Consider the following 50,636-nt stretch of genomic DNA (forward strand, 5'->3'; position numbering starts at 1 on the left):
TATCTCCTCTTCGGTTTCTGGTATCACATCCGGTACTTCAACCGGCACTTTATTTTCATCCAAGGCAACAAAAGTAAGGAAAGAGGTCGCAGCAATTTTCCTTGCACCTGACTTCAGATCCTCGGTAACAACCTTGACGAAAACCTCCATCGAGCTTTTTCCTGTCCAAGTCACGAAAGATTCTAAGCAGACAGAATCCGACGTGTGTATCGGTGACAAAAAGTCAACCGAATCCGTAGAAGCCGTCACGACCGACCTCCTACAATGCTTATGAGCCGCAATAGAAGCAATATCATCAATATAGGACATCAGCTTTCCACCAAAAAGTGTATTATGATTGTTCACATCAGTTGGAAAAATACGCGATGTTTTGAAACATCTGGATTCTCTCGAATATCGCTGCTCCATAGCTGTTTCCCCCTCGGTTTCTCATTCAAAATATGACTCATCATACCATACTTTTGGATATTTTTGGTTATTGCTATATAAAAGCACTAATCACGTTTCTTGAATCGGGTAAAAATCGATTTTCTTGGTCGCCGTGCGAATTGCTTGAGGCTTCCGCCCGGGAGAATTTCACTGAGGAATGGTTTCAGGGATTCGTATAACATGTTAAGGTATTGCGGCTCATCCTGTATGCAATCACCCTTCCAAACCGCTTGCATCACTTCTGATCTAGGAATTTGCGGTATGGTACACAGCGGTGCTGACGGGAGTGAGTCATGCCACTCTCTTTGTATATGAGGAGGTAGCACCCCATTGGCAATATAATGCACCTTTTTACCTCGTTGCTTGTAAGATTCAAACTGTTCAATCAGCTTGCGCGAGCTGGGGCGATCACACTTCCCTGGCGAGCTATCCACAATGACGACGATGTCTTCCGCGCTAAAACAAAGTTCTTGTACCGCAGGGTGCTCCCACTGCGTCGAAACGTCCCACACGACGATCGGCTTTTTGATCAAGTGCATGAGCTTAAAAGCATGGGAAGCTTGCCAATTGCCTTGAAAGCCGTCAGGGTGAATAGGCGCCCAGGTGGTAAAACCGTTGATCCATGGTGTTGCGTTAGTGGAAGATGTGTCACGAATGTGATCGGAGGGAAAGATGTATGGGGTCGGGGCATTATGTTCTCCGTATAAAAGCATATACAAATCAGGTTCAATCGTCGGTTGCTCGACAAGCGCGTTGGGAATTTGGAGAGCATGTAGGATTCTGGCTAATGTTATTGCGGTAAATGTCGCTCCTACACCTGCGAATAATCCGCCAATAACAATTAACTTATCGCTCATATTAGATGGGAGTGATGTGCGTTGAGGCTGTGAGTCTGTTACGAGCAGATTGCTTTCCGCGTATAGGGAACGAAGTTTCAGCTTCACTTCTAATGCGGTTTGATAACGGTTCGAGGGTTGATCTTGCAGTAGAAAATGAATCGTGGTGCATAAGGCTTCTGGAATCCCTTCTTTTCGCAGTTCCAAAGGCTTGGCTTTGCTATAAGCATAGTAACCACCGGACAATAAGTAATACAGCATGGAGCCTAGTGTGTAAAGATCCGTGCGGGCATCCGTTTGGAGCCCCAAATATTGTTCCGGAGCAGCGAATCCGATCGTCCCCATTTGCATGGTATCGGAAGCTTGTCCTTGTTTAAATTGTCTAGCCACACCGAAATCGATTAATCGAACTTGATTGTGTTGGTTGAGCATGACGTTGGAAGGCTTGAGATCGCGGTAAATAATGGGTCGAGGTTCGAACGTGTGTAAGTAGTGGAAAATATCGAGTAACTGGAAAGCAATATGAACAATTTGCGTAATGGGTAGATCACGATGATTCTTTTCGAATAAATCCTGCAACGTAGGCCCCTCGATATAGTCCATGACCAGATAGCCTTTCCCATCTTCTGTAATAAAATAATCCACTAATTGGGGGAGCTGCACGTGCTGGAGCTTGGAAAGCATTTCTGCTTCCTCCATGAAGAATGCCTTGTCGGAATCTGTGCACAAACACTCCTTCACTGCCCAGCGCTTCCCCTTCAGCTTGTTATCTTCAGCGAGATACACCTGACTCATGCCGCCTTGTCCGAGTATGGACACGAGTTGGTATCTCCCTCCTATAATTTCCCCTTGCCTTGGTATTTGCTTCACAATACTTAAAAACCCCCCTCTTATCTATCAAGTCATATTTCTCTTGATTATAAGGGAGGGTTATTGGAAAATCTAGCTATTTTTCACATTTTATATTTTTTGCAAATATAGCGTGATTTCTTCGCGATTGTGAAACAACTGCTTCGCTTTCAACAGGAAGAGTGAATCTTCGAAAATGTGTAGGATATCACGAACCGTTTGGAATGGTTTCTTATGCATAAGCTTCACCGTGATAATGGCCGTACCGCCACTTTGCAAAGAGAAGAGTAAATCTGCCACCAGGCGTCCCATTTGCCGCGGGTCCCAGCTCATATCACACACCAATAAATCAAACTCATTTACGCGCAACTTCACGTCTCCTGCATTTTTCTTCAGGAAAGTCAGCAAAGGATTACCTAGGAGTCGTGGGTTCATTGCAGCTGGGTCAATCGCCGTTACTTTCAAACCGCGTTCTAACAGCAATGACGTCCATCCGCCAGGTGCAGCCCCAATATCAATCGCTTTGCGAGCGACACTGAAATCAATGCCGAAACGCTGCTCTGCTTCCAAAAGCTTAAATTTGGCGCGTGATATTTGATCTTCTTCCTTCATGAAGCGAATAGCACCACCTGACCAGTCCGATAAGTTGTCCTGTGGCTTCGATATTCCGATATAAAGCTTTTTGGCGCTAATGTACACCGAAATAATGTGGTCCGCATATCGGACAACGGGCTCGCCCCCGCATTCAGCTACGAGGATTTCATCGAAAGCGGCCTTAATCGTAAACGGCGCATACGGAACATCTGCACGCTCTTCTTTACGAATTTGCGTAGTAATTTTCTCGCCGAAAGCAAACAAACCAGTAGCATAGGCTTCGCGAAGCCATGCCGTCAAATGCGCAATATCTGCATCCGTGCGGCTAAGATCCCATTCTTGATGAACAGGTTGAACATGTCGTAGAAAGATCGGTTCATTCTCTCGCAAGGTTGGAATTACATCTGCAGAATCATCTGGAACCTGGAAATAAAAAACTTCCGTTGGCACCAATAATGTAAATTTCGTTAATGGAAATAACTTACGTAGTTCATCTTGTGCATATTGTGCGAACCCATGATTCGAGGTTCCAATATAGGTAGTTAATTGTGTCATAGCCGCATCCTTTAAGTAATCTACGTTCATTTTAGCTAGCTAGCTTGCTTGCTGCATAACCCTAGTTGTTTTCAATAACCTTGATCCACGGGCGATCTTGGAACCACTCCAATGAAACATCAATTCCGAAAGCTTTTTGAATATTCTCAGGCGTTAATACATCTTCTTTACGTCCTGAGGCAATCAATTCCCCTTGCTCGATAATCGCAACATGCGTAAATAAAGGCATGATTTCTTCGATGTGATGGGTGACATAAACGACTGTGATATCTTGTTTACTAAGCTTATTTACATCAGAAAGAAACCGTTCTCTCTCAAATAAATCTAGACCAGCGGCAGGCTCGTCCATAATGAGGATCGATGGCTTACTCATCAAGGAACGTGCAAGCATAACCTTTTTGCGTTCACCTTGTGAAAGACTGCCTAGTGGTTGGCCTGCAAGATGAGGGATACGAACACGTTCCAACATTTCCAGTGCCCGATCCTTCACTTCCTGAGGGATTTCTTCATAAAATCGAAGATACGCATACTCGCCCGTTGCCACGACTTCGATAACAAGGTCAATCAAATTCAATTTTTCAAAGAGTGATTGAGAAATATAGCCAATTTTCTTCCGCACTTCCCTAACATCAACCTGACCATACCGATTACCTAGGACATCAACCGTACCACGGCTCGGAAATTCATAGCCATTCATCATTTCAAGCAATGTCGTTTTACCTGAACCATTTCGGCCCAACAATACCCAGTGTTCACCGGATTCGATATGTACATTCACATCATTTAAAATATGGCGTTCTCCCCGTATAAAATGAATACCGGATAAATGAATCATAAGTTCGTTTCCTCTCACTTTACGTTTTACTTGGATAGGTTCCTTGTGCAACCCCCATCAATACTTCATCTGGCATACGATGCGCATAAAGCCCCATTCCCTCAGGCTTGACAACATACAGCATCTGGTACATCTGCGTGCATGCCGAAGGACTGGATGTATGAATATAAATCGTTCTTGGAAATTTGCGCTGCTGAATCAACCAAATGACAACATCCATGCCGGTTTGCTTGGACATCCAGCCCAAATCGTGATCCAAGGATAAGATGTCGACCTCACATTCCTGAAGCAAAGTGATACATTCTTTGGCATCTGAAGCTAAGGCAAATCCTTGGGGACAAGGACGCGAATCATCTAAGTATACATGAATCATCCTCACATTTCCTTTCCAACAACGAATTTACGAGCGCAATCTCTTCCCGATGCGTGCCATCATGCCCACTACCTGTCTCAAGAACAATAGGAATGTCTTGTAAAAAGGGGGATGCTAATAGACTTTGGAAATTCGCAATGCCGATATTACCCTTGCCAATGTTGGCATGCCGATCACGGCGTGATCCTAAAGGATACACCGAATCATTCAGATGAACGGCCTTCAAATGCGGTAGATAATCAAGCAGATTCCCCTTCGACTCTAGCTCTAACCAATCTGAGCCTCGCCAAAGTTGGCTTGCATAAGCATGACAAGTATCTAGGCAAAAGCCAATCTTCTCAGGTGAATCGCACAGCTTTCGAACCTGCGCCATTTCTTCCATGGTCAGTCCTAATTGCGACCCTTCTCCCGCTTGATTTTCTAGCAAAATGAAAGAAGATCCCGTATAACCCTCCGTAGCGCTATTCAAACATTGTATTATATTTTTGTAGCCTTGTAACGGGTCTTTTCCAGTATATTTGCCAAAATGCACCACAAGTCCAACAGATCCGCATGCATTTGTAATGTCCAAGCCATTTTTCAGTAAGTTAACCATGATTTCACGTTCAGTCTCATCCACTGCGGGATTTAGCGCATATGGAGCATGCCCAATCGAAAGAATACCATGTTCCTTGCACAATTGCGCGCACGCGCTCGCGTCTTTGTGATTAACAGCTTTCGTAGCTAGACTACGAGGGTTCATCGGAAAGAATTGAAAGGCATTTGCACCAAGGGAAAGGGCGGTTTTGGCAGCATTCAGATAACCGCCTCGTGTACGTACGTGGGCTCCGATAAACATGTCAATCCGACCTTTCACTTTTGACAATGGGTACAGTAAAAGCATTTACGGCTTGAGACTTCCGTTTGAATAATAGGACTCCCACATCGAAAACATGGCTCATCTTTGCGATCATAAACACGACATCTCGTATTATATTGACCGGTTAATCGATCTCCCACGAATAAGGGTTCCTCCATGTAGCCGCCGACTTGAATGGCTTCTCGTAACAGAGCTTGCATGGCTTGGTATAGCTGGGATTGCTCATTTTCAGTGAGAGAAGGTACTTTTCGCAGAGGAAGGACGCCGGCTTCAAAACAAATTTCATCCGAATAACAATTCCCAATACCTGAAAGAAAGCCTTGATCAACAAGCGTCACTTTGAGGTTACCTTTCTTGGTTCGCAGGACGTTCCGGAATTGGACTAAGCTTAATTGGAGCGGCTCCGGACCTAACTTACGCAAGTGGGCATCGATCTCCTTCGAATTGTGAAGGTGCAAATAACCTAAGCGTAAACCTATAAAAGATAGGCTGTGTACACCCAAATGGATTCCCACCTGAATAGTTCGGTCTGGTTGCTCTTCTTGTGTACCATAAAACATCCAGCCGCCAAGCATAAGGTGCAACAACAATATTTCACCTGAGGCCAAATGAAACAGTAGGTGCTTTGCTCTACGCTCGATCTGAACAATACGATTGCCGATAAGCTTACGAGCAAATTCATCGGGGTCTATATTCAAGGATTTCGGACGTGTTACATCGACTCTCGTTATCGGTACTCCAATGATCAATCGAGTCAACTGCTGACGATACGTTTCCATTTCCGGAAGCTCAGGCACGAGAATCGCTCCTTGCCATTTTTATACCTTGTATAACCAAATGGTGGTTTGCGTAAACACCTAGCCTACTCCCATGTAAGGGCCAATGACTTATATTAAACTTTCAACGACGTAAGTGGGCTTTGATACTTTGTTACTCCTTCTCGCTCTGGAAGTTTTGTTCGCATTTACGGGATACCCAACATCCCTTTTACTCAAATCCGACTCTTTTTTTCGCATTTTCTGCTTCAAACGTGCAATCCGCTTCTCCCATGCTTCTTCAATCTCGTTAATCTTCCGATCGCCACGATGAAGCGCACGTCGCCGCCAAAGCCTTGCCCATGCCTCTTCTGCATAAAACACCGCTTGATTCAAATCCTTCTCACGGTGCTCGTAGTACATCGCAAGCTCCAAATACGGCTCCAACTGCAAAGAAATGCTGGCAGGTTTGAGTAGGATAGCCTGCTTCCAAAGCTCGATTGCACGCGCATATTGACCACATTTCTTGTAGTAGCCTGCTAATTGAAGTAGAGCTATTTCTTGCTCGGCCGCCTGTATAGTCGCTTCGTTATTCACCAGCTTCGCATATAAAGCATTCAAATATCGTTCAGCCTTTACAGGTCTTTCCATTTTATCAAGCCACAGTCCTGTTCGGAACAGTTCTTCGGGGTCTAGATTGGGATCGAAATTGGAATCGAAATTAAAATTAAGATGCTGATCGTTACGTGAGACGATGTCGATTTCTTCGACTTGTACTGGATGCAGAGCCGCATCTGGACGCAGCAACTTGCCAAAATGGATCGTCAAAGCAGCCAATGTCACGATATCATGCTCGTTGTGAATGAATACACCTTGGAGGACAGCAGGATCCTTCTCCGCCAAATATTGAAAGTACAGCGCAGGCGCCATCGAGCCAGGTACGTCATCGACTCGCTCAAAGCCAAGACGGCTCTCCTCCACCTTGCTCAATCGACAGGAGGGCAGCGTGTTGCGCCACAGACTTCGTGACGGATAGAGTAGATCAAGCTGAAGCAGTTCTGAGTCGTCCAAGGTGAGACGATTCAGGACAAAACGATTTTTGAGAATAGGCCAATCGAACGTGCGGCCGTTATAGGAGACGATATGCGTATATCGTCCTAACAGTTCTTGCAGGTACACCAGCATCGCATGTTCTTCTGCTGGGTTGCGAATCATGAGCTGTTCAACCGTGAACAGCTCGCCTGTGTAATAGCCGATGCCGACCATGAATGGCACGTTACCAGCACCGACGCCGAGTCCGGTTGTCTCGGTATCGAAGAAGAGCAGCTCTTCGAGCCGGACGACGGCGTCCTGCTCGTGAAAGCAGGACAACTGCGCCGTAACTTCGGCGAGCTCACGCAGCCGATACTTGCCGTGCACGCTGTCCGCGCCGTACTCGCGGCGCCGCATGACGAACGAGCCCGCGGGGCTCGTCGCAATATGGGCGCCGAGCTGCGCCCACTCGCCCGCTGCCTCCGGCGGGGGCGGCGGTGTTACCCCAGCCGCCGCGGGTCCCCGCAGCCGGCCAAGCCTTTCGCGGAGCCCGCTCATCGGGCACCGCCTTCGAGCTCTGCGAGCAGCTCCAGCGCGAGCTTCTTGCCGAGCAGGCCGACCTCTTCGACCGGCCCGACACAGGCCGGGCAGCCGCTGATGCAGCCGCAGCTCTTAATCAGGCTGCGCGCCTGATCCATCAGCTGTCCGTGGACCTCGTACAGCCGATCACTAAGACCTACGCCGCCTGGGTAGCGGTCGTAGAAAAACACCGTCGGCAGCTTGCTATGCACGGCCTTCACTTGCGGAACGACCCGAATATCCATCGGGTCGCACATCAAATACAGCGGCGCCAGATGCGCCAGGACATTGGCAATACCAAGCAGCGCATGCTGCATGTCATTGGCCGAACGTCCTGCTGCCATCGCCTCGTCAAAGGTGAACCAATAGGAGCTTGTATGCAGCTCCTCTTCTGGCAAACGAATCGGCCCCGAGCCGATATTCTCATGCGTACGCAGACGGATTTTCTTGAAAATCGTTGGCTGCGCATTGACAGTTACCTCGCCAAGTTGACGCAAGAGCCCACCAACGCGCCCCTCCCGATTCACATGCAGTACTTTAAGTTGAACAGCCATACTAGCATCCGTGAAGTAATCGACATTCACTTGTCTCACGAATGCTTTCTTCTCTTCATAATCCAACTTTTCCACTTGGAATTGAATACCTTCATGAAGGTAAATAGCCTCTTCGTGAATCAAAGTTGGTGCACTGAAACGATCACATTCGCCAATAACGCGATGACCATTCGTCATGTCGATAATGACAAAATTCTCTTGCGCCGCTGAGCGCAACGAGATGTTATGAGCTGGGAAGGATTGCTCCATCCAATACCAACGATCATTGACTTGGTGAAGCACCTGCTCCTCTGTTAAATATTCAAGAACATCGGTGAGCGATTCCTCACCGAACTTCTCATTCGCTTCGAAAGGCAGCTCATAGGCGGCACACTTCACATGATCCACGAGGATGATCAAATTATCAGGATGAATGCGCGCCTGCTCCGGCGGACGCTCGAAGAAATAGCGCGGATTCTGGATCAAATACTGATCCAGCGGATTGCTGCTCGCGACGAGAATCGTCAGCGAGGTCTCCTGCCGCCGTCCGGCACGCCCGGACTGCTGCCAAGTGCTGGCTATCGTGCCTGGATAGCCATTGAGCACGCACGCTTGCAGCTGGCCGATGTCGATGCCCAGCTCCAGCGCGTTCGTGCTCACAACGCCGCGGATTTCCCCGCTTCGTAAGCCTCTTTCGATCTCCCTGCGCAGCTTCGGGAGATATCCGCCGCGGTAACCGCGGATCGATTTGCTGCCCAGCTCGTGACTCACGAGTTCTTGCAGATAGGTCAGCAAGATCTCCACGCGCACGCGGCTCCGTGCAAACACAATCGTCTGGATCCCGCTCCGCAGCAGCGTTCCCGCAAGCTTGCGCGTCTCCAAGACGGAGCTTTTCCGAATTCCGAGCTGTTGATTAACAACAGGCGGGTTATAAAACACAAAGTGCTTCTCACCTGCCGGAGCACCATTATTATCAATCAGCGTTACGGTTTCACCGATTAATCGTTCAGCATGCTCCTTGGGGTTTTCAATTGTGGCCGAAGCACAAATAAATTGCGGATTAGAGCCATAGAATCGGCAAATTCGCTTCAACCTTCGAATGACGTTGGCCACATGACTGCCAAATACACCTCGATATGAATGCACTTCATCGATCACAATATAGTTCAAATTCTCAAATAACTTTACCCATTTCGTGTGGTGTGGAAGAATGGCCGAATGGAGCATATCAGGGTTCGTAACGACAATATGTCCAGCATTTCGTATCGCTTGTCGGACTGTTGGCGGCGTATCTCCGTCATAGGTGTGCGTTTTAATATCTACTTCCATAAACTCAACCATTTCCTGAAGCTCAGCAACTTGATCCTGCGCCAGTGCCTTCGTTGGGAATAGATACAACGCACGCGAGGCGTCGTTTTCCAAAATCTTTTGCAGCACCGGCAGATTGTAGCATAAAGTCTTTCCTGAAGCCGTTGGCGTTACGGTAACGACATGATTTCCTGCGGTAACTTGGCGAAACGATTCCGCTTGATGTGTATATAATTGCCCAATGTTTTTATGTTTAAGTGCTGCACAAATACCCTCATGTAATCCTTCTGGAAAATCGGCCAGTTTCGGATCTCGTGGGGGTATCGTGTGCCAATAGGTGACTTGTTCCATGATTTCAGGCGATTTACGCAGCCCGTCAATCATCTCTATCATTGAAGAAACCTTACCTGTGAAAGGATTCATAAACCGAATCTCCTTACCCATTTCGTTTCTTCCATTTTACAGAATATACGTTCGTATGTCTACATTAATTCAGCTAAATCATCATAATCGTATCGTAGGCCATCATGATCATCGCTTCGTACATGAGCTGTGACCGACAGCGCTTGGTTTGCACTTTCTTGCATTTTAAACAAAACTTCTTGATAGTCTCTAGATCGGTGCTCTTCTCTATCATGTTTCATGGCAGTTCTTAAAGCTCTTTCAATGATAATGATATCATGACTTGTGAAATTCACGGCTTCTCGCACCTCTTCTTGGTCCATCATTTTCATAACAACTAGCTTTGCCAAATTGCGCCAAAGACATACAAAACATTAAAATATTTAGAAATTCGTATACTGCCTTGTAATCAGGTAAAATTAGGATGATATACACAAAGGAGGAATACATAATGTCCGCATCTTTACCTAATGAAATTGAAGAGCATCGCCAACCAGATCATGAGATCAATCCTCAGTTTCTTGAGCGTTGGTCGCCACGTTCATTCTCAGATCAAGAAGTGTCAGAGGACGTGCTATTAAGCTTGTTTGAGGCGGCACGATGGGCACCATCAGGAAGCAATAATCAGCCATGGCGCTTTATTGTTGCCCGAACACCCGAGCAATTGGCTAAATTCTATGATTTCATCAACCCGTCAAATCGCGTTTGGTGTGAAAAAGCCCCTGTACTTACACTTGTTATTTCAAACACCAAAACACCTAAAGGCACACATAATATAAGTCATGCATTCGATGCAGGTACGGCGTGGGGATATTTAGCGCTTGAGGCAAATAATCAAGGGCTTATCGCTCACGCAATGGGCGGATTCGAACCAGACAAAGCACGCGAAGCACTCCATATACCTGCCGAGTACGAGCTACACGCTGTTGTTGCCATCGGGTACCGGGGTCCAGTTGATGCCCTTCCTGCCAATCTGCAAGAACGTGAAGTTCCATCCGGAAGACATGCAATCAGTGAGCTTATTTACGCAGGACAATTCGAGTAATTGTCGTTTGTTTCAAACAAAAAGAACACTTCAGCACTTTGAAAACAAGTGGACTGGGGTGTTTTTGTTTTTTTATGAAGTCACCTATACAAAGGGCGAATCCCAAGCTTTTTTGTCAAATCCAATTCGATCACTCACTACATTCATATCCCGATCCAAATGAACATCGACACCGAAGCTCATCTTGCATTTGTGCCAGAAACTCATATCGCACCACTGCACCTCATTACCGCCGTTCTTCTCTTTCCAACATAAGTAGATGTGCTGTGCAAACTGTAAAAATGCTCGAACACCATCTGTCCCCATGGATGCTTTCACAATCGGATGAAAGATCACTCAACCGATTAGATTAGAATAAAATTTCGTACAGCGAGAATACAACATTTCGCACATATTTCCTGGGTAGCTTTCGAAACATTTCTTTCTCATTGGCAGCAAGATCAAATCAATTTGTGCGTGGCCAGAAATCCGATGTGTTTCAAGAGGCTTGATTCCGTAACGATCAGTCAAAACTTGCTTATACCTCAACTTTAAGCGCAAATTTTTCTCTTCCTCGACGAATATCTGATATCGCAATCGCATCGCTTGATCAATTTCTTGTGCACAGTTTGCAAGCTTGCCATGAAAATGAAAAAAAGAACACCATCGCCTATTGGCGATCTGCGTTCTTTTGTGTCCAGACCAAGTGTTTGGACTTCCCTTATTCCAAATCTTTATACGACTTCCTGATTTCCTTAATGATGATAAAAAATATCGAGGAGATAAAGATAGAAAGCAGCACTTCACCGAGTGTAATTTCCATACCTTCACCCCGATTTCCGTTGGTTTTGTTTAGTGTATGAGGGTAACGTGTGAATTTGACGCATAAAGAAAAAATAAGCTTCCCCCGTTACGAATATAACGGAAGAAGCTTATCTATTTTACACTTTACGCGGTACATCAAAGCTCCAGAAATCTCTTGCCAAGTGACTATTGGCATGAATTTGCTGCGCCTCATGAAGTAGTTCATTGACACTCTCGCCTTGATAACGCGAGCTAAGGTGCGTCATGATCAGTGCGTTCGCACCTGCCTCCTGCGCAGTCCGCGCAGCATCCGTTGAAGTCGCATGATCAAAAGCATAGGCTAGCTCCTGCTTATCCATCGCAAAGGTCGCTTCATGAACCAAAACATCAGCGCCGCGCGCTAACTTTTTAGCGCCCTCACAGTAGCGTGTATCCCCTAGAATGACGACCACACGACCAGGAACTGGAGATCCCAAGAATTCTTGGCCATGAATGGTCCGACCATCCTCGAGTTGTACGGAATGACCTTGTTTTAATTGACCGTAGATTGGACCTGCCGGTACACCAAGCTCCTTGAGCTTTTCGATCAAAAGCTTGCCAGGTTGGTCCTTCTCTACGATTCGAAAACCAAAACATTCAATGCGATGCTCTAAGCGAGCCGTTTCCACAAGAAAGCTTTCATCCTCGAAAATAATGCCCTCTTCATCAAGCTCCACAAGGTGAAGCGTATAGCTCAGATGGGCCCCACTGACCTCAAGTGCGGTATCAACGAATTGTTTGAGTCCCTTCGGACCGTACAGCGTCAGAGGTGTATCCCCACCTAAATAAGAGCGACTCGTCAACAACCCTGGAAGCCCATACAGATGATCTCCATGCAAATGAGTTATGAAAAGTTTCTCCGTCCGCCCTAGCTTCACTGGAGAATTCAAAATCTGCTGCTGCGTACCTTCTCCGCAATCAAAAAGCCAGTAAGTTCCCCTTTCGTCCAATAAATTCAAGGCAATTGAGGTTACATTTCGCTGCTTGGAGGGCATGCCAGCCCCCGTTCCCAAAAAATACAAGTCCACAAGCCAAACCCCATTCTGTTTCAATATCAACTCGGCAAAACGGAAAGCGAGGTTGCCGCGGAACATGATCGTTCACGCTAGCTGCCTCGCTCTCGCCTACTTATCCTACGTTAAAATAACGCGCTTCTTTATGTGCGAATACAATCGCGGATACGGAAGCTTCCGGTTCCATCATGAATGACTCCGTCAGCTCAACGCCGATATCCTCTGGCTTCAACAAATTAAACAGCTTCGCTTGATCATCGAGATTAGGGCAAGCTGGGTAACCGAACGAGAATCGTTGTCCGATATATTTGGCTCCAAATCTTTCTTGCATCGTCATATCAACACGATCCGCAATGCCAATGACATCGCGCATGATGTGATGAACGCGTTCAGCAAAGCCTTCTGCGACTTCGAGAGCTGTCGCTTGCAGCGCATGGGATTTCAAGTAATCGCCCTTATCGCGCCATTCCTTCGCCAACTCATTAATATCATGTCCGGCTGTCACGAGTAGGAAACCGACATAATCCATTTCGCCGCTCTCGACGGATTTCAAATAATCTGCCAAACAGAGGTACGGCTCCTTATCTTGACGAGGGAACGTAAACGTCTCGAGCACTTTACTCGTATCCGATGGATCATAAACGATCACATCATTTCCATTCGATTGCGCTGGGAAGAAACGATACATCCCGTGCGCTTTAATGATGCCGTTATGTTGTGCAGCATGCAGGATCGAGTCGACGGTATCCTTCAACTGAAGAGCTTTCGTATCCTTGTCGCTCAGCAATTGCTCTACTTTGCCCTTCAAGCCAAGGTGATGCCCTAACAGCATCTGCATGTTTACATATGGCATTAAATGACTAATCGGGTAATCCCGCAAGATATGACGATCTGTATCCTGAGGCACTTGGACAGGAAGATCCTTGGATACAGCAGAGGAACTCACACGCGTAAGCTGTGGCAGTTTCTCTTCTTTTTTACTTGCATCCATGACATCCGACTCAAGGCTTTCTCTCAGCTCTTGAATCAACCGTTTACGTTGTTCAGGATCACTCAGCTTATTGGCGATATCTAGACCATCCATCGCATCCTTCGCATAAAGGACAACGCCCTCATACTCCGGCTGAATCCGTGTTTTGGTGAATTTACGCGTAAGGGCAGCACCGCCAACTAGAATCGGCACGTCTACACCCGCTGTACGTAGATCCTGCGCCGTAATCACCATCTGTTGTGCTGATTTCACTAGCAAACCTGACAACCCAATCGCGTCCGCCTGCTCTCTGCGGTAAGCCTCAATGATTTGCTCAGGCGGTACCTTGATCCCCAGATTGACAATCTTGTAACCATTATTGGAAAGGATGATTTCCACGAGATTTTTACCAATATCGTGTACGTCCCCTTTTACCGTTGCCAAAATAATTTTACCCTTCACCGCAGTCTCGGATTTCTCCATAAATGGCTCCAAATAATTAACGGATGCTTTCATGACCTCAGCGCTCTGAAGCACCTCAGCAACGATGAGCTCGTTACCATTGAAAAGACGTCCAACTTCCTCCATCCCCTTCATGAGCGGTCCATTGATGACCTCTAATGGGGAATAGGTTTGAAGAGCAATCTCTAAGTCCGGAATTAATCCTTCCTTCGTGCCCTCTACAACGTAGGAGCCAAGTCTTTCTTCCAGAGAAAGATTTGAAATCTTCTCCTTCTTTTCGACCTTTTTCTCACGGAAATGGGCTACGAATTTTGCCAAAGTCTCATCATTGGTATTGTAAATAAGCTCCTCAGCCAGCTGACGCTCTGTATCAGGTATCGACGCATACCGTTCTAGTTTCTCCGTATTTACAATCGCGTAATCAAGACCTGCCTTCGTACAGTGGTACAAGTAAACAGAGTTCAGAACTTCACGACCCGCATCCGGTAATCCGAACGAAATGTTGCTTAGTCCCAGAATTGTTTTAGCAAGAGGATACTTCTCTTTAATCAGCTTAATCCCTTCGATCGTTTCGACCGCAGAACCAATGTACTGAGGATCACCTGAACCGACAGGGAACATATTAGGATCAAAAATAATATCCTCTGGATTCATGCCGTATTTCCCAGTAAGAAGCTCATACGAACGTGTTGCCACTTCGATTTTCGCTTGGCGCGAGACCGCTTGCCCACGCTCATCAATTAGAATACAAACGACCGATGCTCCATAGCGATGAATCAGAGGTAAAATCCCTTCGAATTTCGACTCTCCATCTTCTAAGTTAATCGAGTTAATAATCGCTTTACCCTGTGAATATTTGAGTCCAAGTTCGATAATGTGATCATAGGTCGAGTCAATCATCAACGGAACTTTGACCTTCTTCACAACCTCTTGCATGAATTCTTCTACCGCATAGGCTTCATCAATATCCGTATCCTGTAGATTAATATCGATAACATGAGCGCCGTTTTTCACTTGATTACGGGCAATTTCGGAGCCCTCTTCAAATTTGCCCTCTTTAATAAGGCGCTTAAACTTTCTGGATCCGGAAATATTTGTTCGCTCACCAACCATGATGGGACGGTTTTCTGGCTCGATATAGACCGTTTCGATACCAGAAATCGCTGGCGGATGTGTTCCGTATGCACTTCTTGGCTTATAATTCGCAAGCGTTTCTGCCATGGCCCGAATGTGATCAGGCGTTGTTCCGCAGCAACCACCGGCAATATTGATCCAGCCTTGCTCAGCAAAGCCAGCCATCTTTTTGGCCAAAGATTCTGGAGATTCATGATAGTGCCCATTCTCATCCGGTAAGCCTGCATTCGGATAACAGCTGATAGCTGTATCTGCGATACCTGAAAGCGTACGAATGTGATCACGCATAAATTCAGGACCGGTCGCACAGTTCAAGCCCATCGAAATTGGCTTCAAATGCTCAAGTGAAATATAAAAAGATTCAATATTTTGCCCAGCTAGCGTTGTGCCCATCGGCTCAATCGTTCCGGAGATCATAATTGGAAGCTCTACACCTAATGTTTCATAAGCTCTGCGAATCCCAATACTGCCTGCTTTTACGTTCAGCGTATCTTGGGAAGTCTCAAGCAGCATGGCGTCAACACCAGCTTCAACAAGCGCAAGAGCCTGCTCGTAGTAGCTTTCTTCCAGTTGTTCGAATGTAACGCCACCTGTCACTGACAAGGTTTTGGTCGTCGGCCCCATAGCGCCCACAACATAACGAGGCCATTCTGGCGTCGAATATTTCTCTGCTGCAGCAATCGCCAATTTCGCAGCGGCAATGTTCAACTCCCGGTGACGATCCTGCAAATCATACTCCGCCAGAACGACACTTGTCGTTCCGAACGTATTTGTTTCTATCATATCAGCGCCAGCGGCGAAATAAGCTTCATGAATTTTTTGAATGACATCTGGACGCGTAACACATAGAATTTCATTACATCCATCCAGGTCATCACTTCCGAAATCCTCAGCGGTCAAATTCTCTTGCTGAATCATCGTACCCATGGCACCATCTAGGATCATAATCTTCTTCTTAAGCTGTTCTTGAATCGGTGGTTTCTTCATGGCAAGACTCCCTTTCAACTTTTCCTAAACCTAAACGAGAAAAAAAACGACAAATTATGTTAAGATTTAGTTTAACAGAATACGGCTTCTATGAAAAGATTTCGAATTATGATAAAACTTATTTCGATGTCATTCGAGGGTGATCGACCGCGTTTAGAGGTTAGTTTTATCGCCAATCATAAAGCCTTTTTCGTATAACGAAAATATGCTTTATGATGTGGAGGTTAATTCCTATAGGTTTTATCGGAAAAACTTATATCCTTCCATCGACAGTTAGCTTGATATCCTCTATAATATGGTTATATTTATTAATGAAAGAGGGATGTAACGTGGCACAAATTAGAATTCGTAATACCAATGAACGTATCGAGGGCGAAGCGGAAGTAAAAGCCTTCTTAGATAGTCAAGAGGTTGTATATGAGCATTGGGATGCAAACAAGCTTCCTGAAGCGCTTCGCGAGAAATTTATCCTTAGTGATGATGAGAAGGCAGAAATCATTTCCACGTATGAAGCTGAAATTAAAGATCTAGCTGCTAGACGCGGTTACGAAATTTGGGACGTTATCTCACTTTCTGATGTAACACCGAATATCGAAGAACTACTGAAAAAGTTCGAGCAAGTGCACACGCACACGGAAGATGAAATTCGCGCTATTGTTTCAGGTAAAGGAATTTTCATTATCAAATCCGAAGAACTCGGCTATTTCGATGTAGAACTTGAGCCAGGCGATGTGATCTCCGTTCCTGAGAACACGAACCATTTCTTTACCTTGATGGAGAACCGTGAAATCGTTGCTGTTCGCCTTTTCATCGAAAAAGATGGCTGGGTTGCTTATAATGTTGATGATCCACAATTCATTAAAGCTTAATCGTTACACAATGAAAAGCCCAGCAGCACTTCAGACCATTGGGTCTAGAGTAACTGCTGGGCTTTCTTTCTATTGAATTAACCGTTCATAATAATCGGTAAAATATCTTGAAGTCGCGTTACTTCATAAGCAGGCACGATCTCATCGCCACTTTGCAGTCCGTGATGGTTAATCCAAATGTTACGCATACCAATACTTCCCGACCCCAGAATATCAGTCGTTAGCTTGTCTCCGATCATGATGCCTTCCTCAGCTTCAATCTCAAGCAGACCCAGTGCATAGTTAAAAATAGCTTTAGCTGGCTTCCCTTGTCCAAATTCACCTGAAATCACAATGTGATCAAAGTAAGAAGCAATCGCAGGAACACCTGCTAACTTCTCTTTTTGCAAATCTGGCGAGCCGTTAGTTAATAGAAGCAGCTTGTAATTTCCTTTCAAGGCATCTAACACGCGGAAAGTTTCTTCATACACATAGGGACGACTGCGGCGTTCAGCTGCAAACAATTCACCTAGCTTGTTCCCAAGCTCTCTATTTTCAATCCCTAGCCCCGCAAGCCCTCTCGTCCATGATTCCGTACGGTATCCGGGTGCCAGCTTCTCTAATTTGCGAAAGTTTTCGTCCTCGCCTTGTGTGAAATTAGCCCATAGCCCTTCAAACGGGTTGATCCCAATCATTTTGGTAAATGGGAATGTTTCGAAGGATTCATATAAGCTCCTTGCTTCTTTACGAACAGAAGCTTCCAATTCCTCTGGATTCACATCGACAAGCTTCGCCGCTTCTGCACAAGTAGCAGCAAAGGCTTCCTCCACACTACGATCATCCCATAATAGCGTATCATCCAAATCAAAAAGCACAGCTTTCAACGTCATCATTCATTTCCCCTTTGAATGTAGTATCTATGTGTAAGCTTAATTCTCTTCGTCAGTAAACTTAATGGAATCAAGTTGGACCTTCAAGTTACCCCTAAATGCATTGATATAGATCTTTCTTAGCTCATTGCGCTCATCAATCTCTGCATCAGTTAAACCTTCAACAGTCTTCGCCTTCCGAGCTAATTCATTGATACGTTCAATCGTCTTATCCATGCTGTCACTCATTGTAATCCTCCCAGTCAAAATTTCAATATGAGTACTACTTTGCCATCCCCGATTAGGATTGTCAAGGTTACAATGCAAAGAGACATAGCGACTGGCGACTATGTCTCGAACATTCATCTATATAGTTAACTAATAATTAGTTCATTAAGGAAGTAAGAGAACTTGCCCCTCTTGTAAAGAACTGCTCGCTAAATGATTTAATGCTTTCATTTTTTCAACGTAAGAACGTGTGTTCTCACTCTTATTTTTGTGAGCTTCTGCGATTTCCCATAGCGTATCCCCGCTTTGGATGACAACCTTTTCATGCTGGGTAACTTTCACCGATGATTGAACGGAAGTGATTGGCGTAGGCACAGTAACGGACTCATCGCCTGCATAGGCTTGTACGATCGCACCAAACGAAAACACAGTTCCAAGAATTACTGCTATCAGCAAGAAACGAAGTAGTAGTTTCGAATAACCCCGTTTAACCGTCATCCCTTTGGATGCATGAGCAGTACCTCGAAGTGTTGTTGTTGCGTTCGATTGTGAATAAGCCATATACATAAAATCATCCCCCAAACATTTGTTCTGATATCAGAATAACACGAACACATGTTTGAGTCAACCATTTTGTTCGAACTTATGTTTGTACGAACTCGGGTTCTATGTTATACTTTGGGTAATGATTCCCAGTATTGGAGTGATATCTTATGAGTAAAATTTCGCAGCGTCAACAAGCAATCATGGAATTCATTAAGAACGAAGTGAAAGATAAGGGCTACCCGCCATCCGTTAGAGAAATCGGCGAAGCTGTTGGACTAGCTTCTAGTTCTACCGTACATGGGCATTTAGAGCGTCTTGAGAAAAAAGGCATGATTCGTCGAGATCCTACCAAACCGCGTGCAATCGAAATCCTAGGGCTGGATGGTGCCGAATCCCAATTCGCAGTCTCCGTCGCTCGTGTTCCCCTTATTGGTAAAGTAACGGCTGGTGTTCCTATTACTGCCACTGAGAATATCGAAGATTACTTCCCGCTTCCTTCAAGCATGGTAGGTGACAACAACGTGTTCATGCTTAGCATTATGGGTGACAGTATGATTGAAGCTGGTATTCATAATGGCGACTACGTCATTGTTAAGCAGCAACAAACGGCGAACAACGGCGATATCGTTGTCGCGATGACCGAAGATGATGAAGCTACGGTTAAGCGCTTCTACAAGGAGAAGGATCATATTCGCCTTCAACCGGAGAACTCCGCATTACAACCAATACTATTGAAAAATGTGACCATTCTCGGTCGCGTTATCGGCTTGTTCCGGGATATGTAAGAACACGGATAATCAAAAAAAAGCAAGGCTCTCAAAGTGATAACTCACTTGAGAGCTTTGCTTTTTCTTTTAAAATGACAATACCCAGTTCCCCGCACGGAAGATCGGTTCAATCGTCCCATCCGGTAGTTCTCCATCGATCTCTAGCTCCGCTGATCCTATCATGAAATCTACGTGTATTAAGGAGCTGTTCCCTCCGCGAGCCTTCAATTCCTCTCTGGATAGTGTTGTACCGTCCTGCAAATTGATCGGATAACAACTACCTAATGCCAAGTGGCAGGAAGCATTCTCATCAATCCCCGTATTATAGAAAATACGATTTAAATTAGAAATTGGAGAATCAAACGGCACAAGCGCTAGCTCACCCAAATAGCGCGCCCCTTCATCCATATCCAATAACCTGGCCAAATGGTCATGCCCAACCTCAGCCTGGAAGTCCACAACCTTTCCTTCTTCGAACGTGAATGAAAACCGATCCACTAACGCCCCATTAATATTCAAAGGCATTGTACTAGCAACCGTACCGCGAACACCCGTTCGTTTCGGAATGGTGAACACTTCTTCCGTCGGCATATTAGCTACATACCGAATGCCTCGTGCATTCTCATTATCCCCGCCAAGCCAAATATGTCCTTCTGGCAGTTCAACACGCAAATCCGTACCCGTAGCTCGATAGCGCAGAGCTTTGTAGCTTCTTTCATTCAATAAGCTATGTGTGGCTTTCAGCGTATCCAAATGTGACTGCCAAGCGGCCACAGGATCAGCTTCATAAACACGGTTAATTTTGAAGATCGCATCCCACATCGCAGGTATACGCTGCTCTTCTGGCAGATCCGCATACACAATAGAAGCCCAAGCTTCTGTAGGCGCTTTAATTAGACACCAGCTAAACTCACCAGTTCGCACATAGTGCTGATACTTGGCTCTTGCAGTTGACGCTGCTTTGGACGCTCTAGAAATCAGACTAGCGTCAATACCATCGTATAGATTCGGATTCGGCACCTTAATGTTCAACAAAGCTCCACCGTTCTCAACAAACCGTTCCAGCATCGTCGAATACCACTCAGGGTAGTAGTCCATTGAGTCAACTTGCGCATAATCAAACTTACTACGCGTAACGACATCATCCTGCCAATGCACATGCACATAATTTGCGCCAGCTTCATAGGCTTTTTGCACGATAAGCCTAGTTAACTCCAGTGTTTCAATAGGCGCTTCCACCAACAGGTCTTGGCCTTTATTCAAGTTGACCCCGACTCGAATCACTAGCTCTGCATACTTTTCTAAATTATGATCAAAATTGTCCACAGTTCAATTAATCTCCTTCGCGTTAAAAAGCCCATCAACTCACATATGCGAGACTGACGGGCTTTAAATATCTAGTTGTCTTCTTTAAAACCTAGTACAGGGACAGATATTGATCTCTTTCCCATTGGTGAACTTGTGTGCGGTACATGTCCCACTCAATTTCTTTCAATTCATAGAAATGAGCTAATGCATGTTCGCCAAGCGTATCGCAAATGACATCATCACGAAGCAACTCATCCAACGCTTGTTTCAAGTTGAGCGGCAAGCTAGGGATCCCTTCGCTCTCACGCTCTTCTTCCGTCATTACATAGATGTTACGATCTGTTGGCGGAGGAAGCTGCATTTTGTTCTTAATGCCATCCAAACCAGCAGCAAGCATAACAGCCAGTGCTAGGTAAGGATTTGCCGCTGGATCTGGATTACGAACTTCAACACGTGTGCTTAGGCCACGGGAAGCTGGAATCCGAATCATTGGGCTTCGGTTACTCGCTGACCAAGCTACATAGCAAGGTGCTTCATAACCTGGAACTAGACGTTTGTAAGAGTTTACTGTTGGGTTTGTAATCGCTGCGAAAGAACGCGCATGACGAAGTACGCCCGCCATATATTGTCTTGCCACTGTGCTCAAACCTAATTTGTCGCTCTCTTCATAGAACGCATTCGTCTCACCTTTGAACAAGGATTGGTGACAATGCATACCTGAACCATTCATTCCGAACAAAGGCTTCGGCATAAATGTTGCATGCAAACCATGCTGTCTAGCTACGGTTTTAACAACAAGCTTGAAAGTTTGAATTTGGTCAGCCGCTTTAATCGCATCTGCGTATTTAAAGTCAATTTCGTGCTGTCCTGGTGCTACTTCATGGTGAGATGCTTCAATTTCAAAGCCCATTTCTTCCAGTGTTAACACGATATCACGACGGCAGTTTTCACCAAGATCCATCGGTGCCAAATCGAAGTAACCACCTTGGTCATTCAATTCGGTTGTTGGATTACCTTTTTCATCCGTTTTGAATAGGAAGAATTCCGGTTCTGGTCCAACATTCATGGCTGAATAGCCCATTTCTTCCGCTTGCTTCAACGCGTTTTTCAAAATCGCGCGCGGATCCCCAGGGAACGGAGTGCCATCCGGCATATAAATGTCGCAGATCAAACGAGCGACTTTGCTTTCAGTTACCCATGGGAAAATAACCCATGTATCTAAATCCGGATACAAATACATATCCGATTCTTCAATGCGCACATAACCTTCGATGGAAGATCCATCGAACATCATTTTATTATCAAGGGCTTTTTCAAGCTGGCTATACGGGATTTCTACGTTCTTAATACTTCCCATTAAGTCTGTGAATTGCAAACGGATGAAACGAACGTTTTCTGCTTTGGCGATGCGAAGAATATCTTCTTTGGAATAGTTAATGTGATAGCTCACGTGTGCATTCTCCTCTCAATTGTTAAGCGCCATTCGCTAACGATCTTATTTGTAAAATCTGGATAACTGTCCTTGAATCAATGAAACCTGATCTGGGCGTTTCCCCCCGCCAATCAATTGCTGCTTAAGCATTTTGTGCAATTGAGAGTCGGTTAATTCTTTCCGTTTCACTTCGGTATGCTCGTTTAGGATCGTTGCATCCTCAGAATCCTTATCCACTGGGATAAGAACCTGCTTGATCCCCGCGATGTTCACACCTTTTTCAATCAGATCTTTAATCTCAAGAAGACGTTCTACGTCATTAAACGAATAGAGCCGTTGATTACCAGCTGTTCTAGCCGGGATAATCAGTTCATGTTGCTCATAATATCGAATTTGTCTAGCGGTTAAATCAGTCAGCTTCATGACGATTCCAATGGGGAATAACGCCATATTTCTACGTATCTCATCACTCATGCTAATCACTCCTGGTCAGTAAGTACCTTACTCTTATTGTACCTTTCTAACAAAAACGTGTCAAGGAGTGTCAGGTTTGTTCACAGTTTAAATTTTCACAGTAATCCCTTGTCTTCCATATGTTGGATTGCCGTTAATACACCTAACTTACAATGTGAGTAGGTCAAGCCGCCCTGCATGTACACGATATACGGTTCACGAATCGGGGCATCGGCTGACAGCTCCAAGCTGCCTCCTTGAATGAACGTACCTGCTGCCATAATGACCGGATGCTCGTAGCCAGGCATGTCCCAAGGTTCGGGCACGACATGCGAATCCACGGCAGACGCCTTCTGGATGCCTTGCACGAACGTAATCAAATGCTCCGCCGAGGTGAAGCGGATCGCTTGAATTAAGTCCGTCCGCTGCGCGTCCCAGCGCGGATGGCTCACGAAGCCGAGGTCTTCGAACATCGCAGCTGCGAAGACCGAGCCCTTGACGGCTTGCCCCACCAAGTGCGGGGCAAGAAATAGCCCTTGAAACATCGCTCGCGTCGCGCCGAGCATGGCCCCGACCTCGCCCCCAATACCGGGGGCGGTCAGTCTGTACGCGGCGAGCTCCACGAGGTCGCGTCGCCCGGCGATATAGCCGCCCGAAGGGGCGATGCCGCCGCCGGGGTTCTTGATTAGCGAACCGGCCATCAGATCGACGCCAACCTGCGTCGGCTCCTGCAGCTCGGTAAATTCACCATAGCAATTGTCTACAAAGACAATCAGCTCGGGGTTAATCTCTTTCACAAATCGGACCATTTCGCCGATTTGGTCTACTGTGAACGAAGGCCGCCACGAGTAGCCGCGTGAACGTTGAATGCCGATCACCTTCGTGTTCGGCTGAATGGCCGCCGAGATCGCAGGCCAATCCGGTGATCCATCCTCCAAGAGCTCGACCTCGCTGTAGCCGATGCCAAAGTCCTGCAAGGAGCCTGTTCCGTCGCCAGGCTTACCAATGACTTTATGTAACGTATCATAGGGCTTACCCGTGATGTAAAGTAGATGTTCGCTAGGGCGGAGTACACCAAACAAAGCAGTTCCGATGGTATGTGTCCCCGAAACAAAGTGAGGGCGAACTAGTGCTGCTTCTGCTCCCATCGCATCCGCATACACAAGGTCAAGTACTTCTCTCCCTCGATCATTGTAGCCATAACCCGTTGAGGAAGCAAAATGATAATCACTTACCTTATGTTCTTGGAAGGCACGAATGACCTTCCATTGATTGAGATCAATGGTTTTCTCAATTTGTCGAAAAGCGCTCTCGACACGTTGCTCCGCGCTTTCCATTCTCGCCATTACCTTTTCCCCGAAATGCATCTTAGTAGTTCTCTCCCTCGTTCTCATCCTGCTCTGACTTCGCTACTGACTGATCATAATTAACGAGTTGATAAGCCAATTTTACATAGTCGTCTTTGTTCACACGAACCTTGAACACCATATCTTCCCCATCCACATCCGTCTCAAGCACTTCACCGATACGATACATTAGGGCAATGATATCCCCTTTATCGGCTGGAATACGGAACTCCTTACTATCGCCCATCAACTTATCTTCAATGGTGATACGAAGCCGTTCTAGATCCTCAGGGGTGTAAGCACTCACTCTCATGAACTCGCCTTCGGCAGAGAGCAAATCGCATTCCTCTTGCGGGATAAGATCAATTTTATTAAAGACCGTTATTTGTTCCTTCTGATGGGCACCTAGCTGCTCTAATACCTCTCCAACAACACGCATTTGCTCGTTACGCATCTCTGTCGAGCTATCCACGACATGCAGAATTAAATCAGCCTCATTCGCTTCTTCCAACGTCGCGCGGAACGAAGCGACAAGATCATGGGGAAGATTCTGAATAAAGCCTACCGTATCCGTGAGAACGATCTCCTTCCCACTTGGCAATACCATCGTCCGTGAAGTCGGGTCTAAGGTTGCAAACAGCTGATCTTCAATATACACATCTGCTTGCGTCAATTGCTTCAATAGTGTCGACTTCCCTGCATTGGTATACCCAACGAGGGCAACTTGGAATACACCGCTTTTCTTACGGCGTTCCCGATGCAAGGTACGGTGACGAACAACTTCCTCCAGCTGCGCTTTCAGTTCATCAATTCGCCCGCGGATATGCCGGCGATCCGTTTCCAGCTTGGATTCCCCTGGTCCTCTCGTCCCGATGCCACCACCCAGACGTGACAAGTTCTTGCCTTGACCTGATAGTCTTGGCAAGAGATAGCTCAGCTGTGCTAATTCAACCTGGATAATCCCTTCTCGTGTTTTGGCACGCTGTGCAAAGATATCCAAAATGAGTTGCGTACGATCAATAATTTTCACATCAAGCGCCGCTTCCAAATTACGAACCTGTGCACCTGAGAGCTCCTGATCGAAGATGGCTGTATTCCCGCCATGTTCTTCCAATAACAGCTTCAATTCTTCGACTTTCCCTTTCCCAATAAACCACTTGGTATCTTTAGCTTCTTTGTTCTGTGTCATCGTCTCCAGCACCTGGACGCCAGCCGTTTCTGCCAGCTTCACAAGCTCTTGCAACGAATACTCGGCCAGAAGCTCATTTTTCTTCTGCTTCTGTGTAATCAAACTGACGAGCACGGCTCTGTCATCGATTTCTTTTTCAACCATATGTGAAGTTGTTTTCATAGTCGTCTCCTTTACTTCCCGCATCATGCTTAAAATGAATGAAATTAGGCCAAAAAGGCCTATTCCTTCATCATTGTGGAGGAAATGATTAGGAAAGTCAATTTGACGAACAGGAAAATTCGATTATAACGGACTTACTCAGAATCACCCTATACATATAGTAAAAATTAGGAAATAAACGCAAGAAAAAACCATCTAACTTCAATCAGTTAAATGGTTCGAAGAACGATCATTTGAATTTTATATCTTCCGGACGTATCGACATCAGTTCAATTTTGGAAGGCGTATTCACATATTGACTTAACAATCGTACGGCTTGATGCCGCATCGCTTTCTCCAAAATGTTCCTAACGTATCTAGCGTTACTAAATGCACGCCAGGTCATCGCTTTTTCATCGCTGAGGTGCTGCTTCAGCTTCGCAAGGGTTTGTGGCAGCAGGACATACTCCCGATCCTTCGCCATCAGCTCTGTAATTTGGATCAATTGATCGATGGGATAATCCTCGAATTCAATTTGAATTGGAAACCGAGAAGGAAGTCCAGGGTTTGTCGCTAGGAACTGTTCCATTTCTTCGCTATAACCAGCCAGAATGAGAATAAACTCATTTTTCTTATCTTCCATCCCCTTCACTAATGCATCAATTGATTCCTTTCCAAAATCCTTTTCGCCGCCTCTTGCCAAGCTATACGCTTCATCAATAAACAGGACGCCGCCCATCGCTTTTTTCATTAAATCACGCGTTTTCAGTGCGGTATGCCCGATGTATTCACCAACGAGGTCTGCACGCTCCACTTCAATGAAATGCCCCTTACTTAGCACACCCATGGCGTGAAACATACGACCTAGCAGCCGTGCTACCGTCGTTTTCCCTGTTCCAGGACTGCCCTTGAAAATCATATGGTACACATGAGCATTGCTCATAAGTCCGGCTTCAACACGAAATTGGGAAATCTGGAGGAGCGCGTAAATTTCATGCACCAGCTCTTTGACATTTTCTAAGCCAATCAGTTGATTCAGCTCTTTGAAAATATCCGATAGCGGACCCTCCATTGGCGTCCTTTTGCCAGAGATCATAGGCTCGGCGTCGGCAAGGGGTGAAGCGCCTGACTGCCCACCTGATCCCTCAACAGTACGCCGCTGACTGCCAGGTTCCGGCTGCCGTAAAACGATGTTGATTTGTCTGGATGGCAAGCTTCTACCACTCATGAGGATCACCTCGTTTACATGATGGATTATTAGTTCGTATCCACCATCCTACGCTTGTGCACGCCATTTTAGACCGCAGCCGTCGGAGTTATACGATAGTATCTGCTGTTCGTTCTAATTTCGTGATATTTGTCGTCAGTGTTCGATTTAAGGTCAGCATGCCAAGGGATGCATAAAAGTGCAGCGCCCGATCATTAAATTCCCACACATTCAGCTCAAGTGATGCGGCATCGCGTTCTCGCGCCCACTGGGCAGAAGCATGATATAGCTCCTTGCCAATTCCTTGCCGCTGGTGCGCGGACGCAACCGCAAGCTCATTCAAATAGGCATACCTGCGAGGCACAAGCGCTTCGTAGCTTGGACTTTTCTTCATTTCTAACATAGCCAATCCGACGACTTCAGACCCAAGCTCCGCCACAATAATCTCTTTGTCTGTCTTAGCAGAGAAGCTTCGATACCACCCCATCGCCACAACATGATCTAATCGAGCAAATCGATCTGGCAATGCCTCCGCATGCTCTTCTTGACCTTCGCGAATGATGGCATTCGCAGCTTCGTAGTCTTCCAACGTGGCTGATCGCAATCGTAATTCCATCGTAGATTACCTCCTACAAATCAAATACGGTAAAATTGATAAGCACATTTCCAAAATAATTTATTGAATTTTTATACATAAAAATGTATATTTATGTAATACTTTATGGAATGGAGGCACCTTTTCATGCAAACAGAACGTGATTTTTTCGAAATACTTGATCGTATTGCAGCAAATACGTGGCCAGCAGAAGCAAGCACAATGGTTGATCATTGGCTACTCAGAGCTTCACAGGGCATTACCAAACGAGCAAACAGCGTGTTTGCTATAGGATCTTACCCCAAAGATGAGAATTGGCTATCGCGTGTTGAACAATTTTACCATAGTCACGGATTACCTGCTATTTTTCATATTAGTAACGCCTCTCCCGAACAGTTGGATAGCTTACTACAAGCGCAAGGGTACGAACTGGATACTCCTTGTTATATGATGACGGCTGAATCTAGTCAGGTAGCTGCATACGCGCTAGAGCGAATACAGAAGCAATACCCTTCCTCATCATCTCTAGATGTAGTGATTTCACAAACCGTAACGAAGGAATGGCTGGACGGGTTCCTCTTTCTTGAAAAGTACCCCGAAGAACGTCGGAGCTTTTATCAAGGCTTATGTGAAAGGATGCCATCACCAAAAGCTTTCATCACATTAAAGGATCAAGGGCAAATAGTCGCACTTGGCACAGCCATTGTAGAGGGCGAATGGGCTGGCTTCGTCAATGTCATTGTTCACGAAGAGCACCGCGGTAAAGGCTATGGATACGCTATACTTCACGCATTGACTGAATGGAGCATTTCCCAAGGCGCAGCCCAGCAATATTTGCAAGTTATCGCCAGCAACGTACCCGCGGTCTCCTTGTATGAGAAGCTTAGCTATCAAACGAAATATGCCTATCATTACCGTGTGAAGTATGATTTAGGTTCTCTTGTATCATCCTAACAAAGAATTTCTAGGATGAAAGGAGCCAATACATGACTGCCACGAAGGAAAAACCTGTATTCCCGCCTCAGCACCAGAACCACCAACCAGGCATCGAGTCCGAAATGAAGCCACTACCCGAATTTGATAAAGCCAGCTATAAACCTGCTGGTAAGCTAAAGGATAAAGTCGCCATCATCACTGGAGGTGATAGCGGCATTGGTCGCGCCATCGCTGTCGCATATGCCAAGGAAGGCGCCGATGTTATCATCGTCTACCTGAATGAACATAAGGACGCTGAAGAAACACATCGGCATGTGGAGCAAGCGGGCCGCAAATGTCTACATGTCGCAGGCGACATTGGGGATGAGAGCTTCTGTAAGCAGATTGTTGCGCAAGTCATTAAAGAGTTTGGAAAACTCGACATTCTTGTTAACAATGCTGCTGAACAGCATCCCCAGAAAAGCATCACGGACATTACGTCAGCTCAGCTTGAACGTACATTTCGAACAAACATTTTCTCTTACTTCTATATGACGCAAGCCGCACTTCCTCATTTGAAATCTGGAAGTGCGATTATAAACACCGCATCGATCACCGCCTATCACGGGCATGAGCAATTAATTGATTATTCATCAACGAAAGGTGCTATCGTCACCTTTACACGCTCGCTCTCACTCCAATTGAACGCCAAAGGAATTCGCGTGAACGGAGTCGCTCCCGGCCCGATCTGGACTCCGCTGATTCCGTCCACGTTTACGGCTCAGGAAGTTGAGGTATTCGGCTCAACAACGCCGATGAAAAGAGCAGGACAGCCTAGCGAATTGGCTCCGAGCTATGTATTTTTGGCCAGTGAGGACTCTTCCTATATGGCGGGGCAAATTCTACATATCAATGGCGGAGCCATCGTAAATGGCTAAATGAGAAAAAGCATGACAAGCAGCGGATTTCCCCGCTTCCCTGTCATGCTTTCTTTTTATTTCAGCCCGAGCTTCAATTGCAGTTTGGTTAAGTACCAATTCGTGTACGCCAGCGTTTCCCTCGTATCATGATACGGCATGAAGAGCACCTCTGACTTCGTAGAGGAAACAAGCGGATCTATGAAGCCAATCGTTTCTGCAATATCTTGTGAACGAGAGCCATGAAACTTATGGGTGATAATGATCGAGCTCACAAGCCCCTTTTCATCCATAATTTGCTTACTGAACAGTAGATTCTCATACGTACTCGTCGCCTTCGGCTCGATGAAAATGCCAGCCTTTGGCACCCCATTTTTCACCAAATAGTCCCTCATACCCTCTGCTTCTGTCAAAGTGGAGCCATTGTGATCCAAACCGCCTGTTACTATAAGATTCTTAAATCGCCCCTGCTTGTACAAATCCACGGCTAAGTCAAGCCGTTCTTGCAAACCTGGACTTGGGATGTCATTGCGCAAAGAAGCGCCTAATACAATACCTACATCTACTTGCTTCGGCAAGGCCTGATGCGGTCCCACCTGAACCTTCCACTGGATAAAAGCAATCCAACCAACAAGCAGCGTAAAGGCGATCAAAATGAATTGAAACGTCCTCACAAATATACGATAGAGCTTGGATGGCGTTTTGCCTTTAGATGAGTTGGCTTTCCTCTTCGGTGGCGAGGGTGAGTGGGCACGTTGTTTTTTGTTCATACTGGGCTTTGCCGTCATCCTTCCTACTCCTTATCCAGAAATGCGCTAACTTGCCGGAATAATGCTGGCGCGTCCTCGCTCAAACAGATTAAATGATCCGATCTTGCGTGCCAATGAAGCTCACGTTGCCCTCTAAGCTTGCTATAAATATATCGCGCACTTTGGGGATGAATGACTTGATCTCTCTCCGACTGCGCGATTAGTGTAGGCTTATTCACCTGACTCAACTCCGGCTTCAAATGTCGGACAAGTCTCGTAAATTGCCAGGTCGCAACGAGTGGGGTTGATTTCCCTTTGATTAAACTGATTTTACGTTGATACTTCCATTCATCACGAAGGACGTTCAGCAGCCTGCCTGGACTGACGTAAATGACAGCTGTGTTTAGCAGGATCAGCCTCCGAACAGGGTAGCGAACAGATAGATAGGCGGCCAGAAGACCCCCCATTGAGAATCCAACCATATCAAATGAACCGTGGGTTTCTGTCATTTTCGCCGCATGCCATTCGGCTGCCTGCACCCAATCTTCCCAACGCGAAGCATGCAGCTGATGCCGGTTTTCTCCATTCCAAGGTAGGATGGGCACCTCACACAGCTGACCACGCTCTCGTAAATGCCGAGCTAACGGCTCAACCTCATAAGGTCCACCTGTAAATCCATGGAACAATAGGCACGGTTGTTTCATGCGATCCACTCCTATCCAGTATGAAAGCGTTCTTTATGTTAGTTTATTTTTCTTTGATCAAAATGGTGTTAATCGTTACCTTTTCTTTTGGCTTACTTGGGGAAGCCTCTCCACCCATTTCCACGGGTGTCTCTGCGATTTTCAAAATTGTAGCCATACTATCTGCTGTAACTTTACCGAAAATCGAATAATTCGGCTGACTATTCAAATTAGCGCAATCCGCACCCGAACATATGAAAAATTGGCTGCCATTTGTATTCTTACCTGAATTCGCCATTGCCACCGTACCTGGTTCGTAGGTATGACCGTTTTTCAGCTCATCTGCAAATTGATATCCTGGACCACCTCTGCCTGTGCCTTGTGGATCACCCGTTTGGATCATGAATGTTTTAATAATACGGTGAAACGTCAGGTTGTTATAAAAGCCCTCTTTGGATAAGAAGACGAAGTTGTTTACCGTTTTCGGTGCTTCCTTCGCGTACAAATCAATGGTGAATGATCCTTTGGATGTAGTAACTTCAGCTTGATATTTTTTGTTCGTATCAATGATCATATCCGGCGCTTTACTCCACTGCTTGGCTGCCGCTGGTGAAGCAGCAGGTGATGCATTTGCAGCCGCTGCAGGTGCTTTGGTGCTAGAAGCAGGCGTTGCTGTGCCGCCAGTCGTTTCCGTTGGTTTATTACCGCACGCGGAAGCGATTAGGGTTAAAGTAAGTAATGAAGCGGTGATCAGCATTTTGGGTTTCAAGGTTTTGTTGAATAGGTTCATCGGTAGGGCCTCCAGATTAAAATTTGATTGAAATTCGTGTATCTAAGGCAAAAATGTGACTCAGATTAAGCCTTCGGTGGTGAAAAATGCTACCTTAACGACCTGTTGGGACCTTAAAAGCTTGTCCTCGGCAGCCCTGTGGGAACGATAAGGCCCTTTCAGGGCCTTACAGTTCACCAGCCATCTGCTTACGCACCATTCTTTGGCTTGTCGTCAATCGGCTTACTTGCCGGCGACGGCGTTGGACTAGGCTTTGGACTCGTCGATGGGCTCGGAGTTGGGCTAGGCCCTGTTTCCGTCCCGGTGCCTGGTTTAACAGTTGCCCCAGGTGATGGCGATGGAACAGGCTTCCCACTAGGCGTTGGGGATGGATTCTGCCCATTACCAGGTGATGGTAGTGGCGATCCCGATGGAGAAGGTGATGGAATGCCGCCATTAGGCAGCGAATCATCCTTCGGAATTTCGATTGAAACGACGTTGGACTTCGCCCCAGGGTTATTCGTATCCGTTTCAACAGGAACTACGTAATATTGATACGTTACACCGTTATCAATAGTCGTGTCCTCGATTTGTGCTTTCGCTGTTAAAACAATCATCTTCGCTTCAGCCTCTGCAGCGGCTTTACGATACACTTGATAGCTAACTTTCTCACCTAAGGAGGTCCATGCTAGCTTCACTTGCTTGATTTCAGGCACGTAAGTCGCCGTCACATCCGCAATCCCAGTAGGTGGTTCTTTCAAATCTTCTACATTCGCAGGCTTCACGAAGTTTGTAACTGGTTTACCTTCCAAGGACTTCGTCATGATTTCCTTGAAAAGAGCAGCTGTACTGCCGCTTCCAACCGTCACATAATGCTTGGAATCGACCTTATCGAAGCCTTCCCACACTGCCGCAGTCCATTCAGGCGTATAACCAACGAACCAAACATCACGATCGTACTGTTCAATGCCCTTAATATCAAGTCCCGTTGAGCCTGTTTTCCCTGCAACTGGACGATTAAGCTTCGCTTTGACACCCGTACCTCCTGTCTCTACAACACCTTGTAGCAACAACGTCATGTAATAGGCAGTTGACGGCTGAATAACCTGCTTTTTCTCAGGCTTATATACTGCAATTTCTTTGCCTTGCGCATCGGTTATACGTAGAATCGCATGCGTTTTATTCATATTCCCTTGATTGGCAAAAGCCGTATAGGCTCTAGCCATTTGCAATGGCGATACACCATCTGTTAGACCGCCTAACGCAACAGCTAAATTCTGATCCTTCTGTGCATTTAAGGTAATACCTAGCTTCTCAGCAAATTTGGTCCCCGTCTTAACACCCATTTTACTTAATAACCAAACAGGCGCCAAATTGTATGATTTCTTAACAGCTTCGAACATGGTCACTTGCCCATGTGTCTGGCGATCATAGTTTTGTGGTGTGTACGAACCGAAAGACGTCTGCGTATCATCTAACAACGAATACGGTGTATAGTTCCCACTATCCAACGCTGGCCCATAGACCGCAATCGGTTTAAATGAAGAACCTGGCTGTCTCTTCGAGTACACACGGCTAAAGCCTTTGGTCTTATAATCCCGGCCGCCGATTAATCCCATAATGCCACCGGTTTTATTATCCAAAATAACCATGGAGCTCTGAATCTTCTGACCGTCAGATGCGTCTTTTTGGAAAAAACTCGGATTGGCATAGGTTTGCTCTATGGTCTTCTGAGCTTTGATATTCATCGTTGTGTAAATGCGGTAACCTTTGGTCAAAAGCTCATCTTCTTCGATGCCATACATCTCTTCCGCTTCATCCACAACGTAATCCACGAAAGAAGCATATTCTTTCGTACCTGTGCTAGCGGTAGCTGGCGGCACATAATCAACAGCAGCAGCCTCTGCACGCTCGGCCTCCGTAATATAACCTTGATCAGTCATCAATCGGAGGACAACGGCACGACGTTCCTTAGATAAGTCAGGATGAGTCAAGGGTGAATAACGTGAGGGTGCTTTCGGCAAAGCTGCCAAGGTTGCAATTTCCCAAACCTTCAAATCATTTAAATTCGATTTACCAAAGTAAACCTTAGCAGCAGATTTAATGCCGTATGCGTTACTCCCGAAGAAAATACGATTCAAATATTTCTCCAGAATTTCATCCTTCGTAAAGCGCTCATCAAGCGCAAACGCAATAGACATCTCTGTTCCTTTTCGGAAAGCCGTCTTCTCTGAGCTTAGGAATACGTTCTTAGCTAGCTGCTGCGTGATCGTGCTGCCGCCTTCAACGGCACTCATGTGGATAACATCCGTGACAAGGGCACGCCCGATCGCTCTCAAATCAACACCCGAATGCTCATTGAAACGGCGATCCTCGGTAGCGATAAAAGCTTGCTTCAACCGCTCAGGAACGTCTTTGATATTGACACTCTCCCGATTTTCGCCACGATAAATTTTCGATATCTCCGTGGCAGGTTTGTCTTTCCCATCCTTATCTTTACCTTCCTCTTGTGCATAAATAAGGGTCGACTCTGTCGTACTGATAATTTTATCAATATTGGCATCCAAGATTTTGAAACCGCTCATAATGACGATAATATAAATCCCCGTCGCACAGATAACAGCGACAATTGCAGCAATGATGGAACCCATAATGAGCTTACGAGCATTAAATCTTTTCTTCTTGGAGCCCTTATTATTGCTCTGTTTGGACTCTCTTGGCTTGGTTTGCGGCGTGGATGGATTTCTCGTAGGTTTATCCATATTCACCAACTCCCTTACGTTTCGTTTCTCTCTAGATAGAAGATGAAACCAACAAAAGAACAACCTTTATACAAGGTTGCTCCCAAATGTTTCTATTCGGTTAGACGTTTCAGTCCATTAAAAAGTTGCAAAATGAAGCGATGTACAGATTATTCCGTTGCTTCTGCAGCCGCCATTAACGAGACAGCACGCTGAGGAGTGAAGGTGGAAATGGCATGCTTGTACACCATTTGCTGACGGCCTTCGCTGTCAATGATGATGGTGAAGTTGTCAAATGCACGAATAAGTCCTCTAATTTGAAACCCATTAGTTAAATATACGGTTACCGGAATGCTTTCTTTACGCAGCTGATTTAGAAAATTGTCCTGAATATTAATGGTTCGGTTCATCAGTATGTCCCCCTTAATGGAATGAAACTTTCGCCAGACGGCGCTATTTTCTACTTGGTGATATTTGTTAATTATATTCTATTTTATGTACAAACTTTCCTGCTAGTATATCACTAATCATTTCGAAATGGGCAGAAAAATTTGCTGTGTCAGTTACATCAACCCAATCAATGTCCTTCATATGCCGAAACCAAGACAATTGACGCTTCGCAAATCGACGTGTATCCCGCTTAAGAAGGGTCACTGCGCCTTCGAAACTGAGTTCATGCTCCAAATAACTGACGATCTCTTTGTAGCCAAGGGCTTGCATCGAAATCGCTGACTTAGGGGTTCCTGCGACCAGAAGCGCTTGTACCTCTTCGACCAATCCCTCCTGGATCATCGCATCGATGCGTTCTTCAATTCGCTGATAGAGCAGCGCTCGATCCATCGTGAGCCCAATAATACATAGTTCGTAAGGAGATTCTTTTTTCTGGGAGGCCAAGTGAGCGGTCATCGTTTCTCCAGATATATGGAAAATCTCAAGTGCACGAATCACACGTCTACGATCGTTCGCATGTAGTCGGACTGCACTCTCAGGATCGATTTCACGCAGCTTGGCATGCAGGGCTTCTTCCCCATGTGTATGCGCGAATTCTTCCTGCGCCTGCCGGAACTCCTCATCCATGCTCACATCAGTAAATTGATAATCGTAGCAAACCGATTCGATATATAATCCTGTACCACCTACGATAAAAGGCAGCTTGCCACGCGAGTGGATGTCATGGATTAATCCTTTTACGCGCTCCTGAAACTCTGCTGCAGAAAACGAATACGAAGGATCATGAATGTCAATTAAATGATGCGGAACGACCTGCTGCTCCGCCTCACTTGCTTTGGCTGTTCCAATGTCCATGCCACGATATACCTGCATCGAATCACCAGAAATAATTTCACAATTGAAGCGCTGCGCAATTTCTAAGCTTAACTTCGTCTTGCCAACTGCGGTGGGACCAAGTAGCACGAGTAATTTCGGCTTGGCTGATGGGGCTAACACAATCGAATCACTCCATACGTTGTTTTCGTTGTTGATCGTAATACATGCTCGAACCCGAGCCGGTCAAACTCCGTACTGTCTCTGCTTTCCTTGAGCACAATACTTTTACGCGCTACGCGTCTAGCTTCTGCGATCGAAGCCAAACTGACGGCTTCATCGTTCGCACGATGGCGAAGAGGTGAAATCGCATGCGACTCTTCAATTGGACTGCGAAACATAGGGTCAAAATACACGACATCTACACTCTGCGAGTCTAATTGCTGCAAATAAGGAAGGTGATGTGTTCGCCTAACCTCAATGCGTCTCATCGCTGCATTCAGCTCCGGTATTTCCGACTCATACTGCACCAAGCCTTCTTGGATGAGCAGCGCTGGGATCTCTGCGCTCTCCAGTGCTGTAACACGCCCTTCAGCGCCAACAACATAGGAGAAGACGATCGCATCCGACGCGAGCCCCGCTGTACAATCCACGATGCTGTCCCCGGGTACTGCACCTGATGCCTCAATAAGTAAATCAGACTCTCCCCGCTGCATCCGTTTGACACGAACGAGGGACATGCTTGGATGGAAAAAAGTTGCAGGTTGGTCTTCTTCATAGTACCTGATCTCTTCTCTTGTCACAAGCAGGACGGAACTATCCTTATAATTTTTCCTAATAAGTTCCAAAGAATACTTCTTGCGGGGCACAATTCTGCCGCCATATAAAGTTGATAAGCGTGCGGCCTCCGCCACCAGTTCGGGGGACGGATTATACGAAGTTGTCACTAACACAGGGTTACATCACTCGCTTAAACATTTTTTCTAACTCATACGTTGTAAAGCTAACAACAATCGGTCGTCCATGTGGACACGTATAGGGGTTCCTGCAGCCAGCAAGCCGATCAATCAACGTCTCCATCTCCAACATGCTAAGGCCTTGATTAGCCTTAATCGATGCCTTGCAGGAGCACATGATCGCAGCCTTCTCGCGCAGCTTGGCGATATCGAAGGCTTTACGGTCCGAGATTATAAGCTCACACATCTCTTCGACGATAGCCTTCTCTTCCCCTGAAGGAAACCAGTGTGGATGTGCGCGTACAAGGAACGTATTACCGCCAAAGGCCTCCATATACACACCTACTTGTTCAAATAACGCTAGTTTATCTGATATAACACCCGCTTCAGACGGGGTAAATTCCAATGTAATCGGAACGAGTAATTCTTGGCTCGCCTCAGCAGGATTGCCAAAATGCTCATAAAAATATTCATAATTGATGCGTTCATGTGCCGCATGTTGATCAATGAGGTACAAGCCCGACTCATTCTGTGCAATTAAATAAGTGCCATGCATTTGTCCGATCGGATCCAATCTCGGAAATGTCGGGAGCTTAGGTGCATTACTATCCTCACCCGAAGGCATCAAGTCCATGAACGCTTCATTCGTGCGGCGTTGCTGTTGGATTGATATATTTCGATACGATACGTCGCTCGCAGGTGTGTAGCTCTGTTTGGTTGATTGTGCCCGTTGTGGCGCATAGCCATCCGATGGTGAACTGCTGCTTGGATACGAAACGGCAGATGCCTGTGGTTGACTAGGTGACGTCAATGAAGGTGGCGCAGGCTGACGATAGGCTGGTGCCGTTTCTTTAATCTGCGGCGGCGTCCACTGGTTGTCAGGTCTTTGCACAGCACTTGCTTCTTTTGAGACATTCGTATCCTCAGCATCCTTATGATCTTTAAAAAATTCCGCATCCAGCTCAACCAACGAGCTGCGGTTTTCTTTGGGAGGCTCCACCGTACGTGAGAGTTCCAGTTGCTCCTGGACGTAAGCGCCTTTCGGGACGGATGACGCCTTAACACCTGTAGGAATCAGCACCTGTCTGCCGAATAGCCGCTTCACCTCGGCTTCGATCAACGCAGTTAGCTCCGCTTCCTTGCTGAAGCGGACTTCCAGCTTGGATGGATGCACGTTGACATCCACGAGAGCAGGGTCCATCCCAATGTGCAGCGCAGCCACGGGAAAGCGGTTGATCGGCAGCAGGGTATGGTATCCCTGCAGCAGTGCTTGATTCAGCGCGAAGTTGCGCACATACCGACCATTGACAATGGTCGAGATGCCACCGCGATTCGCACGCGTCATTTCGGGCTTGGCGACAAAGCCCGAGATCGTGTAATCCAAGCTTTCCACTTGGAGTGGAAGCATTTGCTTGGCAACCGCCGTGCCGTAAATGCCGGCAATGACCTGGAGCAGATCCCCGTTCCCTAATGTTTGGAGCAACACATTGCCATTATGCTTTAATGTGAAAGCAATGCCAGGATGAGCGAGCGAAAGCCGATACAAATAATCGGAAATGTGCCCCAGCTCGGTCTGGATCGTTTTCATATATTTCAGTCTAGCTGGCGTGTTATAAAATAAATCCCGCACAGACACTTCAGTTCCGCGCGATGCCGCTGTTTCTTCCACAGTGCGAATCGTGCCGCCCTCGATGCTGATTTTCCGTCCCAGTCCATCCATCGTAGCGCTTGTCACACACTCGAGTCTGGAGACAGACGCGATACTTGGCAAAGCTTCACCTCGGAAGCCCAACGTTCGAATCGAGAACAGATCCTTGCTGGTCGCTATTTTACTCGTGGCATGCCGCTGAAAAGCTAATTCACAATCCTCAAGTGCCATCCCAGTACCATTATCGGACACTCGAATTAAGGCCAAGCCACCCTCTTCAATCGTGACATCAACACGGGTACTCCCCGCATCAACCGAGTTTTCAACCAACTCTTTCACGACCGATGAAGGCCGCTCCACCACTTCACCTGCTGCAATTTGGTTCGCAATATGCTCGCTTAAGAGCTGAATTTTCCCCATCGAATTAGTTCCCCTTTATAGCCTGTATCAAAACATTATCACCTTGATGATTGACCTTTAACTGTGGAAAATAATCATCAAACAGATCTACATTTACATAGCTTGTGCCGTTTTCAATAATCAACTTATCCGTTTCAATCGGAAAAGCATGCGTTCCCTTTTTATCCGTGATATCAACGGTGCGATTCGTATTATTCCATGTAATCTTGGCCCCAATAAGAGCGGCAAGTCCTCGTGCCGAAGCAAAAAACTTACCCTCTTCCTTGAAGCTGCCAAAGCCATAGCCAACGTCAACGCCGTTATATGTCACCCCGTGTTTCGTGAACATCACGCTGATGTCCGAAATTCCTGTTTCATGAAGGGCTGTGATGAACTGTGCCGATACGCCATCAACCTGCAAGTCTGGTGTAATGCCTACCTTATTCACTTTTCGCTTATTCGGCGTTAAGTATTCTTGTACGGTAACCTTCAACACACTACGATCTGGAAACGTGACAAGCTGCTGCACGCTTCCTTTTCCAAATGTTTGCATACCGATCACTTTTGCGACCCCATAGTCCTGCAAGGCGCCCGAAAGCACCTCTGAAGCACTTGCACTATTTTCATTTGCTAAAATAAACACTGGAATCGCGAGTGGATTTCCATCTTTAATGAATACAGGATCATCGACACCATCGCGATCCCTCGTATGAATAAGGACGCCTTCTTTTACAAAATGCTTCGCAATGTTTGTCGCTGTTTCAAGATAACCGCCGGGATTGTCACGAACATCTAGGATTAGCGCCTTCAGCCCTTCAGCTTGAAGCGCACTCAGTTGTTTGTCGAATTCCTCATCAGCTTCTTCTGAAAAGTCCGTGATTTGCACATAACCAACACCATTCGTAAAGCTATTGGTGTACACTTCTGGGGAATTTACAGCTTGGCGAGTCAGCTCAAATGTAATTTCTTTGTCCCCGCGCAGCACGGTTATCTTCACTTGGGTACCTGCGACACCGATAACTTTATTCCGAACCTCGTCAATCGATGTGGTCGAGGCAGGTATCCCATCAACCGCTCGAATATAATCATCCCGTTGCAAGCCAGCAGCCTCTGCTGGTGAGCCTGGGATTGTTTTCGATACATACACACCTTTATCATCCAGCCCAATCACACAGCCTACACCTTCAAAGCTATTCTCCAGAGAATTGGAAAATTGATCGTAGTCCTGCGGAGTGAAAAGAACCGTGTAGGGATCCTTCAATCCCTTGATCATTTGCTCAATACTTTGATTCGCAAGCGATTCTAGCGTTACACCGCTCACATGATTTTCGGCCAGCGTTTTGCGCACGAGAACGGTTTGCAGATCTTCCTGAGCCACCGCACTTACTGGTAAAACGACGGCTAGAGCCGATGCTAGTGCTAAAGTAGCCTTCAAAGCTTTCTTGCTGAGTGGTGTTACTTTCATGTGCATTTCTCCGTTCAATTGAGATCTATAGAGTAGTCTATTGCAACCTGTGTTTTACTGCAGTTTTTGCTTCCATTCGTAGACTAAATTGAGCGCCTGCAGAGGCGTCATATTGATGAGATCAATTCCCTTCAACTGGTCGAGCACCAGTTGAGATTTGCCGTCATGCTTCTTCTTGACGGCAGCTTCGGCTGGGCTGATCTCCTCGAAGAGAGACAGCTGTCGGATCGGCGCCGCCGCCTCGGGTACGTAGGCGGCAGGAGCCTCAGCGGCCACCGGTTCCATGGTGGCGGTGGTCTTAGCGGCCTGAGGCGCAGCAATCGCCGCGCGCTCTTCAAAGCCATTCAGCAGCGCGTACGAGCGCTGAATGATCGCATCCGGCAGCCCGGCGATTTCGGCACAATAGATGCCGTAACTCGTGCTTGCTGCCCCAGGGATGAGCTTGCGCAGGAAGGTAACCTGCCTGCCGCTCTCTTTCACCGCCATGCAGTGATTGCGCAAATGCACAAGGCTCTCTTCTAGATGAGCAAGCTCATGGAAATGCGTCGACACAAGCGTCTTGCAGCCGATCCGATCGTGAAGGAATTCAATGACGGCCTGTGCGATCGCCATACCTTCCCCTGTCGAGGTGCCGCGGCCCAGCTCATCAATGATGACAAGGCTCCGACTCGTCGCCTTCTCTGTCATGACCTGGATGTCCATCATCTCGACCATGAACGTACTCTGCCCGCCGATCAGATCATCGGCAGCACCGATCCGCGTGAAGATCCGGTCCGTGACCGGGATGCGCGCGGAGCTCGCAGGCACGAAGCAGCCGATCTGCGCCATTAGGCAGATCACGGCTACTTGCCGCATATACGTACTCTTACCGGCCATATTCGGCCCGGTAATGAGCAGGATGCGGCCCTGCTCTTGCAGCAGGCTCGTCCCGTTCGCGATGAACGAGCCGTCTTGGATGACAGCCTCCACCACAGGGTGTCGGCCGTCTACGATTTCAAGATCGAAGCCTTCGCCGATCTCAGGCTTGCGGAAGTGATGCGCCGCGCTGACTGTCGCCAGCGATTGGTACACATCGGCGGTCGCAATGACCTCCGCCAGCTGTTGCAATCTGGAGATATGCTTCGAAATCCGGTCGCGAAGCTCCGTGAACAGTTCATACTCCAGATCAATCATTTTATCCTGCGCTTCCAGAATGAGCGCTTCTTTCTCTTTGAGCTCCGGCGTTACGTAACGCTCTGCATTCGCGAGCGTCTGTTTACGCTCGTAGCGCCCTTCCTGCAGAGCAGACATGTTGGCCTTCGTTACCTCGATAAAGTAGCCGAATACTTTGTTGTAGCCGATTTTGAGCGACTTAATGCCCGTCGCTTCGCGCTCTTGACGCTCTAGCTCCGCAATCCATTGCTTCCCGTTCTTGCTAGCTTCACGAAGCTGATCTAAGTAGGGCTGATAGCCCTCGCGGATCATCCCGCCGTCACGAATCGAAACAGGAGGCTCGTCCTCAATGGCATTGGCAATCCACGACATCACATCATCACAGACATCCATATTTTCAACGAGTTTACGTAGGGTTTCAGAACCTGACGCGGCACACAATTGTTGCAGCATTGGGACTTGCTGTAAGGAGTGCTTCAGCGCGATCATATCGCGGGCATTCGCATTGCCATAAGAGATTCGGGCGACCAAACGCTCCAAATCATAGACTTCCTTCAGCGCCTGCTTCACATCTTCACGTACAATGAATTGATTGTAAAGGAGATTGACAGCTTCCAATCGTTCTTCAATACGAGCCACGTTCATAAGCGGCTTCTCGATCCAACGGCGCAGCATACGCGCCCCCATCGCGGTTACCGTTTTGTCCAAAAGCCACAATAACGATCCTTTTTTGGCACGCTCACGAACCGTTTCAACAAGCTCTAAATTGCGACGGGTAAAGGGATCCATCGTCATAAATTGATCTGGCTCATAAATTCGAATGTGCTTCACGTGCGTGAGCGCTCTTTTTTGCGTTTCTTTCAAGTAGGCTAGCAGTGAAGCTACGCCTTGTCGACTGATTTTAGATAAATTTACAAGCGCGGCATCTTCTGCGAAATGCTCATCAAGCAGCCCTTCGTCAGCTTGCGTCCACTCTGTCAGCACCATATTTCGGCCCCACGCTGCACCAGACTCACGAATCGTAGTCAGTAAAGCTGGACTCGTTACAATTTCAGACGGATTATACACGTTCAACTCGTCAACCACGAGCTCCCAAGCATGAGGCAGCTGCGTCGTATAGAGCTCACCAGTTGAAATATCACAGGCTGTAAACGCATAGCCATGCGCTTGGTCTACGATAGATACGATGTAGTTATTGACGGATTCGCCAAGCAGCTTGCTATCCATGACTGTACCTGGTGTAACGATCCGTACAATTTCTCTGCGTACAACACCTTTGGCCTCAGCGGGATCCTCCACTTGCTCACAGATGGCAACTTTGAAGCCTTTTTCAATCAAACGGGACATATAGTTGTCTGCCGCATGATGAGGGACGCCGCACATCGGAATTTTCTCTTCTCCGCCGCCTTCGCGGCCTGTTAACGTAATCTCTAGTTCACGTGACGCATTAATCGCATCTTCAAAAAACATCTCATAGAAATCGCCCAAACGAAAAAACAAAAAAGCATCTGGGACCTGCGCCTTTACGGCTAAGTATTGCTGAATCATCGGCGTATATGTAGCCAACTTGCGTTCCTCCAACCTATTCCAACATAAATGGTGAACTCTATGAAACTATCAATCTTATTTTCATCCATACACAGTCGTACGAACGTCATTCTGCTTCCTGTAAGTGAGTTACCCACAGCAAGCAGAACAACGAAATACGTGTACAGCCTTCGCTTATACGTGCATTGTTTCCATGCATTTTCCAACTGCAACAATCTCTTGTAAATCTCTAACCCTATGACACAATCGATAATCTATTATAACATGATTCCTTCTTCAAAAGCTTCTTTACGCACCCCGGGTGTAATTTTCCAAGCGATCCGAATGTCTGCCATTTCGTTCCACGGCTCCATGGTGGTCATTTGCAATCGAAGTCCTTCCAGCAAGCCAGCATAGACCTCATAGCCCTTGAGCTGCTCCAAATCCTTCCATAGCTTTGCTACCACATCTTGAAGCCTCCGCTTATCACCGCTGTAATAGGCAGCTTGGATATCAGGCAGTTGAAGAGGCTTCCCCGGCAAGCTCCAGTAGTTATTGACGATCAGTGCTGCCAGTGCGAATACACCGCGGGTTATGACGGGTGAGGCCAACCAACTCGGCAATGTTCGGTACTCGAAACCCCCATGAGACTTCTTGCGGAAGTCGCCCAGATAACCATATCGCGGACGACGACCGCCAGTCGATTCCCCCTCAATCAGGATCAACGGAAGCGCGAGATAATTATCCAGCGCACGCAGCAGATGCCCGTTCATCCAGCAGCGGCTGAAGTGGATATGACCGCCTAGCGGATAGCCCCGCACAGGCATCCCACCCGAAAGCCAAGCGAGGCTTTCGTCGGTAATCTTGCGCGCGGCGAGCCCCATGGTCGCTCGTACATTCTTCGCTAGCTGCAGCGGGTCCACGCTGGGCTGCGGGCGCAGCTCAGCCAGCGGCAGGATCACGCGATGCCCGCTCAGCACGATGGCATCGCAGCCCACGGCGCCATCCCGGGTTAGGAAGCGGTCGGCGAAGACGACCTTGCCCTGCGGGTTCATGAGCAGGAACTCGGGATCGCAGCCGAGCATCGCTCGCTCTTTCCGTTCCAGCTCTTTCGTGAGTGATTGATCATACTGATCAATCGCTTGCGCGAAGATCTGTACCAGTCTTCCGTTTAGCTTCGGAGCGGGATCGACTTCCAGCACGAGCGTATGCCCGCTTGGCGTGATGCCGATGGTGACTAGGCCATAGTCTAAACCAAGGGCATAGATCGCTTTGACTGATTCACGGCTCGCTCTGCGGGAGTGGAAATTGATCTGTCCTGGGCCAACTTCTATGTAGGCAGCATTCAAACCTAATTGCCTTTGATTTTGCAAGGACTTCTCCGAAAGCAGGAGAGTCTCCTTTTTCTCATAAATAAGAAGCGTTTGGAGATGAAAGACAGCCACTTTATATTTATGCATATAAGGCTCTGGCTCCTTATTCCCTCTTGCAGTGGCTTGAGATGCCCTTGTTTTCATCCCGTGAAGCTGTAACAAGGCATCCCGCTTCCTTCGATTCTGTGCGCGCATGATCGCTTTAATGGGCTGCAGAGCAGGCTGGTGCGGGTATTCATCATGCGCCGCTCCCCAATGAATAATCATCCGACCCTGCCAGTTCTCGGGCAATCTACTCCCACTCGGAATCCGGATGCGTTCCGCCAGCTCGAGTGCTTCTTTCTCCTGTGCATGCAGGAAGAAGGTTTCCATTTTACCACCCCCTCATATCTACTTCAGCTGGAGCTATTATTACACGAATGCCCAAATGTGCGAATACAACAAAAAAGAGGGCAAATGCCCTCTGCCGAACCTCTTTAGCCCGCATATAATGGCCTATAAGATTCCTTAATCCAGTTCATCCTCGAGCAGATCGGCGTCCAGATCCTCAAAATCACCATCGCCACTGTCATCGAAATCCACGTGCTTGTCGTCGAAGTCATTGCAGCCGTTGGTGCAAACGACTACACAGACTTTCGTCTCGGCAATGAGCTCAACCTGGAACTCGCGTTCCACCCGAATGATGACGCTGTCGCCGCTTGAAGAGATACTGGCCTCTACGCAGTTCGGCTCTTGCGTCGCGACAGCTGATACTTCGGCTGTCGTCGGCTTATGTTTTTTGTCCAAGTAGCTTAGTCCAACGATTTCTACATACGATACGGTTTCTTTTGCTACGTCTGTTTTGGTGTTACGATCGTAAGAATACCAGATGTTGATATCGTAAGTACCAACTACCTCTACGCCCTCTCCAGAATGGACTGCCTCGAATTGGTTATTAATAATCCAAGCGCCCAAAATACTGGTTGGAGAATAAGGCGGAGTCACGGTATGACTTACATGAGAAAATTTGCGACCTTTACCGCAGACAGCCTTTGTAATGATCTCTCTGCATTGCAAATCTTTATCTAATGACATCCTTTCAACCTCCTCCATACAATCATTCATTACAAGTGTATGCAGGACATTAGTCTAGAGTGACAATTATTTTATATTATTTTTGAGATTGGAAAATACTTATATCTGTCAGAGTCAACCCGCTTCAGGACGGTGTTTTTTTTGTTTTTTGGCAATGGCTAAATAGTGCACTAACTCTCTGTTAAGCTGTAAAATCGCTGATCTGACTTCGAATTCTTCCCTACTTTCAGGTAAGGGCATTTCCTTGTAACGCGCATTCAGCTCTTGCAATTCTTTCTCTGCTTCCCCTGTATAATAGTCTTCCTTCACAGATTGGCTAATATCTTCGAAGATCGCAGCGACCCATTCTCCCTGAGGTAATGTTTGATACACCTGTGCCACAAGATCAATCATCCGGTGAATCGAATCCAGCTGCTCGCCTCGCATGTAGAAATAGACACGCCAATAGGGATCCCAGCCAAAAAGCAATGTATTCTCCATCGATCGTTTCGCCAAGCTCGCTCCGCTTTCAATTTGCTCACTTACTTCCAGCAGCTCTTTCCCATCCCAAATCACGGTATTATCCCGAAGATGCTTCGCGATGTTGACAAAAATATCAGAAAATAAGCTCTCGACTTGTTGTTTGTGTGCAATAAGTCCGGCGTCAGCCTTCGGCATATATGCAATATTGATCACGGTTGCTGAACCTAGTCCAATGACCAATAGAATTAACTCATTGAGCACCGATGCCCAGTCCGCAGATTCAAAAGCAAAGAGATGCAGCATCACGACGGCCCCAGTAACAGCCCCCTCCGTAATCCGCAGCCTGACGAGAACTGGAAACACGATAAGAATAAACAAACTAACGACCCAAATATGGAATCCGAGCACATTAAATAAGGCCGAACCGATGAGTAGTGCCAGAATCGAAGCCGCGATGCGGTGAAAGGCACTTCGGATCCCTTTCTTCTTCGTCACTTCAATGCCCAGAATAGCAAGAAGTCCCGCTGCTCCTGGTGTATGAACCCCTAATATATACGCCAGATACATCGCGATTATGACGGCAACGGCTGTTTTGAGCACACGAAAGCCCATAGTGTTTTCACCTCTTTACAGGTTTTTCTATGGGCTCATTATTTCATTTTGAGATTGTTGTGGCAAGCTTTTCCATGTTACCGATGCTTCGTTAGTTTCTTCTCTAGATTGGCTACAAGCTGGTACATCACCGTTGCGACTAAGGCAATTACGAATAGCGTAGAGATCACTAGGGTGAAATTGAACACTTGAAAGCCATATATGATTAAGTATCCCAGCCCCTTCTGGGACACTAGAAATTCGCCGACGATGACGCCGATCCAAGCCAAACCTACATTTACTTTTAGTGTAGAAACGATGGTTGGAAAAGATGCTGGCAGTATCGCTTTGAGAAAAACTTTACGCTGATTGCCTCCAAATAGCTTAACGACCTTGACATAGTTATGATCCACTTCCTTGAAGCTGCCATAAACAACAAGCGTCGTAATAATGACCGTGATCGAAAGTGTTGTTGCAATAATTGAAAGCAAGCCGGGCCCAAAACCTACAATGAATAAGGGGCCCAGCGCTACCTTCGGCATACTGTTAAGCACCACAATGTAGGGATCCAGCACGCGCGACAGAAATGGCGACCACCAAATGACCACCGCTAATCCCGTTCCAAAAATGGTCCCCAAGAAAAAGCCAATAATCGTCTCTTCCACCGTCACCGCAACATGAGGAAGAAGCGTCCCGTCGAGCAGCTTCTCCCACAGCAGGTGGAATACCTTGGATGGATAGCTAAAAAGCAGCACATCAATCCATTTCAAACGTGATGCTAGTTCCCATAGGGATAAAAATAGGAGTAGGATGGCGAGCTGAAAAAGTCGGACCCACTTCGTCTCTCTTTTCTTCGCATTCAGAAAACGTTGATGTACAGCTTGCTTCAACTCATCGTTCGTTGAGTAGATTCGGATAAGCTCTTCTTCCTGATTATCCATGCTGCACACCCCCAAACTCCTGCCAAATTTGCCGAAATAGTGTATGAAATTCAGGCAATTCTCTCGCTTCAAAAGGTATAGCAGCTCTTACAACCACCGGCATCAGAAAGGTCCTGCGAATGCTCCCTGGATTCGGTGCCAGTACGATAATGCGGTCGCTCATTGCAATCGCTTCTGAAATATCATGCGTGACTAATATGGCCGTCTTTTTCTTGGCCCTTAGCGTCTCGACAACCAAATCCTCTAGTTGCAGCTTTGTTTGATAGTCCAGTGCCGAGAAGGGTTCATCTAAGAGAAGCAGCTCCGGTTCTGTCGCCAAGGTTCGGACAAGCGCGACTCGCTGACGCATCCCGCCCGACAATTGTGCGGGGTAATAGTCTTTGAAGGCAAACAGACCCATTTCCTCCAATAGGTGAAGCGCCCCCTGCTTCGTCTCTTTCGTCAGCGCGCCTGCGATTTCTAATCCCATACAAGCATTAGCTTCAATCGTCCGCCATGGAAATAAGTAGTCCTGCTGCAGCATATAGCCCACTTTAGGCGAGGGTCCTTGCACGTGTTGACCTGCCATTGTGATCTGTCCAGACGTCGGCAGGAGGAGTCCCGCAATGATCGATAAGAGCGTTGTTTTACCACAACCGCTAGGACCAATCAGACTGACGAATTCGCCTTTGGCAATATCAAATGAAATGCCTTGAAGGGCAATCGTTGCTCGCTCCTCCGTTACATAAACCTGTGTAACATCTCCAACCCTCACAGCTGTGTCCATGGTGCCTAACCTCCTCTTATCTCCATCCTGCGGTGACTCCTATTGCCGCTTGCCCTTATTTCTTCACGTTCGCTTTCGCTTTTTCTGCAAAAGAGTTATTCACCAGTTTACTCCATGCAACTTTCTCTTTCAGTTCGCCAGCTGATGTCATCACATCGAGCAAATTGTTCCATTCTTGTTCATCCACAATGCCGTCCGCAGCGTAGGAGCCTTGATCCTTATAACGCTTCACGACATTTTTCACAATCGCCACATCGATATCTTTAAAATATGGCAGTACCGCTTCGGTAATCTCATCTACGCTTTTCGCGGCAACCCACAGCTGCGCCCGTTGGATCGCATTCGTAAACTTCTGAATCGTGCCAGGGTTCGCTTTGATAAAGCTTTGCTTCGACATAAACACGGTATACGGCAGGTGTCCGCTCTCTACACCAAAGGATGCAAGCACATATCCCTTGCCTTCTTTCTCAATGATCGACGCCTGCGGCTCGAAAAGCTGCACATATTCCCCTGTTCCGGAAGCATAGGCCGAGACAATGTTGGCAAAATCGATGTTTTGGATCAGCTGCAAATCCTTCTGCGGGTCGATGTTGTGCTTCTTCAGCGTGAATTCGCCTGCCATTTGCGGCATGCCGCCTTTACGTTGGCCAAGGAAAACTTTTCCTTTGAGGGCGTTCCAATCCAACTTATCCACTTTGGTACGGGCAACCAGGAATGTTCCGTCTGTTTGGGTAAGCTGCGCAAAGTTGATCACCGGATCATCCGAGCCTTGCTGAGAAACATAGATCGATGTTTCCGATCCTACAAGGGCAACATCAATGGCGTTCGACAGCAGAGCGGTCATCGTTTTGTCGCCGCCTGGCGTTGTTGTCAGTTCCACTTCGAGCCCTTCATCTTTGAAAAAGCCCTGCGATAACGCCACATATTGCGGTGCATAGAACAAGGAACGCGTCACCTCACCAATGCGTACCTTCGTTGTTTCTTCCGTTTTGGTTCCACACGCTGAAGCGATTAAGCTTAAAAGCAGAACGACGGATAAAGTGAATCCCCATTTCTTCCGATTGTTCATAAGACGTCCCTCCGATTCAAATTGTAATGTATCGTATGCAGGAGCCCAGACGTCGGTTAATGGTTCTTCCAGAAAAGCAATTAAAGCTGATAAAATTTGGAATTTATGACGAATCTGGGGATGTGTTTGTGTTCGTTCACAAAGATAGGCGAGGTGATCGAGTGAGTCGAGTGAGGTGAGGGTAAGGTGATTGGCTCTAGTTTCGAGCCTTCTGCGATGCGAATAGTCAGCTCACTATGCGCAAAATTGCAAATCTGCAACCTATCGCAACAATTTGTCCGAAGGGGGCGCTGAGTGAGCGTGAGACAAGTAGCTTTTGTACTGAGGGATGGTGGATTGAATGCGTGACAAGCAACTTTTGACGAAAAAACAGCTCCCCTCGACGGAACAAACGTCGAAGGAAAGCTGTTTTTACTCACTATTTAATACTAGATCCCGTAAACTTCCGAATACTTCTCTTCCAAGTAAGCCACCAGATATTCCGGATTTAACGCCTCACCTGTGACTTGTTGAATGATTTCGTTCGGCGTCAGCAGCTTGCCATGCTGATAAACCTTCTCCGTTAACCATGCTTTAATCGGTGCGAGGTTGCCTTCTGCAATCAAGCTGTCGAAGTTAGGCAGCTCTTTGCGAAGTGTGTTCGTGAATTGCGCCGCGTACATATTCCCAAGCGCATACGATGGGAAATAACCGAACGCACCGCCGGACCAATGCACATCCTGAAGGACACCCTCGCCATCGTTCGGAGGCGTAACACCCAAATACTCTTCGTATTTGGCGTTCCACGCCGCAGGTAAATCTGCAACAGCGAGCGTACCGCTGAATAACTCTTTTTCGAGCTCATAACGAATCATGATATGTAGGTTGTACGTGAGCTCATCCGCTTCAATACGGATCAAAGATGGCTCAATATGGTTAATCGCACGATAAAAGTCATCTACACTGACATCATCAATTTGCCCGCTGAATGTTGTCTGAAGTTCACCATAATAGCGATCCCAGAATTGTTTGCTGCGACCAATGACATTTTCCCAGAAGCGGGACTGCGACTCGTGAATGCCCATCGATGTGCCGGAGCACAGGTTAGTGCCGACCAGATCCGTGGAAATATTTTGCTCATAGAGGGCGTGTCCGCCTTCATGAATCGTACCGAATAATGCCGAAGTGATGTCATTAGGCAAATATCGCGTCGTAATTCGCACGTCTCCTGGATTCAAAGCCGTCGCGAAAGGATGTACCGTCTCATCCAGACGTCCAGCTTCAAAGTCATATTGCATTTGCTTCAAAATGGACAGCGAGAATTGCTTCTGTTTGCCAATATCAAATTGTTGATCTAAGAAAGAACGGTTCGGCTGATTAGACGAAGCCCCGATCCGTTGCAGCAGTGGAACTGCTTTTTCCCGCAGGGTCCCAAATACCTCATCCAGCTTATCAACCGTCATCCCTGGCTCATACATATCCAGCAATGTGTTATATTTATGTCCTTCATAGCCCCAAAGCTCWATGAATTCTTGCGTAGCCGCCACGATTTTCTCCAAATATGGCTGGAATGAAGCCCAATCCGAATTATGCTTCGCCCCTTCCCAGGCGGATTCCGCTTGCGAAGTTAAAACAACGTAGGCTTGATATTTATCAGCCGGTATTTTTTTGCTGCGATCGTATTCTTTTTTGCATTCCTGCACCATTTTGCGGGAAATCGGGTCTAGCTGCTCCAATTCGGCTGGCTGCATGAAGAAATCGACATAGCTGCCCATCTCATCTGATGTGGACATCCGAAATACCTCGGTGGAGAGCTCACCGACAACCTCAGAACGTGTCTCGATCCCTTTTTTTGGAGCACCCGTACGCATGTCCCAATAGATCAAAGAGATTGCC

The 50,636-nt window shown here is 46.9% G+C and carries 45 protein-coding genes (1 of these 45 only partly in view); 5 read left to right on the top strand and 40 right to left on the bottom strand.

Annotated features, from left to right (window positions below; genetic code table 11):
• The 10 genes from AC1DVJ_RS13135 to AC1DVJ_RS13180 form a co-directional block, all read right to left on the bottom strand.
• A protein-coding gene (locus AC1DVJ_RS13135) for an acyl-CoA thioesterase (RefSeq protein WP_477591350.1) crosses the window boundary here: on the bottom strand, nt 1-408 show its 5' portion. Its footprint begins 105 nt before the window's first position; the window shows 408 of its 513 coding nt (coding positions 1-408); the start codon lies at nt 406-408; its stop codon lies beyond the left edge, outside the window.
• Between the two features lie 86 nt (nt 409-494).
• Nucleotides 495-2,084 carry a serine/threonine protein kinase gene (locus AC1DVJ_RS13140; RefSeq protein WP_477591352.1) on the bottom strand — a complete coding sequence of 530 codons (1,590 nt, stop codon included), beginning with the start codon at nt 2,082-2,084 and terminating at the stop codon, nt 495-497.
• 141 nt (nt 2,085-2,225) lie between these two features.
• The gene (locus AC1DVJ_RS13145; RefSeq protein WP_477591353.1) at nt 2,226-3,263 is read right to left on the bottom strand and encodes an SAM-dependent methyltransferase; all 1,038 of its coding nucleotides are present in this window, start codon (nt 3,261-3,263) and stop codon (nt 2,226-2,228) included.
• A gap of 61 nt (nt 3,264-3,324) precedes the next feature.
• Nucleotides 3,325-4,098, bottom strand: a complete 774-nt coding sequence (locus AC1DVJ_RS13150) for an ABC transporter ATP-binding protein (RefSeq protein WP_477591355.1) — start codon at nt 4,096-4,098, stop codon at nt 3,325-3,327.
• 19 nt (nt 4,099-4,117) lie between these two features.
• Nucleotides 4,118-4,471, bottom strand: coding sequence for a cyclic-phosphate processing receiver domain-containing protein (locus AC1DVJ_RS13155; RefSeq protein WP_477591357.1), 354 nt, complete (start codon nt 4,469-4,471; stop codon nt 4,118-4,120).
• On the bottom strand, nt 4,449-5,309 hold the full coding sequence (locus tag AC1DVJ_RS13160; protein WP_477591414.1) for a deoxyribonuclease IV: 861 nt from the start codon (nt 5,307-5,309) through the stop codon (nt 4,449-4,451). Before AC1DVJ_RS13160 ends, AC1DVJ_RS13155 begins: the two co-directional genes overlap by 23 nt.
• 14 nt (nt 5,310-5,323) lie before the next feature.
• On the bottom strand, nt 5,324-6,127 hold the full coding sequence (locus AC1DVJ_RS13165) for an Fpg/Nei family DNA glycosylase (RefSeq protein ID WP_477591358.1): 804 nt from the start codon (nt 6,125-6,127) through the stop codon (nt 5,324-5,326).
• Between the two features lie 90 nt (nt 6,128-6,217).
• Complete coding sequence (locus AC1DVJ_RS13170; RefSeq protein WP_477591360.1) at nt 6,218-7,675, bottom strand: ribonuclease H-like domain-containing protein; 1,458 nt, start codon at nt 7,673-7,675, stop codon at nt 6,218-6,220.
• Nucleotides 7,672-9,960, bottom strand: a complete 2,289-nt coding sequence (locus tag AC1DVJ_RS13175) for a DEAD/DEAH box helicase (RefSeq protein ID WP_477591361.1) — start codon at nt 9,958-9,960, stop codon at nt 7,672-7,674. Before AC1DVJ_RS13175 ends, AC1DVJ_RS13170 begins: the two co-directional genes overlap by 4 nt.
• A gap of 59 nt (nt 9,961-10,019) precedes the next feature.
• Nucleotides 10,020-10,271 (bottom strand): hypothetical protein, encoded by a 252-nt coding sequence (locus AC1DVJ_RS13180; RefSeq protein WP_477591363.1) that lies wholly within the window; start codon nt 10,269-10,271, stop codon nt 10,020-10,022.
• 119 nt (nt 10,272-10,390) lie between these two features.
• Here AC1DVJ_RS13180 and AC1DVJ_RS13185 point away from each other — a divergent pair, with 119 nt between their 5' ends.
• Nucleotides 10,391-10,984 carry a nitroreductase family protein gene (locus tag AC1DVJ_RS13185; protein ID WP_477591364.1) on the top strand — a complete coding sequence of 198 codons (594 nt, stop codon included), beginning with the start codon at nt 10,391-10,393 and terminating at the stop codon, nt 10,982-10,984.
• Nucleotides 10,985-11,068: 84 nt separating this feature from the next.
• Here AC1DVJ_RS13185 and AC1DVJ_RS13190 read toward each other — a convergent pair whose 3' ends face one another.
• The 3 genes from AC1DVJ_RS13190 to metH all read right to left on the bottom strand — a co-directional run bounded on the left by AC1DVJ_RS13190 (nt 11,069) and on the right by metH (nt 16,372).
• Complete coding sequence (locus tag AC1DVJ_RS13190; RefSeq protein WP_477591366.1) at nt 11,069-11,320, bottom strand: hypothetical protein; 252 nt, start codon at nt 11,318-11,320, stop codon at nt 11,069-11,071.
• Between the two features lie 584 nt (nt 11,321-11,904).
• Nucleotides 11,905-12,834 carry a ribonuclease Z gene (rnz, locus tag AC1DVJ_RS13195; RefSeq protein ID WP_477591415.1) on the bottom strand — a complete coding sequence of 310 codons (930 nt, stop codon included), beginning with the start codon at nt 12,832-12,834 and terminating at the stop codon, nt 11,905-11,907.
• Nucleotides 12,835-12,934: 100 nt separating this feature from the next.
• Nucleotides 12,935-16,372: a methionine synthase gene (gene metH / locus AC1DVJ_RS13200; protein ID WP_477591368.1), complete on the bottom strand. Its 3,438-nt coding sequence runs from the start codon at nt 16,370-16,372 to the stop codon at nt 12,935-12,937.
• Nucleotides 16,373-16,701: 329 nt separating this feature from the next.
• Between metH and AC1DVJ_RS13205 the strand changes: the two genes are divergently transcribed.
• Nucleotides 16,702-17,241, top strand: a complete 540-nt coding sequence (locus tag AC1DVJ_RS13205) for a 1,2-dihydroxy-3-keto-5-methylthiopentene dioxygenase (RefSeq protein WP_477591369.1) — start codon at nt 16,702-16,704, stop codon at nt 17,239-17,241.
• 77 nt (nt 17,242-17,318) lie between these two features.
• Here the strand turns inward: AC1DVJ_RS13205 and AC1DVJ_RS13210 are convergent, their stop codons facing one another.
• The 3 genes from AC1DVJ_RS13210 to AC1DVJ_RS13220 form a co-directional block, all read right to left on the bottom strand.
• Nucleotides 17,319-18,110, bottom strand: coding sequence for an HAD family hydrolase (locus AC1DVJ_RS13210; RefSeq protein WP_477591371.1), 792 nt, complete (start codon nt 18,108-18,110; stop codon nt 17,319-17,321).
• Between the two features lie 39 nt (nt 18,111-18,149).
• Entirely contained in the window at nt 18,150-18,338 is a 189-nt protein-coding gene (locus AC1DVJ_RS13215; protein WP_477591373.1) for a DUF896 domain-containing protein, read from the bottom strand.
• Nucleotides 18,339-18,482: 144 nt separating this feature from the next.
• Nucleotides 18,483-18,884, bottom strand: coding sequence for a LysM peptidoglycan-binding domain-containing protein (locus AC1DVJ_RS13220; protein WP_477591375.1), 402 nt, complete (start codon nt 18,882-18,884; stop codon nt 18,483-18,485).
• A 146-nt stretch (nt 18,885-19,030) separates the two neighbouring features.
• On the opposite strand from AC1DVJ_RS13220, the gene lexA reads away from it, so the two are divergent.
• Entirely contained in the window at nt 19,031-19,648 is a 618-nt protein-coding gene (gene lexA / locus AC1DVJ_RS13225) for a transcriptional repressor LexA (RefSeq protein ID WP_477591376.1), read from the top strand.
• Between the two features lie 69 nt (nt 19,649-19,717).
• On the opposite strand, the gene AC1DVJ_RS13230 is transcribed toward lexA, so the two are convergent.
• From AC1DVJ_RS13230 to AC1DVJ_RS13260, 7 genes are all read right to left on the bottom strand, one after another.
• On the bottom strand, nt 19,718-20,956 hold the full coding sequence (locus AC1DVJ_RS13230; protein ID WP_477591378.1) for an aminopeptidase: 1,239 nt from the start codon (nt 20,954-20,956) through the stop codon (nt 19,718-19,720).
• Nucleotides 20,957-21,047: 91 nt separating this feature from the next.
• The gene (gene glnA / locus AC1DVJ_RS13235) at nt 21,048-22,376 is read right to left on the bottom strand and encodes a type I glutamate--ammonia ligase (protein ID WP_477591417.1); all 1,329 of its coding nucleotides are present in this window, start codon (nt 22,374-22,376) and stop codon (nt 21,048-21,050) included.
• 57 nt (nt 22,377-22,433) lie between these two features.
• A complete protein-coding gene (locus AC1DVJ_RS13240; protein ID WP_047676992.1) occupies nt 22,434-22,844 on the bottom strand; it encodes a MerR family transcriptional regulator in 411 nt (136 codons plus the stop codon).
• Nucleotides 22,845-22,939: 95 nt separating this feature from the next.
• A complete protein-coding gene (locus AC1DVJ_RS13245) occupies nt 22,940-24,160 on the bottom strand; it encodes a methionine gamma-lyase family protein (protein WP_477591418.1) in 1,221 nt (406 codons plus the stop codon).
• Between the two features lie 31 nt (nt 24,161-24,191).
• Entirely contained in the window at nt 24,192-25,520 is a 1,329-nt protein-coding gene (gene hflX / locus AC1DVJ_RS13250) for a GTPase HflX (protein WP_477591379.1), read from the bottom strand.
• Nucleotides 25,521-25,749: 229 nt separating this feature from the next.
• On the bottom strand, nt 25,750-26,727 hold the full coding sequence (locus AC1DVJ_RS13255; protein ID WP_477591381.1) for an AAA family ATPase: 978 nt from the start codon (nt 26,725-26,727) through the stop codon (nt 25,750-25,752).
• Between the two features lie 88 nt (nt 26,728-26,815).
• Nucleotides 26,816-27,322 (bottom strand): N-acetyltransferase family protein, encoded by a 507-nt coding sequence (locus AC1DVJ_RS13260; RefSeq protein WP_477591382.1) that lies wholly within the window; start codon nt 27,320-27,322, stop codon nt 26,816-26,818.
• Nucleotides 27,323-27,448: 126 nt separating this feature from the next.
• On the opposite strand from AC1DVJ_RS13260, the gene AC1DVJ_RS13265 reads away from it, so the two are divergent.
• Together AC1DVJ_RS13265 and AC1DVJ_RS13270 are read left to right on the top strand one after the other, a co-directional pair.
• Nucleotides 27,449-28,255 carry a GNAT family N-acetyltransferase gene (locus AC1DVJ_RS13265; RefSeq protein WP_477591384.1) on the top strand — a complete coding sequence of 269 codons (807 nt, stop codon included), beginning with the start codon at nt 27,449-27,451 and terminating at the stop codon, nt 28,253-28,255.
• A gap of 32 nt (nt 28,256-28,287) precedes the next feature.
• Nucleotides 28,288-29,154 (top strand): SDR family oxidoreductase, encoded by an 867-nt coding sequence (locus AC1DVJ_RS13270; protein ID WP_477591386.1) that lies wholly within the window; start codon nt 28,288-28,290, stop codon nt 29,152-29,154.
• 56 nt (nt 29,155-29,210) lie between these two features.
• On the opposite strand, the gene AC1DVJ_RS13275 is transcribed toward AC1DVJ_RS13270, so the two are convergent.
• From AC1DVJ_RS13275 to AC1DVJ_RS13355, 17 genes are all read right to left on the bottom strand, one after another.
• The gene (locus AC1DVJ_RS13275) at nt 29,211-29,921 is read right to left on the bottom strand and encodes a YdcF family protein (protein WP_477591388.1); all 711 of its coding nucleotides are present in this window, start codon (nt 29,919-29,921) and stop codon (nt 29,211-29,213) included.
• A gap of 5 nt (nt 29,922-29,926) precedes the next feature.
• Nucleotides 29,927-30,586, bottom strand: coding sequence for an alpha/beta hydrolase (locus AC1DVJ_RS13280; RefSeq protein ID WP_477591389.1), 660 nt, complete (start codon nt 30,584-30,586; stop codon nt 29,927-29,929).
• Between the two features lie 43 nt (nt 30,587-30,629).
• Nucleotides 30,630-31,355, bottom strand: a complete 726-nt coding sequence (locus tag AC1DVJ_RS13285) for a peptidylprolyl isomerase (protein WP_477591390.1) — start codon at nt 31,353-31,355, stop codon at nt 30,630-30,632.
• A 188-nt stretch (nt 31,356-31,543) separates the two neighbouring features.
• On the bottom strand, nt 31,544-34,096 hold the full coding sequence (locus AC1DVJ_RS13290) for a transglycosylase domain-containing protein (RefSeq protein ID WP_477591391.1): 2,553 nt from the start codon (nt 34,094-34,096) through the stop codon (nt 31,544-31,546).
• A 149-nt stretch (nt 34,097-34,245) separates the two neighbouring features.
• Entirely contained in the window at nt 34,246-34,485 is a 240-nt protein-coding gene (hfq, locus tag AC1DVJ_RS13295) for an RNA chaperone Hfq (protein WP_477591392.1), read from the bottom strand.
• Nucleotides 34,486-34,552: 67 nt separating this feature from the next.
• A complete protein-coding gene (gene miaA, locus AC1DVJ_RS13300) occupies nt 34,553-35,521 on the bottom strand; it encodes a tRNA (adenosine(37)-N6)-dimethylallyltransferase MiaA (protein ID WP_477591394.1) in 969 nt (322 codons plus the stop codon).
• Nucleotides 35,515-36,291 (bottom strand): class I SAM-dependent methyltransferase, encoded by a 777-nt coding sequence (locus AC1DVJ_RS13305; protein ID WP_477591396.1) that lies wholly within the window; start codon nt 36,289-36,291, stop codon nt 35,515-35,517. The genes miaA and AC1DVJ_RS13305 overlap by 7 nt, the downstream gene beginning before the upstream one ends.
• 4 nt (nt 36,292-36,295) lie before the next feature.
• Nucleotides 36,296-38,362 carry a DNA mismatch repair endonuclease MutL gene (gene mutL / locus AC1DVJ_RS13310; protein ID WP_477591398.1) on the bottom strand — a complete coding sequence of 689 codons (2,067 nt, stop codon included), beginning with the start codon at nt 38,360-38,362 and terminating at the stop codon, nt 36,296-36,298.
• Between the two features lie 4 nt (nt 38,363-38,366).
• Nucleotides 38,367-39,806 (bottom strand): S41 family peptidase, encoded by a 1,440-nt coding sequence (locus AC1DVJ_RS13315; protein WP_477591400.1) that lies wholly within the window; start codon nt 39,804-39,806, stop codon nt 38,367-38,369.
• A 54-nt stretch (nt 39,807-39,860) separates the two neighbouring features.
• On the bottom strand, nt 39,861-42,524 hold the full coding sequence (gene mutS, locus AC1DVJ_RS13320; protein ID WP_477591401.1) for a DNA mismatch repair protein MutS: 2,664 nt from the start codon (nt 42,522-42,524) through the stop codon (nt 39,861-39,863).
• A 239-nt stretch (nt 42,525-42,763) separates the two neighbouring features.
• Nucleotides 42,764-44,230: a putative amidoligase domain-containing protein gene (locus AC1DVJ_RS13325; protein WP_477591403.1), complete on the bottom strand. Its 1,467-nt coding sequence runs from the start codon at nt 44,228-44,230 to the stop codon at nt 42,764-42,766.
• Between the two features lie 135 nt (nt 44,231-44,365).
• Entirely contained in the window at nt 44,366-44,932 is a 567-nt protein-coding gene (locus tag AC1DVJ_RS13330) for an outer spore coat protein CotE (RefSeq protein ID WP_056620858.1), read from the bottom strand.
• A gap of 114 nt (nt 44,933-45,046) precedes the next feature.
• A complete protein-coding gene (locus tag AC1DVJ_RS13335) occupies nt 45,047-46,006 on the bottom strand; it encodes an aromatic acid exporter family protein (RefSeq protein ID WP_477591405.1) in 960 nt (319 codons plus the stop codon).
• A 77-nt stretch (nt 46,007-46,083) separates the two neighbouring features.
• Complete coding sequence (locus AC1DVJ_RS13340) at nt 46,084-46,926, bottom strand: ABC transporter permease (RefSeq protein WP_477591407.1); 843 nt, start codon at nt 46,924-46,926, stop codon at nt 46,084-46,086.
• The gene (locus AC1DVJ_RS13345) at nt 46,919-47,692 is read right to left on the bottom strand and encodes an ABC transporter ATP-binding protein (protein WP_477591408.1); all 774 of its coding nucleotides are present in this window, start codon (nt 47,690-47,692) and stop codon (nt 46,919-46,921) included. Before AC1DVJ_RS13345 ends, AC1DVJ_RS13340 begins: the two co-directional genes overlap by 8 nt.
• 55 nt (nt 47,693-47,747) lie before the next feature.
• A complete protein-coding gene (locus AC1DVJ_RS13350; RefSeq protein ID WP_477591410.1) occupies nt 47,748-48,761 on the bottom strand; it encodes an ABC transporter substrate-binding protein in 1,014 nt (337 codons plus the stop codon).
• Between the two features lie 428 nt (nt 48,762-49,189).
• A partial coding sequence (locus AC1DVJ_RS13355; protein WP_477591412.1) for a carboxypeptidase M32 occupies nt 49,190-50,636 on the bottom strand: 1,447 nt, incomplete at its 5' end.

Source organism: Paenibacillus sp. P4_A9 (assembly GCF_056402415.1).

Bases quoted from the DNA above. Each gene is read 5' to 3' on its own strand.
- AC1DVJ_RS13145 (WP_477591353.1), bottom strand. From the start codon at position 3,263: ATGACACAATTAACTACCTATATTGGAACCTCGAATCATGGGTTCGCA.
- AC1DVJ_RS13150 (WP_477591355.1), bottom strand. From the start codon at position 4,098: ATGATTCATTTATCCGGTATTCATTTTATACGGGGAGAACGCCATATT.
- AC1DVJ_RS13155 (WP_477591357.1), bottom strand. From the start codon at position 4,471: ATGATTCATGTATACTTAGATGATTCGCGTCCTTGTCCCCAAGGATTT.
- AC1DVJ_RS13160 (WP_477591414.1), bottom strand. From the start codon at position 5,309: ATGTTTATCGGAGCCCACGTACGTACACGAGGCGGTTATCTGAATGCT.
- AC1DVJ_RS13170 (WP_477591360.1), bottom strand. From the start codon at position 7,675: ATGAGCGGGCTCCGCGAAAGGCTTGGCCGGCTGCGGGGACCCGCGGCG.
- AC1DVJ_RS13175 (WP_477591361.1), bottom strand. From the start codon at position 9,960: ATGAATCCTTTCACAGGTAAGGTTTCTTCAATGATAGAGATGATTGAC.
- AC1DVJ_RS13180 (WP_477591363.1), bottom strand. From the start codon at position 10,271: ATGAAAATGATGGACCAAGAAGAGGTGCGAGAAGCCGTGAATTTCACA.
- AC1DVJ_RS13185 (WP_477591364.1), top strand. From the start codon at position 10,391: ATGTCCGCATCTTTACCTAATGAAATTGAAGAGCATCGCCAACCAGAT.
- metH (WP_477591368.1), bottom strand. From the start codon at position 16,372: ATGAAGAAACCACCGATTCAAGAACAGCTTAAGAAGAAGATTATGATC.
- AC1DVJ_RS13210 (WP_477591371.1), bottom strand. From the start codon at position 18,110: ATGACGTTGAAAGCTGTGCTTTTTGATTTGGATGATACGCTATTATGG.
- AC1DVJ_RS13215 (WP_477591373.1), bottom strand. From the start codon at position 18,338: ATGAGTGACAGCATGGATAAGACGATTGAACGTATCAATGAATTAGCT.
- AC1DVJ_RS13220 (WP_477591375.1), bottom strand. From the start codon at position 18,884: ATGTATATGGCTTATTCACAATCGAACGCAACAACAACACTTCGAGGT.
- lexA (WP_477591376.1), top strand. From the start codon at position 19,031: ATGAGTAAAATTTCGCAGCGTCAACAAGCAATCATGGAATTCATTAAG.
- AC1DVJ_RS13240 (WP_047676992.1), bottom strand. From the start codon at position 22,844: ATGAGTGATGAGATACGTAGAAATATGGCGTTATTCCCCATTGGAATC.
- AC1DVJ_RS13245 (WP_477591418.1), bottom strand. From the start codon at position 24,160: ATGGAAAGCGCGGAGCAACGTGTCGAGAGCGCTTTTCGACAAATTGAG.
- hflX (WP_477591379.1), bottom strand. From the start codon at position 25,520: ATGAAAACAACTTCACATATGGTTGAAAAAGAAATCGATGACAGAGCC.
- AC1DVJ_RS13255 (WP_477591381.1), bottom strand. From the start codon at position 26,727: ATGAGTGGTAGAAGCTTGCCATCCAGACAAATCAACATCGTTTTACGG.
- AC1DVJ_RS13260 (WP_477591382.1), bottom strand. From the start codon at position 27,322: ATGGAATTACGATTGCGATCAGCCACGTTGGAAGACTACGAAGCTGCG.
- AC1DVJ_RS13265 (WP_477591384.1), top strand. From the start codon at position 27,449: ATGCAAACAGAACGTGATTTTTTCGAAATACTTGATCGTATTGCAGCA.
- AC1DVJ_RS13270 (WP_477591386.1), top strand. From the start codon at position 28,288: ATGACTGCCACGAAGGAAAAACCTGTATTCCCGCCTCAGCACCAGAAC.
- AC1DVJ_RS13275 (WP_477591388.1), bottom strand. From the start codon at position 29,921: ATGACGGCAAAGCCCAGTATGAACAAAAAACAACGTGCCCACTCACCC.
- AC1DVJ_RS13280 (WP_477591389.1), bottom strand. From the start codon at position 30,586: ATGAAACAACCGTGCCTATTGTTCCATGGATTTACAGGTGGACCTTAT.
- AC1DVJ_RS13285 (WP_477591390.1), bottom strand. From the start codon at position 31,355: ATGAACCTATTCAACAAAACCTTGAAACCCAAAATGCTGATCACCGCT.
- AC1DVJ_RS13290 (WP_477591391.1), bottom strand. From the start codon at position 34,096: ATGGATAAACCTACGAGAAATCCATCCACGCCGCAAACCAAGCCAAGA.
- hfq (WP_477591392.1), bottom strand. From the start codon at position 34,485: ATGAACCGAACCATTAATATTCAGGACAATTTTCTAAATCAGCTGCGT.
- mutL (WP_477591398.1), bottom strand. From the start codon at position 38,362: ATGGGGAAAATTCAGCTCTTAAGCGAGCATATTGCGAACCAAATTGCA.
- AC1DVJ_RS13315 (WP_477591400.1), bottom strand. From the start codon at position 39,806: ATGAAAGTAACACCACTCAGCAAGAAAGCTTTGAAGGCTACTTTAGCA.
- AC1DVJ_RS13325 (WP_477591403.1), bottom strand. From the start codon at position 44,230: ATGGAAACCTTCTTCCTGCATGCACAGGAGAAAGAAGCACTCGAGCTG.
- AC1DVJ_RS13330 (WP_056620858.1), bottom strand. From the start codon at position 44,932: ATGTCATTAGATAAAGATTTGCAATGCAGAGAGATCATTACAAAGGCT.
- AC1DVJ_RS13335 (WP_477591405.1), bottom strand. From the start codon at position 46,006: ATGGGCTTTCGTGTGCTCAAAACAGCCGTTGCCGTCATAATCGCGATG.
- AC1DVJ_RS13340 (WP_477591407.1), bottom strand. From the start codon at position 46,926: ATGGATAATCAGGAAGAAGAGCTTATCCGAATCTACTCAACGAACGAT.
- AC1DVJ_RS13345 (WP_477591408.1), bottom strand. From the start codon at position 47,692: ATGGACACAGCTGTGAGGGTTGGAGATGTTACACAGGTTTATGTAACG.
- AC1DVJ_RS13350 (WP_477591410.1), bottom strand. From the start codon at position 48,761: ATGAACAATCGGAAGAAATGGGGATTCACTTTATCCGTCGTTCTGCTT.